The sequence below is a fragment of the Mesorhizobium sp. WSM4808 genome (assembly GCF_055811675.1).
In genome coordinates, this window is record NZ_JBVVQX010000016.1 from 92,675 (window position 1) to 145,978 (window position 53,304).

General features: G+C 65.2%; 52 protein-coding genes. 21 read left to right on the forward strand and 31 right to left on the reverse strand.

Annotated elements, in window-relative coordinates; genetic code table 11:
• Nucleotides 1-103 precede the first annotated feature (103 nt).
• Entirely contained in the window at nt 104-2,200 is a 2,097-nt protein-coding gene (locus AC0L2U_RS25990; protein ID WP_292635984.1) for an EAL domain-containing protein, read from the reverse strand.
• A gap of 248 nt (nt 2,201-2,448) precedes the next feature.
• Here AC0L2U_RS25990 and AC0L2U_RS25995 point away from each other — a divergent pair, with 248 nt between their 5' ends.
• Complete coding sequence (locus AC0L2U_RS25995) at nt 2,449-2,898, forward strand: ester cyclase (RefSeq protein WP_127396995.1); 450 nt, start codon at nt 2,449-2,451, stop codon at nt 2,896-2,898.
• A gap of 60 nt (nt 2,899-2,958) precedes the next feature.
• Here AC0L2U_RS25995 and AC0L2U_RS26000 read toward each other — a convergent pair whose 3' ends face one another.
• On the reverse strand, nt 2,959-3,495 hold the full coding sequence (locus AC0L2U_RS26000) for a hypothetical protein (RefSeq protein WP_206622077.1): 537 nt from the start codon (nt 3,493-3,495) through the stop codon (nt 2,959-2,961).
• A gap of 118 nt (nt 3,496-3,613) precedes the next feature.
• Complete coding sequence (locus AC0L2U_RS26005; RefSeq protein WP_127809835.1) at nt 3,614-3,940, reverse strand: DUF1330 domain-containing protein; 327 nt, start codon at nt 3,938-3,940, stop codon at nt 3,614-3,616.
• Between the two features lie 176 nt (nt 3,941-4,116).
• On the opposite strand from AC0L2U_RS26005, the gene AC0L2U_RS26010 reads away from it, so the two are divergent.
• The 5 genes from AC0L2U_RS26010 to AC0L2U_RS26030 all read left to right on the forward strand — a co-directional run bounded on the left by AC0L2U_RS26010 (nt 4,117) and on the right by AC0L2U_RS26030 (nt 7,865).
• Nucleotides 4,117-4,809 (forward strand): winged helix-turn-helix transcriptional regulator, encoded by a 693-nt coding sequence (locus AC0L2U_RS26010; RefSeq protein ID WP_127396730.1) that lies wholly within the window; start codon nt 4,117-4,119, stop codon nt 4,807-4,809.
• A gap of 66 nt (nt 4,810-4,875) precedes the next feature.
• Entirely contained in the window at nt 4,876-6,000 is a 1,125-nt protein-coding gene (gene ada, locus AC0L2U_RS26015) for a bifunctional DNA-binding transcriptional regulator/O6-methylguanine-DNA methyltransferase Ada (protein WP_127396733.1), read from the forward strand.
• Nucleotides 6,001-6,018: 18 nt separating this feature from the next.
• A complete protein-coding gene (locus tag AC0L2U_RS26020) occupies nt 6,019-6,240 on the forward strand; it encodes a hypothetical protein (protein WP_245482700.1) in 222 nt (73 codons plus the stop codon).
• A 330-nt stretch (nt 6,241-6,570) separates the two neighbouring features.
• Complete coding sequence (locus tag AC0L2U_RS26025; RefSeq protein WP_127396728.1) at nt 6,571-7,125, forward strand: methylated-DNA--[protein]-cysteine S-methyltransferase; 555 nt, start codon at nt 6,571-6,573, stop codon at nt 7,123-7,125.
• A complete protein-coding gene (locus AC0L2U_RS26030; RefSeq protein WP_292635986.1) occupies nt 7,122-7,865 on the forward strand; it encodes a 2OG-Fe(II) oxygenase in 744 nt (247 codons plus the stop codon). Before AC0L2U_RS26025 ends, AC0L2U_RS26030 begins: the two co-directional genes overlap by 4 nt.
• Nucleotides 7,866-7,889: 24 nt before the next feature.
• Here AC0L2U_RS26030 and AC0L2U_RS26035 read toward each other — a convergent pair whose 3' ends face one another.
• The gene (locus AC0L2U_RS26035) at nt 7,890-8,489 is read right to left on the reverse strand and encodes a dihydrofolate reductase family protein (RefSeq protein ID WP_127383442.1); all 600 of its coding nucleotides are present in this window, start codon (nt 8,487-8,489) and stop codon (nt 7,890-7,892) included.
• 102 nt (nt 8,490-8,591) lie between these two features.
• Here AC0L2U_RS26035 and AC0L2U_RS26040 point away from each other — a divergent pair, with 102 nt between their 5' ends.
• Together AC0L2U_RS26040 and dinB are read left to right on the forward strand one after the other, a co-directional pair.
• Nucleotides 8,592-9,008 carry a winged helix-turn-helix transcriptional regulator gene (locus AC0L2U_RS26040; protein WP_127396726.1) on the forward strand — a complete coding sequence of 139 codons (417 nt, stop codon included), beginning with the start codon at nt 8,592-8,594 and terminating at the stop codon, nt 9,006-9,008.
• 244 nt (nt 9,009-9,252) lie between these two features.
• Entirely contained in the window at nt 9,253-10,500 is a 1,248-nt protein-coding gene (gene dinB, locus AC0L2U_RS26045; RefSeq protein ID WP_473602836.1) for a DNA polymerase IV, read from the forward strand.
• Nucleotides 10,501-10,584: 84 nt separating this feature from the next.
• On the opposite strand, the gene AC0L2U_RS26050 is transcribed toward dinB, so the two are convergent.
• From AC0L2U_RS26050 to groES, 12 genes are all read right to left on the reverse strand, one after another.
• Nucleotides 10,585-10,854 (reverse strand): excalibur calcium-binding domain-containing protein, encoded by a 270-nt coding sequence (locus AC0L2U_RS26050; protein ID WP_348639532.1) that lies wholly within the window; start codon nt 10,852-10,854, stop codon nt 10,585-10,587.
• 128 nt (nt 10,855-10,982) lie between these two features.
• Complete coding sequence (locus AC0L2U_RS26055) at nt 10,983-12,005, reverse strand: cupin domain-containing protein (RefSeq protein WP_127398507.1); 1,023 nt, start codon at nt 12,003-12,005, stop codon at nt 10,983-10,985.
• Nucleotides 12,006-12,151: 146 nt separating this feature from the next.
• Nucleotides 12,152-13,753: an FGGY-family carbohydrate kinase gene (locus tag AC0L2U_RS26060; protein ID WP_127809827.1), complete on the reverse strand. Its 1,602-nt coding sequence runs from the start codon at nt 13,751-13,753 to the stop codon at nt 12,152-12,154.
• Between the two features lie 95 nt (nt 13,754-13,848).
• Nucleotides 13,849-14,577, reverse strand: coding sequence for an SDR family oxidoreductase (locus AC0L2U_RS26065; RefSeq protein ID WP_127399316.1), 729 nt, complete (start codon nt 14,575-14,577; stop codon nt 13,849-13,851).
• Nucleotides 14,578-14,599: 22 nt separating this feature from the next.
• Nucleotides 14,600-15,859 carry a sugar ABC transporter permease gene (locus tag AC0L2U_RS26070; RefSeq protein WP_127809826.1) on the reverse strand — a complete coding sequence of 420 codons (1,260 nt, stop codon included), beginning with the start codon at nt 15,857-15,859 and terminating at the stop codon, nt 14,600-14,602.
• Nucleotides 15,856-16,677: an ATP-binding cassette domain-containing protein gene (locus AC0L2U_RS26075; RefSeq protein WP_127809825.1), complete on the reverse strand. Its 822-nt coding sequence runs from the start codon at nt 16,675-16,677 to the stop codon at nt 15,856-15,858. The genes AC0L2U_RS26070 and AC0L2U_RS26075 overlap by 4 nt, the downstream gene beginning before the upstream one ends.
• A 93-nt stretch (nt 16,678-16,770) precedes the next feature.
• Nucleotides 16,771-17,850, reverse strand: a complete 1,080-nt coding sequence (locus AC0L2U_RS26080; protein WP_127809824.1) for an ABC transporter substrate-binding protein — start codon at nt 17,848-17,850, stop codon at nt 16,771-16,773.
• Between the two features lie 252 nt (nt 17,851-18,102).
• Entirely contained in the window at nt 18,103-18,987 is an 885-nt protein-coding gene (locus AC0L2U_RS26085; protein WP_473602837.1) for a helix-turn-helix domain-containing protein, read from the reverse strand.
• A gap of 337 nt (nt 18,988-19,324) precedes the next feature.
• Nucleotides 19,325-19,618, reverse strand: a complete 294-nt coding sequence (locus tag AC0L2U_RS26090) for a DUF982 domain-containing protein (protein WP_127399278.1) — start codon at nt 19,616-19,618, stop codon at nt 19,325-19,327.
• 92 nt (nt 19,619-19,710) lie between these two features.
• Nucleotides 19,711-19,938, reverse strand: a complete 228-nt coding sequence (locus tag AC0L2U_RS26095; RefSeq protein WP_013530720.1) for a hypothetical protein — start codon at nt 19,936-19,938, stop codon at nt 19,711-19,713.
• Between the two features lie 69 nt (nt 19,939-20,007).
• Complete coding sequence (gene groL / locus AC0L2U_RS26100) at nt 20,008-21,639, reverse strand: chaperonin GroEL (protein WP_127809822.1); 1,632 nt, start codon at nt 21,637-21,639, stop codon at nt 20,008-20,010.
• A gap of 56 nt (nt 21,640-21,695) precedes the next feature.
• Nucleotides 21,696-22,010 (reverse strand): co-chaperone GroES, encoded by a 315-nt coding sequence (gene groES / locus AC0L2U_RS26105; protein WP_127255658.1) that lies wholly within the window; start codon nt 22,008-22,010, stop codon nt 21,696-21,698.
• Nucleotides 22,011-22,343: 333 nt separating this feature from the next.
• On the opposite strand from groES, the gene AC0L2U_RS26110 reads away from it, so the two are divergent.
• Both AC0L2U_RS26110 and AC0L2U_RS26115 read left to right on the forward strand, forming a co-directional pair.
• Nucleotides 22,344-22,622: an usg protein gene (locus tag AC0L2U_RS26110; RefSeq protein ID WP_127320453.1), complete on the forward strand. Its 279-nt coding sequence runs from the start codon at nt 22,344-22,346 to the stop codon at nt 22,620-22,622.
• 173 nt (nt 22,623-22,795) lie between these two features.
• Nucleotides 22,796-23,578, forward strand: a complete 783-nt coding sequence (locus AC0L2U_RS26115; RefSeq protein WP_127399380.1) for an SDR family oxidoreductase — start codon at nt 22,796-22,798, stop codon at nt 23,576-23,578.
• Nucleotides 23,579-23,705: 127 nt separating this feature from the next.
• On the opposite strand, the gene AC0L2U_RS26120 is transcribed toward AC0L2U_RS26115, so the two are convergent.
• Nucleotides 23,706-25,208 carry a helicase HerA domain-containing protein gene (locus AC0L2U_RS26120; protein WP_127297074.1) on the reverse strand — a complete coding sequence of 501 codons (1,503 nt, stop codon included), beginning with the start codon at nt 25,206-25,208 and terminating at the stop codon, nt 23,706-23,708.
• Between the two features lie 208 nt (nt 25,209-25,416).
• Here AC0L2U_RS26120 and AC0L2U_RS26125 point away from each other — a divergent pair, with 208 nt between their 5' ends.
• Nucleotides 25,417-25,722: a hypothetical protein gene (locus AC0L2U_RS26125; RefSeq protein WP_013530714.1), complete on the forward strand. Its 306-nt coding sequence runs from the start codon at nt 25,417-25,419 to the stop codon at nt 25,720-25,722.
• A gap of 73 nt (nt 25,723-25,795) precedes the next feature.
• On the opposite strand, the gene AC0L2U_RS26130 is transcribed toward AC0L2U_RS26125, so the two are convergent.
• The 3 genes from AC0L2U_RS26130 to AC0L2U_RS26140 all read right to left on the reverse strand — a co-directional run bounded on the left by AC0L2U_RS26130 (nt 25,796) and on the right by AC0L2U_RS26140 (nt 28,679).
• A complete protein-coding gene (locus AC0L2U_RS26130; RefSeq protein ID WP_473602838.1) occupies nt 25,796-26,644 on the reverse strand; it encodes an aldo/keto reductase in 849 nt (282 codons plus the stop codon).
• Between the two features lie 145 nt (nt 26,645-26,789).
• Entirely contained in the window at nt 26,790-27,422 is a 633-nt protein-coding gene (locus AC0L2U_RS26135) for a Vgb family protein (RefSeq protein WP_127267443.1), read from the reverse strand.
• A 36-nt stretch (nt 27,423-27,458) separates the two neighbouring features.
• Entirely contained in the window at nt 27,459-28,679 is a 1,221-nt protein-coding gene (locus AC0L2U_RS26140) for a helix-turn-helix domain-containing protein (RefSeq protein ID WP_128289386.1), read from the reverse strand.
• Between the two features lie 306 nt (nt 28,680-28,985).
• Between AC0L2U_RS26140 and AC0L2U_RS26145 the strand changes: the two genes are divergently transcribed.
• From AC0L2U_RS26145 to AC0L2U_RS26155, 3 genes are all read left to right on the forward strand, one after another.
• Entirely contained in the window at nt 28,986-29,738 is a 753-nt protein-coding gene (locus tag AC0L2U_RS26145; protein WP_127267445.1) for a DUF899 domain-containing protein, read from the forward strand.
• Nucleotides 29,739-29,814: 76 nt separating this feature from the next.
• A complete protein-coding gene (locus tag AC0L2U_RS26150; protein ID WP_128289387.1) occupies nt 29,815-30,075 on the forward strand; it encodes a hypothetical protein in 261 nt (86 codons plus the stop codon).
• Nucleotides 30,076-30,124: 49 nt separating this feature from the next.
• The gene (locus tag AC0L2U_RS26155) at nt 30,125-31,129 is read left to right on the forward strand and encodes a zinc-dependent alcohol dehydrogenase family protein (protein ID WP_128289388.1); all 1,005 of its coding nucleotides are present in this window, start codon (nt 30,125-30,127) and stop codon (nt 31,127-31,129) included.
• A gap of 62 nt (nt 31,130-31,191) precedes the next feature.
• On the opposite strand, the gene AC0L2U_RS26160 is transcribed toward AC0L2U_RS26155, so the two are convergent.
• Together AC0L2U_RS26160 and AC0L2U_RS26165 are read right to left on the reverse strand one after the other, a co-directional pair.
• Nucleotides 31,192-32,190, reverse strand: a complete 999-nt coding sequence (locus AC0L2U_RS26160; protein WP_473602839.1) for a bestrophin family protein — start codon at nt 32,188-32,190, stop codon at nt 31,192-31,194.
• A gap of 56 nt (nt 32,191-32,246) precedes the next feature.
• Nucleotides 32,247-32,867: a TetR/AcrR family transcriptional regulator gene (locus AC0L2U_RS26165; protein ID WP_127327753.1), complete on the reverse strand. Its 621-nt coding sequence runs from the start codon at nt 32,865-32,867 to the stop codon at nt 32,247-32,249.
• 290 nt (nt 32,868-33,157) lie between these two features.
• On the opposite strand from AC0L2U_RS26165, the gene AC0L2U_RS26170 reads away from it, so the two are divergent.
• The 6 genes from AC0L2U_RS26170 (at nt 33,158) to AC0L2U_RS26195 (ending at nt 40,943) form a co-directional block, all read left to right on the forward strand.
• A complete protein-coding gene (locus tag AC0L2U_RS26170) occupies nt 33,158-33,655 on the forward strand; it encodes a (2Fe-2S)-binding protein (RefSeq protein WP_127322359.1) in 498 nt (165 codons plus the stop codon).
• Complete coding sequence (locus tag AC0L2U_RS26175; protein WP_128289391.1) at nt 33,652-34,710, forward strand: FAD binding domain-containing protein; 1,059 nt, start codon at nt 33,652-33,654, stop codon at nt 34,708-34,710. The genes AC0L2U_RS26170 and AC0L2U_RS26175 overlap by 4 nt, the downstream gene beginning before the upstream one ends.
• Nucleotides 34,700-36,958 carry a xanthine dehydrogenase family protein molybdopterin-binding subunit gene (locus tag AC0L2U_RS26180; RefSeq protein ID WP_127809813.1) on the forward strand — a complete coding sequence of 753 codons (2,259 nt, stop codon included), beginning with the start codon at nt 34,700-34,702 and terminating at the stop codon, nt 36,956-36,958. The genes AC0L2U_RS26175 and AC0L2U_RS26180 overlap by 11 nt, the downstream gene beginning before the upstream one ends.
• Before the next feature lie 231 nt (nt 36,959-37,189).
• Entirely contained in the window at nt 37,190-37,669 is a 480-nt protein-coding gene (locus AC0L2U_RS26185) for a (2Fe-2S)-binding protein (protein ID WP_127327750.1), read from the forward strand.
• Nucleotides 37,666-38,649 (forward strand): FAD binding domain-containing protein, encoded by a 984-nt coding sequence (locus AC0L2U_RS26190; protein ID WP_473602840.1) that lies wholly within the window; start codon nt 37,666-37,668, stop codon nt 38,647-38,649. The genes AC0L2U_RS26185 and AC0L2U_RS26190 overlap by 4 nt, the downstream gene beginning before the upstream one ends.
• Complete coding sequence (locus AC0L2U_RS26195) at nt 38,646-40,943, forward strand: xanthine dehydrogenase family protein molybdopterin-binding subunit (RefSeq protein WP_292681834.1); 2,298 nt, start codon at nt 38,646-38,648, stop codon at nt 40,941-40,943. Before AC0L2U_RS26190 ends, AC0L2U_RS26195 begins: the two co-directional genes overlap by 4 nt.
• Before the next feature lie 158 nt (nt 40,944-41,101).
• Here the strand turns inward: AC0L2U_RS26195 and AC0L2U_RS26200 are convergent, their stop codons facing one another.
• From AC0L2U_RS26200 to AC0L2U_RS26240, 9 genes are all read right to left on the reverse strand, one after another.
• On the reverse strand, nt 41,102-41,812 hold the full coding sequence (locus AC0L2U_RS26200; protein ID WP_164762590.1) for an outer membrane protein: 711 nt from the start codon (nt 41,810-41,812) through the stop codon (nt 41,102-41,104).
• A 221-nt stretch (nt 41,813-42,033) separates the two neighbouring features.
• Nucleotides 42,034-42,993: an AraC family transcriptional regulator gene (locus AC0L2U_RS26205; protein ID WP_127271117.1), complete on the reverse strand. Its 960-nt coding sequence runs from the start codon at nt 42,991-42,993 to the stop codon at nt 42,034-42,036.
• Between the two features lie 207 nt (nt 42,994-43,200).
• A complete protein-coding gene (locus AC0L2U_RS26210; protein WP_127809810.1) occupies nt 43,201-44,082 on the reverse strand; it encodes an EamA family transporter in 882 nt (293 codons plus the stop codon).
• Nucleotides 44,083-44,303: 221 nt separating this feature from the next.
• Nucleotides 44,304-45,386 (reverse strand): sensor histidine kinase, encoded by a 1,083-nt coding sequence (locus tag AC0L2U_RS26215; protein WP_127398128.1) that lies wholly within the window; start codon nt 45,384-45,386, stop codon nt 44,304-44,306.
• Between the two features lie 166 nt (nt 45,387-45,552).
• On the reverse strand, nt 45,553-47,043 hold the full coding sequence (locus AC0L2U_RS26220; protein ID WP_292659412.1) for an efflux transporter outer membrane subunit: 1,491 nt from the start codon (nt 47,041-47,043) through the stop codon (nt 45,553-45,555).
• A gap of 12 nt (nt 47,044-47,055) precedes the next feature.
• Nucleotides 47,056-50,199 (reverse strand): efflux RND transporter permease subunit, encoded by a 3,144-nt coding sequence (locus tag AC0L2U_RS26225; RefSeq protein ID WP_127271112.1) that lies wholly within the window; start codon nt 50,197-50,199, stop codon nt 47,056-47,058.
• Nucleotides 50,200-50,203: 4 nt separating this feature from the next.
• On the reverse strand, nt 50,204-51,475 hold the full coding sequence (locus tag AC0L2U_RS26230; protein WP_127809808.1) for an efflux RND transporter periplasmic adaptor subunit: 1,272 nt from the start codon (nt 51,473-51,475) through the stop codon (nt 50,204-50,206).
• A gap of 243 nt (nt 51,476-51,718) precedes the next feature.
• A complete protein-coding gene (locus AC0L2U_RS26235) occupies nt 51,719-51,925 on the reverse strand; it encodes a hypothetical protein (RefSeq protein WP_127270464.1) in 207 nt (68 codons plus the stop codon).
• Nucleotides 51,926-52,096: 171 nt separating this feature from the next.
• Entirely contained in the window at nt 52,097-52,771 is a 675-nt protein-coding gene (locus AC0L2U_RS26240; protein WP_127327739.1) for a hypothetical protein, read from the reverse strand.
• 211 nt (nt 52,772-52,982) lie between these two features.
• Here AC0L2U_RS26240 and AC0L2U_RS26245 point away from each other — a divergent pair.
• A partial coding sequence (locus AC0L2U_RS26245) for a response regulator (RefSeq protein ID WP_473602842.1) occupies nt 52,983-53,304 on the forward strand: 322 nt, incomplete at its 3' end.

The window sequence follows — 53,304 nt, forward strand, 5'->3', positions numbered from 1 at the left end:
CCCCCCCCCCCCCCCCCCCCCCCCCCCCCCCCCCCCCCCCCCCTCCCCCTCCCCCCCCCCCCCCCCCCCCCCCCCCCCCCCCCCCCCCCCCCCCCCACCCGGATCACGATGCCTTGCGGGCCGTCGCTCCCTTGGTCGCACGCGCGACAATTCGTTCCAGCGGCTCTGGCCGGTGCAGCAAAAATCCCTGGCCGAAGGCGACGCCCATGTCGCTCAACATGGCCAGCGTGTCCTGCTGTTCGATCTTCTCGCCGACCACGTCACAGCCGAGGCTGCGGGCGATGCTGGTGATGGCCAGCACGATCTCGCGGTCGAAACGGCTTTGGGTGATGTGTTCGATGAAGGAGCCGTCGATCTTGATCGTGTCGACGGGGAACCGCCGGAGATATTCGAACGAGCTCATACCGGCGCCGAAATCATCGAGGCTGACCCGGCAGCGCCGCTCGCGCGCCTTGCGCACAAACTGTTCGGCCGCGTCGAAATTGGTGACGGCGGCGGTTTCGGTGATCTCGAAGCCGATGCCCGAATGCGGCGCCCCGGTTTCTTCTATGACGTTGTCCACGAAGTCCCAAAGCTGCGGGTCGCTCAGCGTCTGCGCCGACAGATTGAAGCCAAGCGTCAACGCCCCCGAACGCAAGGCGGCACCATGCCGCGACAGCGCGGTGCGGATGATCCAGCGGTCGAGCCGCGACGCGATGCCGAACCTCTCGGCCACCGGAATGAACTCGCCGGGTGGCACCAGCCGGCCGTTGCGGGCAGCGAGCCTGGCCAACACTTCGACATGGCGGCTTTCCAGCCACGGCTTGCCGAGCAGGTGGATTTCCTGACCGAACAGTTTCAGCCGTCCGTCTTCCATGGCATCGACGGTGTCAGCGGCGACACGCGCGGCATTCAGCCCGCCCAATCCCGCCTCTGCTGCCGCGGAGAAGACCGCGAAGCGGTTGCGACCGGCGGCCTTGGCTGCGTAGCAGGCGTCGTCGGCACAGGCCAGCGCGTCGGCGACCGTGGTGCTGGCATCATCGACGAAAGCGATGCCGATCGAGGCCGCCAGCTTGCGGGTCGACGCGGCCACGCCGAGATCGGCCTCGCGCACCGCGCCAAGCACGGCAGCGGCGATCCGCTCGGCCTGCGCGGCATCGCAATGCGGCACCAGCAGCGCGAATTCGTCGCCGCCCAGCCGCGCCGCGTGTGCTGTCGGCGGCAGGCAGGCGCGGATGCCGGCGGCAACGCTCTTCAGCGCCAGGTCGCCGGCGGCGTGGCCGGCAAAATCGTTGAGCGCCTTGAAGTAGTCGAGATCGACGTAGAACACCGCCAGCGGCGCACCCGCCGCTATATGATCGGCGAGCAGCCGGTCGAAGGCGGAGCGGTTGTACAGGCCGGTCAGCGCATCGTGACGGGCGGCATAGGCGAGCTCCTGCTCGCGCAGCTTTTCCTCGGTGATGTCGCGCACCGTGCCAAGAACCTGGCCCGCCGCACCGGCAATGGCGATGAAGCGCACCAGCGATTCGACATGGCGAATGACGCCGTCGCGCTTGATGATGCGGTACCGGGAGGCGGTAACTCGGTCCGAACCGGGTGTCGGCAAATGCGCCTGCTCGGTGGCTTCCCTGTCGTCGGGGTGCAGGAAAGTATGCCAGAGGTCGGCGGTCACTTCGTCCGTATCGGCGACGAGGCCGAATATGTCTCTGGTGCGGGCGTCCCAATAGCTCTTGTTGGTGGCGATGTCGTGGTGCCAGATGCCGGTGCCGCTGGCGGCGAGTGCCAGCCGGAAGCGCACATTGACCTGCTCGAGTTCGGCTTCGGCGGCCTTCTGCTTGGTGATGTCGGTCTGCACGCCCATCAGCCTGAGCGGCTTTCCGGAGGCGTCGCGCTCGACAATGCCGCCGCGATCGAGCACCCACACCCAGTGGCCCTGCTTGTGCTTCAGCCTGAGTTCGGTCTCGATGGCGTCGGTCTGTCCGGCGATGTGGCGGTCGCCGCTGGTCAGCGCCCGCTCGCGGTCGTCGGGATGGGTCAGTTGCAGCCACAGGTCGGCTGTGTCGGCAAGCTCGCTCTCATCGTAGCCCAGCATCCGCGCCCAGGTCGCGGAATAGAAGCAGTCGCCGGTTACAAGATCCCAGTCCCAGACACCAAGATGGGCGCGCTCCAGGGCCTTGGCCCAGAACGTTCCATTGCGACTTTTCTTGCCCTGACGCGCCATCGTCTGCTTCGCCTGCTCCACCGCAGGGCAATCTGCGGCAAAACCAGAGAAGAAACAGTTACCGCGGCGATGGCGGGCTGCTTTGTTGGCTCCTCACCTGCCGCCTCTGCTCTTCGATTGGCCGGCAAGAACCGGAGTTTCGCATCGGCCGGATGTTCCTAGTCATGGCTCCAGGTCATCGCCAATCCGATGATCCCGGATCATCGGCGGCGCCGATGATCACGTTGCACAGACAAGAGGACCTCCCAATGACCAAGCAAGAAGACAACAAGGCCGTCGTCGTCAGATGGTTCACCGACTTCTGGGGTGAAAGCTGCGACCTGTCCGTCGTCGACGACATCGCGGCACCCGACATGCTGCTGAAATACTCGCTGCACGAGCCGCGCCGCGGCCGCGACGACATCAAGGCCTTCATGAGCGGCTTCCGCGCCGCCTTCCCGGACCTCAACTTCTGGGCCACCGCCGACCTGATTGCCGAAGGCGACTATGTCGTCGGCCAGTGGGAGGGCGGCGGCACGCATACCGGTCCGGCCTTCGGCGACTTCCTCGCCGGTTCGCTGCCGGCCGCCACCAGCCGCACCATGCGCTTCACCGGCACCACGGTGCTGAAGGTGGTCGACGGCAGGATCGTCGAGGAGATCGGCCTCGATGACGGGGTCGCCGCCCTCACCCAGCTCGGTCTGATCAAGGCCGCCTGAGCCGATCAGGCAAAACGATCGTTCGGGCCAGGCGGCGTCAATGCCGCCTGGCCTCATTGCTTACTGGCTCGGCGCCATTGCGTGCTCGCATGACACTTTCGGGTTCATGTCGGCGAACGTACCTGTCGGGTTGCCTTTCCAGGCCCAGACATGCAGTTCGTAGAATTCACCCAGCCCATAGCGGTTGGGGGCGCTGTTGAAGTTGAACAACTGGCCGTCCAACGATGCCGGTCCTTTCGAAGTGATGTACTCGACCGCCACCAGCTTCAGCGCGCCATCGGCCAACGGCTCGTACATCACGGCTTCGGGACGGGCGATGTCGATCTTGTCGTCGTTCAGATACCGGCCGTTGACATAGTGAATGCCCATGGCGCCGCCGGTGATGCCGCTGGCACAGGGAATAGGCGAATAGCCCTCTGATACCGCTGTCTTGACGTCGATGAACCGGCTGTTGGCAGCCCGCACCTTGTCGGCCAGCGGGTTAGAGCCGGAGGCAGCTTCAGCCGGCTCCTGATGCGCCTGCGCAAGGGTAGTCCAGGTTGCCAGCATGGTCCCCGCCATAAGAAGTCCGCTGCGAAAGTTTGATGTCATCTTCATTCCATTCTTCTTGAAAAAGCACAGCTGGCCGGCCGCCGAAAATACGGAGGCCCGGCAGGCAAGCGCTGTGGCTGTTGTTGCTTGGATATCCCGAAATCGATGCGACTACCGGGAAGGATCATCCCTTCGGCAGATATGGGATCGTTCCGGCCAGATCGGTGTTGTCAATCATCTGGAAACGGCTGTCGCTGCCGCCCTGACGGGCCGACACGAAGGGCGCGTAGGCAGGGTCGGTGGTGAAGGCGCGCGCCGCCGCTTCCGACGGGAACGCCATCAGCGCGATCAGCGTGGTATCGAGCGGCTTGCCTTCGAGGGTCTTCACATTGCCGCTGCGCGACAGATATCTGCCGCCATGTTTGTGGACGAGGTCGTGCACCGAGGCGGCATAGGCCGGCACCCACTGCGCGTCGTTTATCTTGATGTCTGCGATAACGTAGGCGGTCATGGTAGTCTCCTGGTTGCGGTGCACAGGGGTATCCCGTGCAACCGGCCAAAGGGCTCGCATGGCAAGGCACCCGCCAACCAGTCCGCGATCTGTACCGGGGCAGTACAGTTTCCGTACTGGCCGCTTCATCCAGGAAGGCCTAATATTCGGTCAGGTTTGAGGGAGAGGCACCAATCATGAGCCAGCACGGATACAAACAATTCTGCCCGCTATCGATGGCCGCCGAGGTGCTGTGCACCCGCTGGACGATGGTGCTGATGCGTGAACTGGTGGCCGGCTCGACCCGCTTCAACGACCTGCGCCGCGGCGTTCCCAAAATGTCGCCGACCCTTCTGTCGCAACGGCTGAAGGAACTTGAGATCGCCGGGATCGTCGAGCGCAAGGAAGTGCCGGGCGAAAAAGGAATCTTCGAATATCGGCTGACGGAAGCCGGCCGGGATTTGCGCCCGGTCGTCGAGGCAATGGGCTTCTGGGGGCAGAAATGGGTCGAGTCCCGGCTGTCGCTGAAGAACCTCGATCCGTCGTTGCTGATGTGGGACATGCGGCGCAATCTAAACCCCTCGCCGCTGCCTGAAGGGCGCACGGTGATACAATTCCTGTATCCGGATCTCCCGGCGTCCAAACGGTCGTGGTGGCTGATCGTCGAGAAGCACGGTGAGGTCGATCTGTGCTGGTACGATCCGGGCTTCGATGTCGACCTCTACGTCTCGACCGACCTGCACACGATTACGGCGATCTGGATGGGAGTGCTGACCGTCGAGAAGGCCGGCGCCAGGGTTGCCCTGACTGGTGACCAGGCCATCGGCAGGAAGATGCAGACCTGGCTCGGCCTCAGCCCGTTCGCGGTGGAACCCAAGCGCGCGGCTTAGCAGGGCCGAGGGCGCTTGGCAGGAAACGGGTGGCGAGACCGGCTTTTGACGGCTTCAATGCCGGCCATGTTCATCACCTTGGCGAAAAATCTGAAATCCGAGCCGCTGCAAATCGCCGACGATCCGCGCTGGGCACGAATCGTCGCGCGCGACAAGTCGGCCGACGGCGCATTCTGGTATTCGGTGGCAACGACCGGCGTCTATTGCCGGCCTTCCTGCCCGTCTCGGCGCGCCAATCCGAAAAATGTGCAATTGCACGACACCCTGGACCAGGCACGAGCGACTGGTTTTCGCCCGTGCCGGCGCTGCGACCCGGATGGCCCGTCGCTCGAGGCCGGCAACGCGGCGATGGTCGCCGCTGCCTGCCGCAGGATCGAGCAGAGCCAGGAAGAACCGTCGCTCGCTGAGCTGGCTGATGCCGCCGGCCGCAGCGCCGGTTATTTCCATCGTATCTTCAAGGCGGCCACCGGGCTGACACCGAAGGACTATGCCGCCGCGCACCGCGCCGCCAGGGTTCGTCAGGGCCTGGAAGACGGCGCCAGCGTCACGACGGCGATCTACGATGCCGGCTTCAATTCGAGCGGACGTTTTTATGAGAAATCCACTGGCATGCTCGGCATGACGCCGACGCGCTATCGCGCCGGCGGCGCCGATGAAGAGATCCGCTTCGCCGTCGGCGAGACCTCGCTCGGCGCCATCCTGGTCGCGTCCAGTCAAAAGGGCGTCGCCTCGATCCTGCTCGGCGACGATCCTGATGCACTGGTGCGCGACCTCCAGGATCGTTTCCCCAGGGCACGGCTGATCGGCGGCGACAGCGACTACGAAGCACTGGTCGCCCGCGTCGTCGGTTTCGTCGAGGTTCCGGCGCTCGGTCTCGATTTGCCGCTCGACGTGCGCGGCACCGCCTTCCAGCAGCGTGTCTGGCAGGCTTTACAAGACATCCCCGTCGGCCGCACGGTTTCCTATACCGAGATCGCGCAGCGCATCGGCGCGCCGAAGGCAACCCGCGCCATCGCCGCCGCCTGCGCCGCCAACAGTCTTGCCGTCGCCATTCCCTGCCACCGCGTGATCCGCAGGGATGGCGCCCTGTCCGGCTACGCCTGGGGCGCTGAGCGCAAACGCGCACTGCTCGACCGCGAGGCGGACGGGTCGAACGCACCCGGCAGCGCTTACCGATCCGCGCGGAGATGACGGCCAAGCATGCGCGCGATGGCAAGACCTCATGACAGCGTCACCGATGGGACCGCCCGCACCACCGCCGCCGGCAATCGCGCCGAAGAGGCGAAATCCCAGGTCATGGCCGCCATCGGCGGGCTGGTCGATGAGGGTAGGGCTGAGTGGAACCACACCGCAACCGGCGAGATCGAGCTGCGGCTGCTGAGCGGTGAGGTGTTTGTGCTTAGCGAGATGTCGGTCACACGTGTGGCATGAGCATGCTTGGCCGAAGTGCGAATGATCAAAATCAGCGCTCTACGGCGCCCCCCTCTGTCCTGCCGGACATCTCCCCCACAAGGAGGGAGATTGGCAGTTCCGGCGCCGGCTCTCGTCCTGCAACGTTGGAGATTGGCGAAGGCGGTGATGACAGCCAATCTCCCCACCCGTGGGGGAGATGTCCGGCAGGACAGAGGGGGCGCCGTAGAGCGCTTACCCTGGGCGTCCTTCACCCCCGTACGCGGGCGATTTGAGTTTGAAAGCAAGCATCGGAGTGAGCACCGACCGGCGCACAGCTAGGGTTCGCGCACAGACAAAGGAGTAAACGCAATGAACCTCATGCAAACCCAAATGGCGCCACCGGCGAGCGTCCCCAATGCCTTCGACACCATAAGCTACGCCATCGGTGAATCCGCAATCGGCGACGTCCTGGCAGCGCGCAGCCAGATCGGCGTCTGCGCCATCCTGATCAGCTCGGATGCTGACACACTGGAGCAGGATCTCGCCAACCGCTTCCCCGGCAAGGTACTGGTCGAAGACGAGGCCGCTTTGCGCGACGATCTCGCCGCAATCGCGCGCTTCATCGAAATGCCTGGCGTCGGCCTCGACCTGCCGCTCGACCTGCGCCACGGCACGCCATTCCAGCAGCGTGTTTGGGCCGTGCTGCGCAGCATCCCGTGCGGCGCCACCATCACCTACACCGCGCTCGCCCGGCGTCTCGGCCAGCCGAACGGCGCCCGCGCCGTGGCGACCGCCTGTGCGGCCAACGCGATTGCGCTGGGCATTCCCTGTCACCGTGTTGTCCGCGCCGCCGGCACGCTGTCGGGCTACCGCTGGGGCGTCGAGCGCAAGCGCGCCCTGCTCTACAAGGAGGCTACGATATGAATGCCCATGCCAAAATTGCCGCATCGGTGGTCGAAGCTGCTCAGACACGCATCGCCGGTTACGACTGGCCGGCCCTTGCTGCCGAACTCGACGGCTTCGGCTGCGCGGTGATCGAGAAATTGCTCTCGCCCGAAGAATGCCGGCAGATCGCCGGCCTCTATCCCGAGGAGAAGCATTTCCGCAGCCACATCCATATGGCCAGGCACGGCTTCGGCAAGGGCGAGTACCGCTATTTCCGCTATCCCTTGCCCGACCTCCTGGGTGGCCTGCGCAGCGCGCTCTATCCCAGGCTGGCCGAGGTCGCCAATCGGTGGAACGAGCGCATGGGGCAGGCCATGCGCTATCCCACGACGCATGCCGCGTTTCTCGAGCAGTGCCATGCCGCCGGCCAGACACGGCCGACGCCGCTGCTGCTGCAATATGTGCCTGGCGACTTCAACTGCCTGCACCAGGATCTCTATGGCGATCTCGCCTTTCCGCTGCAGGTGGCGATCCTGCTCTCCGAACCGGGCCGGGATTTCACAGGCGGCGAGTTCGCGCTGACCGAGCAGCGCCCGCGCATGCAGAGCCGAGTCGAAGTGGTGCCGCTGCGGCAGGGCGACGCCGTTGTGTTCGCCGTCCACAACCGGCCGGTGCAGGGCACCAAAGGCAACTACCGCGTCAATCTGCGCCACGGCGTCAGCCGGCTGCGCTCAGGCATGCGCCACACGGTAGGGATTATTTTCCACGATGCCAAGTGAGCAGGGAGAAGATGGAGGTTCCCCTCACCCCGCCGGTGCATAACGGCTGACCACCATGCCGCAGGCATAGGCCTTCGAGCCGAGCAGCCGCAGGTTCCTAAAACCGCCCTGATCAAAAATCCGGCGGCCCGCCCCCAGCACCGCCGGATTGACGAACAGCTGGAACTCGTCGACCAGCCCGGCCGCGATCAGCGCTGACGCGAAACCGGCGCCGCCGAACACGGCAATGTCGCCACCCTCGCCCGTCTTCAGCGCGTTGACCTCGCGCGGCAGGTCGCCGCTGGCCACACTGGTGCGCTCCCAAGCCGGCTCCCAGGCCGATTGCTCGAGCTTGTCGCTGAGCACCACCTTGCGGGCGTCGACGATGCGCTGCGCAAAGGCGTAGAACGGATCGCGCGGAAACTTCTTCGCCGCATTGCCCCAATGGGTGAGATAGCCCTCCTGTGCCATCTTGCGGCTGAGCAGGATGGTATCGACGCCTGCGAAGACAGCGTTGAAGTCCTGCTTCAGCGCATCGTCCCAGGCGCTCTCGTCACCCCACTCCCAGAGCTGCCAGGAATGGTCCTCGGTGGCGCCGACAAAGCCGTCGACCGATATCTGCATCTGCAGGACCAGCTTTTTCACCGTCATTCTCCTCAGGGCCATCCAAAACAGTTTACATTTGGAACCGTTGACGCAAGGCCAAAACGATGTCAATAGTAAAGTGATTTAAAAATGGAAGCATAGATGTCGACGCGCGAAAAATCCGGCTGCCCGATCAACCTGTCGCTCGAACTGATCGGCGACCGCTGGACGCTGCTCATCATCCGCGACATGGCCTTCGCCGGCAAAAGGCACTTTCGCGAATTCCTGCAATCCGACGAAGGCATCTCCTCGCGCACGCTGGCCGAGCGGCTGCAAACGCTTCAGGAGGAAGGCATCCTCACCAGAAGCGACGACCCGACGCATGGCTTGAAAACGGTCTACCGGCTGACCGAAGCAGGCATCGACCTCTTGCCGGTGCTGGCGACGCTCGGCGCCTGGGGCAGCAAGCACCGCAAGGCCGACGATAAGCTGGCCAGGATTGCCGGCGAATTGGCGGCAGGCGGCGAAGCGGCGCTGGAAAAGATGAAAGCGGCGCTGCGATCGGAGCATATTGTCTAGGCGTTGCGCTGTTTCCCTTCTCCCCCTGTGGGAGAAGGTGGATCGGCGCGCAGCGCCGAGACGGATGAGGGGTGTTCCAGCGGAGTGAGACGCTGGCGTTCCCTGGAACACCCCTCATCCGTCGCCTTCGGCGACACCTTCTCCCACAAGCGGAGAAGGGGGAGCTTTCCACAGCTTGCTTGACAACGATCCACCTTTGTTCTTTATTTGTTCCAATCTATCAGCAACTGCGGATGTGCGGTCGATGGAAACGACAGCCACCATCCTGCATGCCGATCTCGACGCTTTCTACGCCTCGGTCGAGCAGTTGCTCGATCCGTCGCTGCGCGGCAAGCCGATCGCGGTGGGCGGCGGTGTCGTGCTCGCCGCTTCCTATGAGGCCCGCGCCTTCGGCGTGCGCGGCGGCATGCCGGGGCGCAAGGCGCGTGAGCTGTGCCCGCAGCTGATCTTCGTCGGCGGCAATTTCAGCCACTACCAGCGGCTGGGCGACGCGGCGATCAAGGTGCTCGACGATTTTACCCCGGTGGTCGAGCGCATCTCCATCGACGAGGCGTTTGCCGACGTCGCCGGCTGCACGCATCTGTTCGGCTCGCCGCAGGAGATCGCAACGACCATCCGCCGCCGCGTGCGGGCCGAACTCGGCCTGCCGATCTCGATCGGCGTAGCACGCATCAAGCATCTGGCCAAGATCGCCTCGCAGGTGGCCAAACCGGATGGGCTGGTGGTGGTCGACCCCGGCAGCGAGCTCGCTTTCCTGCACGACCTGCCGGTCGGGCTGATGTGGGGCGTCGGCCCGGCGACCAGGGCGAGGCTGGCGGAAATCGGCGTCGAGACCATCGGCCAGCTGGCCAGGACGCACAGCGGCGCGCTGACACGGCTGCTCGGTCCCGCCGCCGGCGAAAAGCTCGCCGCCTTGTCATGGAACCGCGACCCGCGAAAGCTCGAAACGCATAGCCGCGCGCATTCGGCCGGCGCCCAATCGGCGCTGGGCCAAAAACCCGCCGTAGCGCGGATCATCGTGCCCACTCTGCTGCATCTGGCCGACCGTGTCGCCAGCCGGCTGCGCGCCAAGGCGCGGCCCGGCCGCACGGTGACGGTACGCGTGCGCTTTGCCGATCTCAGCGCCGTCACGCGCTCGATCACGCTTGACCAGCCGATCTCGGCGACCGCGATGCTGGCCGAGATCGCCGGCGATCTGGTGCGCGGCGTCCTCGCCGACAACCCCCACGAAAGAACGATCTCGCTGCTGGCGATCTCGGTGTCGTATCTTGAGGAAAGCTTCGAGCTGCAGCTCGAACTGCCGCTCGGCCTCGCCGACGAGAAACGCCGGCCGGGCACCCGAAAAGGCCTGGCACGCTTCGACGCCGACCGCGCCATCGACAAGATCCGCGAACGCTTTGGCAAACAGGCGGTGGGCTACGGCACGGTGGCACTGGAGGCCGCGCGCTCCGTGCCCGACGAATTCAGGGAGCTGGCGGAGAAGGAGCTTTGAGGCCAGGGCAAGGCTATGGGCCGGTACGCGAGTAGCGATGGACCCGGATGCCACTAGAGCTTGTCCCGTGCCAGGGCTCGCAGGCTATGCCGCATGGTCGGCATCGTGAGTCGGCCAATAGCCAGGTTCGCCCCTATGCGCAGAGGCGAGGCCAACGGCACGGGCGGCAGTGCAGTTCGGGAATGCCGCAAGGCGCCTCAGCACCGAGAGAGATGTATCAAACCGAATGCCGATGAAGCCATAGATGATATAGCCCGACAACAGAATGAACGGCGCAAACAAGGCCACCCATCTCAGCCTGCCAAGGCGGCGACGGTGATAGGGTGAAGGCCGTCGCAAGAATGGCAGGAGCATTCCCCGCCAACTCCCCGGTTGGAGTGCCCGAACCAGACTAGCGTCACCCAGGTACAGTAGCAATAACGGTCATCTCCGAACGGTTTCCTGCGTTTAGAGCGCGGCTATTGGATAGCGAAACGCCAGTTCTATGCCTCGCCGTCCCAGTACCGCCTCACCGCTCCCATGTCGAAAATGCCGTCGCGCCGGCGCAAGGCGTCGACCGCCATCTTGTTGGAATCGGGATAGACGCAGACCTCGTTGGGATTTTTCTCGCCGATCATCAGATAGCGGCACGGTTCCGTACCGCTGTTGAGGAAGGAATGCCCGACCGCCAGGCCGGCGGGAAAGCAGACATAATCGCCGGCCTTCATCTCGTGACGCTCCTCGCCAAGCAGCAGCGTCACCTGCCCTTCCAGGATCAGCGCGTGCTCCTCTTCGAGCATGTGGTAGTGCCTGGGCGCCAGGCGCATGCCGGGGGCCGGCGCCTCGATCAGCATGCCGACATGATAGTCTGGTCGTCCCAAAGCCGCATAGGTCAGATGCCTGGACCGGCCGCCGAACCGCGGGCCTTCGCCCTCGACCTTCCATTCGACGGCATCGCTGGCGACAGGCGGGATCGGCACGGCTGGGGGTTTGGTGATACCGGGCATCACATCCGACGGCAGCGGATCGCCGGCGGCAAGGCCGGTGTTCTCGCCGTCCCAGTAAGTTCGGGTTGCCGAGAGGTCGAAGATCGCGCGCCTGCCCAGCGCCCGCACCAGGACCTTGTTGGAGGCGGTATAGACGACCACGTCATTCGGGTTGCGCTCGCCGACGATGACATAGCGGCACGGCGCGTCGCCGGTGTTGATGAGGCAATGCCCCGCCGCAGCACCAGCCGGAAAGCAGATGTAGTCGCCGGCCTTCATGGCGTAGGCAGCGTCGCCGACATAAGCGGTCAGCATCCCTTCGAGGATGAAGACATGCTCTTCCTCGAAAATATGGTAATGCGCCGGCGACGTCTGCTTGCCCGGCGGCAGTTCCTCGATCGCCACGCCGACATGGTGGTTTTCGCCGAGGGCGGCCTGCGACAGATGCCGGTAGCGCACACCGAAGCGCGGCACATCGGACCATTCCGTCCATGGCACGCTGTCCGATGCGAATGGCACGGGCGCTTTATCGTCTGCCATAGGGCCTCCCTGGTCCTGTCCCCCTGCCCTCGTCGCACTGCCATGCTGCTAGAGGATCCACGACAGGACAAAGCTGCCAGCTTCCGGCTAAACCGCCAAGCGGTGTTCGCGACGCTCCTGACAAAGCCAGACAGGAATCGCTCGCTTCAACCCCTGATCGCCTTGCTGGCCTGCTGCAGCAGCTCGAATGCCGCGAAGCGCTTGGCGTGCCAGCCGGCCAGCGTGGCATCGGGATGATAGACCTCGCCGAGTTCCGACATGCCGGCCATCGCCCCCGTCAGATCCTTGTAGGCACCGGCGGCGACCGCGCCCAGCATCGCCGAGCCGAGCAGCACCGGTTCCGGCGAGGTCGAGGCCACCACCACCATGCCTGTGGTATCTGCAAGCAGCTGGCGCACCAGCGGGCTTTGGCCGGCGCCGCCGCTGACGACGATGGTGTCGACGGGAATGCCCTTGTCATGCTCGGCCCGCACGATCTGGCGCGCGCCATAGCCCAGCCCGCAGACCCCGGCGACATAGAGCCCGACCAGGCTGTCGAGGCTGGTGTCGAGATCGAGCCCGGCGATCAGCGCTCGCGCGTCCGGGTCGGCGAAAGGTGCGCGGTTGCCGAGAAACTCCGGCACCACATGGATACCGCCGACCAGCGCCGGCGTCGCTGCGGCCCCGTTGCGGCCTTGCGCCTGCAATGACAGCCAGGCGCTGAGGCTGAGCCCCTCGGCTTGCGCCTTGGCGGTCGCTTCGCCAGCCGCGGGATGCATGCGCACCAGATGGTCGATAGCAGCACCGGCTGCCGACTGGCCGCCCTCGTTCAGCCACAGGCCCGGCACCATGGCCGAGAAATACGGACCCCAGACGCCGTCGACGAAGGCCGGCACCGCGGTCGACGACATGGTGCAGGCCGAGGTGCCGAAAACATAGGCCATGCGCGACAGAACGCTGCCGAACTCGCCGCGCGCACCGACCGTACCGACGCCACCGGCATGCGCATCGATCAGGCCGGCCGCTACCGCGATGCCGGGGACGAGGCCAAGGTCCGCAGCCGCCTGCGCGGTCAGCCCGCTGCCAAGTGCGGCACCCGCCGGCACGATCTGCGTGCCGATGCGCGCGAATGCCTCGTCGGCCAGGCTCCCTAGTCCGATGGTGCGGAAATAGGCCTCGTCCCAGCGGCTTTCATGCGCCAGATAGGTCCATTTGCAAGTCACCGTGCAGACCGAGCGGGCAAGGCTGCCGGTCGCCCGCCAGGTGAGGAAATCGGGGAGGTCCATGAACTGCCAGGCGGCGTTGAACGTGTCGGGCAGGTTTTCGGCCAGCCAAAGGAGTTTCGGCGTTTCCATCTCCGGCGATATGACGCCGCCGACATAGTTCAGCACCGCCTCGCCGCTGCGGTTGATGCGGCGCGTCTGCTCGACCGCGCGGTGATCCATCCAGACGATGATGTTGCGTTCCGAATTGCCGGATCTGCTCACCGGCAGCGGCACGCCGCCCTCGCCCAGCACCACCAGCGAACAAGTGGCGTCGAACCCGATGCCGGCGATCGCCTCGGGCGCCACGCCCGATTGAGCGACCGCTTCCCGCGTGGCCGCGCACACCGCCCGCCAGATGTCGTTGCTCGACTGCTCGACAATGTCGCCGGCCTCGCGCCAGACCTCGATATCGCGCTTGGCAGAGGCGAGCATGTTTCCAGTGTGGTCGAACACCCCGGCCCGCGCGCTGCCGGTGCCGACGTCGATGCCGAGATAATGGGGCATGTGAAACCTTCGGTTTGGCGAGTAGCGAGTAGCGAGTAGCGAGTAGGTAGGTCGTTGGATTCTTCCCTATTCGCTACTCCCTATTCCCTATTCGCTTAGAGATCATTGCTCTGCGGCAAAATCACCAGATCGCGGATCGTCACGTTGCGCGGGCGGGTCAGCATGAACATCACCGCTTCGGCCACTTCGCGCGGCTGCATCAGGCCACCGGCGGCGAGTTCTTCCTCGAGCTTGGCCTTCGGCCAGTCGTCGACCAGCGCCGTCACCACCGGGCCGGGCGCCACCGCACCGACGCGCAGGCCGTGCTTGGCGACCTGCCGGCGCACCGTGTGGACGAAGGCCTGCACGGCGTGCTTGGAGGCCGTGTAGATCGGCTCCCAGACCACCGGAACCAGTCCGGCGATCGAACTGGTGACGATGACGTCGCCCGTCTTGCGCTCGATCATGTGCGGCAGCACCGCCTGGATCGAGCGGAAGCAGGCATTGATGTTGAGGTTGAGCATCCGGTCCCAGGCGTCGGGATCGCCGGTCGCCACCTCGCCGCCGACATAGGCGCCGGCATTGGCATGGAAGATGTCGAGCTGGCCGGCCTTCTCCAGAATCTGCGGCATCATGGTGGCGACGCTGGCCGGCTGCATCAGGTCGATGACCAGCGGGATCGCCTTGGGGCCGAGTTCGGCGCAGAGCTTGTTCAGCGTCGCCTCGGCGCGGTCGACCAGCACCACGGTGGCGCCGGACGCCAGCATGTGCCTGGCGCATTCGAGGCCGATGCCTGATGCCGCGCCGGTGACGGCGGCAACTTTTCCGGACAGTTTTTCGCTCATGTCTTGCTTCCTGTTGATGGGTTCAGGCCCGGCCATGGGAGACACGCGAGCGGCGTGCCAGCGAGTCGACGATGACCGCGATGGCAAGCACGGCGCCGGTGATCATGTACCGAAGCGACGAGGACAGATCGAGCAGCGTCAGGCCGCTGGCGATCGACTGGATGACGATGATGCCGAGCAGCGCCGAATACGCACTGCCGCGACCGCCGAACAGGCTGGTACCGCCTATGACGGCCGCCGCGATGGCGTTGAGGTTGACGTCGCCGGTGCCGGCCTGCTGGCTGGCCGAGGCCAGGCGGGCCGCCGACAGCACGCCGCCGAAAGCGGCCAGCATCGAGCACAGCACGAAGGCGCTCGAATAGATCAGCCGCACATTGATGCCGGCGCGCCTTGCCGCCTCGCGGTTGCCGCCGACCGCCGACATCGAGCGGCCCCATTTGGTCCGCGTCAGCGCGTAATGCATTGATATGACCAGGCCGACGAACAGGCCGAACATCCACGGAATGCCGCGCGCCTGGTTGAGATAGAAGACGATGAGTTCGAGGATGACCGTGATCACGACCGCGCGCGTGACGAGCCCGCCGGTCGACGGCGCCGACAGGTTGGCGGCGCGGCGGCGCGCGACAGTGCGCAGGCCGGTGACCAGCATGACGATACCGGGCACGGCCGCCAGAGCGAACGAGACGAACTTCGGCATCATCAGCAGCTGGCCGAAATTCACCAGGTTCGAGCCGTAGGGCAGATTGATCGAGCCGGTCGAGCCGAGAATGTAGAGCTGCAGGCCAAGCACCGCCAGCAGACCGGCCAGCGTCGAGACGAAGCTCGGCATGCCCAGCCGGTTGAACAGCAGCGCGTAGAGTGCGCCGATAAAGCCGCCGACGGCGACAGCGGCCAGAATGGCGAGCGCCACCGGCCAGCCCTGGTTGACCCACAGCGTACCGACCATAGCCGAGGCAAAGCCGCTGATCGAACCGACAGACAGGTCGATTTCGCCGACCATCAAAACGCAGACGATGCCGAGCGCGATGACTCCCACGGTGGAGCAATCGAACAGCAGATTGACCAGATTGCTTGATGACAAGAAGATCGGGTTGATGCTGGCAAACACCGTCCAGATGATGACCAGCCCGACGATGACCGGCAGCGAGCCGAGATCGCCTGAGCGGACCCGGTCGAAGAACCTGCGGATGGCGCCGCCGATCCCCGCCTCGTGCTTGACGCGCACATCGGCGCGGTCGAGCTGCGGCGGCACGGGGGCGGCCTGTTCGGCTTCGCGGCTCATGGGCGTGGCTCCTGGGTTCGGTCTTGCCTGGCCTGTCTCCGCTCGGCGCGCCGCGATACCGAATTGTTCGACGCGCCGGTGATGGCGCTGACCAGTTCCTGGTTCGAGGCATCGGGGGTGAAGATGCCGTTGTTGCGGCCAAGCCGCAGCACGACGATGCGGTCGGCGACGGCGCGCACGTCTTCCATATTGTGGCTGATGATGACGACGCCGAGGCCGCGGTCGCGCACGCGCTCGATCAGGTTGAGCACTTCCGCCGTCTGCGCCACGCCGAGCGCCGCCGTCGGCTCGTCGAGCAGGATGAGCTTGGGTTCGAGCAGCAGCGAGCGGGCGATCGCCACCGTCTGGCGTTGGCCGCCCGACAACGAAGCGACCACTTCGCGCACGCTTGGGATACGCGCCGATAGCTCGTTGAGCAGCGTCCAGGCGCGCACTTCCATCGCCACCTCGTCCAGCCGCAGCGGGTTGAGCTCACGGCCGAGAAAGATGTTGGCGACGATGTCGAGGTTCTCGCACAGCGCCAGATCCTGGAACACGGTGGCTATGCCGAGCGTCAGCGCCGCACTCGGATCTGCAAGCGTCACCTGTTGGCCGCGATAATTGATGGTGCCCGAACTCGGCTGATGCACGCCGGCCAGGATCTTGACCAGGGTCGACTTGCCGGCGCCATTGTCGCCGACCAGCGCCACCACCTCGCCAGCATGGACATCGAGATCGATGTCGGTGAGCGCCGAAACGGCGCCGAAATTCTTCGAAACGCCGCGCAGGCTGAGCACCAGCTCGCCTGCCGGAACCGGTTCGTCCGGGGTATCGATCATGCCAGGAAGCCTTTCAAAACCGGTTCAAATGTCGGATGAGCGCTGCCTGGCCACCGCACGGTGGCCAGGCAGCGGAGCGGGCAAGGGTCGCGGTCAGTTCCCGATGCCCAGCTTCTTGCAGCCTTCCGCGTAACGATCGACGCAGAGTTCGGCCGCGGTGTTGATCTTCTTGTCGATGATCTCGGCCTTCAGGTTTTCCTGCGTCACCACGGCCGGCGTGAACAGCTGCGAGGGCGTGTCGTACAGCGTCATCTCGGCCTTCGGCGTCTCGCCCGAAAGCAGCTTGATGGCGATGTTGGCGGCGGCCGCCGCCACGATCTCGCTCGGCTTGGAGATGGTGTTGTACTGGTCGCCGGCGATGATCAGCTGCAGTGCCGCGATCGTCGCGTCATTGCCGGTCACCGGCGGCACCGGATCGACGCCGGCCGCCTTGAAGGCCGCGATGGCGCCGCCGCCGGTGCCGTCATTGGCCGCAACCACGCCGAGGATTTTTGGTCCGAAGCGGGTGATCTGGCCGCCGGCCCATTGCTGCGCCTTCGGCGGCGCCCATTCCGGCGTGTCGTATTCGGCCAGGATCTTGTAGCCACTGTTGTCGAGGCCGGCATGGATGCCCTTCTTGATCAGGCCGGCCGCCGCGTCGGTCGGCGAGCCGTTGATCTGCAGCACACCGCCGCTGGCCGGATCGACCTTCAGCGCCTTCAGGTGCTCGACCAGCGAGTCGGCGATGGCCTTGCCGATGCCTTCATTGTTGAACGACACATAGAAATCGGCCGGCGCTGTCGGGATCGGCCGGTCATAGGCGATGACCTTGATGCCCTGGCTCTGCGCCAGCTTGACCAGCGAGGCGGCGGCGGTCGAGTCGACCGGGTCGAGCACGATCGCCTTGGCGCCCTGCGAGATCACCGAGTTGAACTGCTGCTGCTGGCGCGAGGCGTCGGCATCGGCGTTCTGGTAGAGCACCTTGCAGCCCGGGCACAGCTTCTTCATCTCGGCGGCGAAGCCGGGATAATCATGCTGCTCGTAGCGGGTCGAGGCCTGGTCGGGCATCAGGAAGGCCACGGTGGCGTCGGTGACTTCGGCGGCCATGGCGGTGCCAGCCAGCAGCGACAGCGCAAGGGCTGCCATGCCGGCGGACTTGCCAGCGGACTTCAATGAAGATGAAAGTTTGGTCATTCGGTCTTCTCCGTTTCTGGATATGGTTGTAAGAAGGTCGTTGACTGCTTTGGTGTGGAGACACGCCTCCGCCCTCGCCCCAAACTGCAATTGGGAATTAGGGTCCGGCGCCGGCCTTTCGAGTCCGCGCCTACATCCTCCGCTAAGCGGAGGAAATTTGAGACAAGTGTGCTCCATCGCGAACCGCTCCACGCGGCTCACGTCGTCATGCAAAAGAAAAATTCCTCCCTTGGTTCCTCCCTGGCTCCTCCGTTAAGCGGCTTTTCCCGCGTTGATGTTGTCGGCCAGCAGGCGCCTGAAGCGCGAGGGCGGCATGCCCTTCTCCGCCAGGAACTGCCGGTTGAAAATGGACAGATTGTTGAAGCCGACCTCGTAGCAAATGTCGGTGATCGAGGCCTGCTCGTCGCTCATCAGGATCTGGCAGGCGAGGTTGATGCGCAGCCGCTTCACATACTGCACCAGCGACATGCCCGTGTGACGGCGAAACGAGCGCGAGAACGCACCGGTCGACTGGCCGGCGATGGCGGCGAGATCCGCCTCGTCGAACAACTGCGTCAGGTTCTCCCTGATATAGGCGAGCGCCTTGTTCATGCCGGCGGTCATGTAGCCGGAGGGATCGGGCCGGTAGCTGGCGCTGGCCAAAAGCTGGAATTCCTGGGCGCGGCTGAGCAGGCCGGCGATCATCATGAACAGTTCGATGCGGCGCACGCCTTGCGCCTGCATCATCTCTTCCATCAGCGGCGCCAGCGCCTTGCTGGTGCGGCTGGAAAACAGCACGCCGCGCCGCGACGCCTCGAGCAGAGCCGCAAGTCCCGCCAACTCCGGCAGCACATGCATGGCATCGCCGATGAAACTTTCGGAAAACTGAATGATGCGGCCGCGCAGCGGGATCGAACTGTCCCTAGGGATATCGCTGACCCAATTGTGCGGCAGGTTCGGTCCGGTCAGCACCAGATTGCCCGGCTCGAACTCGCCGATGAAGTCGCCGACGAAATAGCGGCCGTTGGTGAAGATCACCTGATGCAGTTCATATTCGGGATGGAAGTGCCAGCGCACCGTGTGGAAGGGGTAGCCGTGCGACCACGCCTTGAAGGACTCACCGCGTCGTATCTGGACAACTTCCAGGTCCGGTTCCATGTCCGTTTCCTCCCGGGCCGGCACGGATATCTGCCGCGTTCGGCCTAATTCCCTAACCCGGCCGAATTGGTTTCGGCTCTGCATTTCAAGAGCCAAGGTACCGGCTCATGACAACAGGCGCCACCACGATTCAAGACAACGGATGATACTTTTTTAACCGGGAGGCGGCGCTCAGAAGCGCTATTCGGGCAGAACAGGTCAGTCTTGCTGACGCGTTCGCTCAATTGACCAACGAGGATGCCGCCCGCCCGGAAAGGAATTCCGGCGTCTCCGTGGTCGCCTGGCCTATCGCAAGAACAGCGTGTTCAGGCGCTGTTGCAGCGCCGTCATCGTCAGTTCACCTCGTGCGCAGCGCACCACCGGCCGCCGTCGCGAGCGGCGAAACCATCTCCGGCACCAATATGTCGTGGCGGCGCGCGAAGCTGACCAGCGTGGCCCGCACCGTCTCCGAATCAATCTCGCCGACGATGCCCTCCTTGCAAGCGTTGAGTGCGACGGCATGGGCGCCGTTGCGGCCGGCGCTCGGCCAGTCCTGCAGCAGTGCGTAAGCTTCCATCACGCTGTCGATCTTCCTCGGAAAGCCCATTCCGACCAGAAGGGTGACCGGTTCCTCAAATTGCCCGCGATTCATGGCTTGTGCCTCCTCTCGATTGTGCCTGTAGCGGGCCGAGCACCGGGAGCGCGGCCCGCCGCGGATAGGTGAATGGACTGGCCGATTCCCGTTCAACCGCTGCCGGCGGATACCTCGGATGTTGCCGACACTTGCTGCGCGGCAAGGAACATCAGTGCCGACGCCGCGGTTCGCCGGTTCCAGCCGGCAGCTTCAGCCATGTCGAGCAGCCCTGCCAGCAGCGGCTTCAGCACGTTCCTGCATTCTGTTTCGTAGGCCAGGAATTCCTTCGCTTGGTGCGTAGGAGCCGGTACGGATCCGAGGCCAGCCATTGCATCCATCTTTACCTCCACTTTCTCTTCGGATGACGCCCGCTCCCCGCCAGGGAAGCGGGCGGATTGGCCGTGACCTCAGAAGTCCATACTGGCGCCGGCGGGCATTGCCGGGGCGGCGGCTTCCTTCTTCGGCTTCTCGGCCACCATCGCCTCCGTGGTCACCAGCAGGCCGGCGACCGATGCCGCGTCCTGGAGAGCGGTGCGCACCACCTTGGCCGGGTCGATGACGCCCTGGCCGTAGAGATCGCCGAATTCGTTGGTCTGGGCGTTCCAGCCCCAGCCGAATTCGCTTTTCTCGCGCAGCTTGCCGACGATGATCGAGCCTTCGGCGCCGGCATTCTCGGCGATCTGCCGGACCGGCGTTTCGATGGCACGGCGCACGATATCGACGCCAGTCTTCTGGTCCGCATTGTCGGTCTGCACGGCATCGAGCGCCTTGGCTGCCCGCAGCAGCGCGACACCGCCGCCAGGCAGCACGCCCTCCTCGACGGCCGCGCGGGTCGCATGCAGCGCATCGTCGACGCGGTCCTTACGCTCCTTGACCTCGACCTCGGTCGAGCCGCCGACCCGGATCACCGCAACGCCGCCGGCGAGTTTGGCCAGCCGCTCCTGCAACTTCTCGCGGTCGTAGTCGGAGGTGGTCTCCTCGATCTGCGCCTTGATCTGCGCGACACGGCCCTGGATCTCTTCCTTGCGGCCGACACCGTCGACGATGGTGGTGTTTTCCTTCTCGATCACCACTTTCTTGGCGCGGCCCAGCATCTGCAGCGTCACATTTTCCAGCTTGATGCCGAGATCTTCCGAGATCGCGGTGCCGCCGGTGAGAATGGCGATGTCTTCCAGCATGGCCTTGCGGCGGTCGCCGAAGCCCGGCGCCTTCACGGCCGCGACCTTGAGGCCGCCGCGCAGCTTGTTGACGACCAGCGTCGCCAGCGCCTCGCCTTCCACATCCTCGGCGATGATCAAGAGCGGCTTGCCCGACTGCACCACGGCTTCAAGCACGGGCAGCATCGCTTGCAGGTTGGAGAGCTTCTTCTCGTGGATCAGCACATAAGGCTCATCGAGTTCGACGCGCATCTTGTCCTGGTTGGTGATGAAATAGGGCGAGAGATAGCCGCGGTCGAACTGCATGCCTTCCACGACTTCGAGTTCGGTCTCGGCGGTCTTGGCCTCCTCCACCGTGATGACACCTTCATTGCCGACCTTCTCCATTGCCTCGGCGAGGAAACGGCCGATCTCGGCATCGCCATTGGCGGAGATGGTGCCTACCTGCGCGATCTCGTCGTTTCGGGTGACCTTGCGGGCATTGGTCTTCAGTTCGGCGACCACCGCATCGACCGCCTTGTCGATGCCGCGCTTCAAATCCATCGGGTTCATGCCCGAGGCAACCGCCTTGGCCCCTTCCCTGACGATCGCCTGTGCAAGCACCGTTGCGGTCGTCGTGCCGTCGCCGGCAAGGTCGTTGGTCTTGGAAGCCACTTCGCGCACCATCTGGGCGCCCATATTCTCGAACTTGTCTTCAAGCTCGATTTCCTTGGCCACGGTGACGCCGTCCTTGGTGATGCGCGGAGCGCCGAACGACTTGTCGATGACGACATTGCGCCCCTTGGGACCGAGCGTCACCTTTACCGCATTGGCAAGGATATCGACGCCGCGCAGCATCTTCTCGCGCGCTTCGGTATGGAATTTCACTTCTTTGGCAGCCATTGGATCACTCCTTTATCTAGGCAGCATTCGTTGACTGGATGGATACGAAGAAGCCGTCAGGCGGCCTTCTTCACTTCGGCGATCTCATCGATGACACCCATCACGTCGCTTTCCTTCATGATGAGCAGGTCCTCGCCGTCGAGTTTGATTTCGGTGCCGGACCATTTGCCGAACAGGATGCGGTCGCCGACCTTGACATCGAGTTCGACAAGCTTGCCGCTGTCGTCGCGCGCGCCGGGACCGACGGCGAGCACTTCACCTTCCTGCGGTTTTTCCTTTGCGGTATCGGGGATGATGATGCCGCCGGAGGTCTTCTCCTCGGCTTCAAGGCGGCGGACCAGAATACGGTCATGCAATGGACGGAACGCCATGTCGTTCTCCTCGTGGACAAACAGGTTTTTGAGGTTCCTCCGCACCGAACCGGCAATATCGGACCGGTGCGGAACGCCCCGACCCTTCGTCAGGCATCGCGGCGCATATCGAGCTAGTTTTGCCGTTTTTCGGTTTCAAGAGACCGGCGAAAAAATTTTTCCATTCGACCAGAAAGGGCGCCAACGCACTGTTATGGCGCGGCTATTTTCGGAACCCCCGAGCTTCTCGCGACGTTGTTTGAAGAGGAACCGATCGTCCCCGGCATGGCATCGGGCGAGTTCAATACGGACGTCGCGGGCTGGAGGCCTGAACGGAGAGAGAAGGAGAAAGACATGGCCGATACGGTCAGCAGCGAATTCCGCCTGCAAATGGAAGGTTATGGCCTGACGACGGCCGAAATCCACTATCACCTGCCTGATCATCCGAGCCTGCTTCAGCTCTATGTCTGGCAGGACTATGATCTCGCTCCGGCCTTTCCCGAACTCAAGGGCTTTCTCCAATATTGGGAGCGCGAACTCGACGGTCCGCTGCACTCGGTCCGCGTTGCTCATCACCGGCTCATCCGGCCTTCGGAGTGGCGAGCCGTCGAGGGCATCATCACGGTCCACTAGAGGTCTTTAAGACGGACTCCGCTCCTGCTTCGCCCCCGGAGCGACGACGTTGGAGCAGGCTCTTGCCGGCCCCACGCAGCGCCAACAATCTCCGCTCCAAGATTTCCAATTTCCATGTTGTAAAACGATCCTGCCGCGCTAGCCTGAAACCAGATGCGAGGTGGGGAAGAGGAATGGAGCTTCAGCTCAACGGCAAGGTGGCGCTGGTCACCGGCTCGACGCAAGGCATCGGCCGCGCCATCGCCGAGACGCTGGCGCGCTGCGGCGCCGGCGGCCTGCTCGTCACCGGGCGCGAGAAGACCCGCGGCGATGCCGTGGCGGAAGAGCTTTCGCGGCTCGGCACGCCGACGGTCTTCGTCGCCGCGGACCTCGCCGACCCGGCGGCCCCTGCCCTTTTGGCGCAAGCCTGCATCGAGCGCTTCGGCCGCATCGATGCGCTGGTCAACGCCGCAGGGCTGACCGACCGGGCCTCGTTCCTCGACGCCGATCTCGATGGCTGGGCCTCGCTGTTCGCGGTCAACGCGCGGGCACCGTTCTTCCTTATGCAGGCGGCCATCGCCGACATGAAGAAGCGTGGCCAGGGCGGCGCCATCGTCAACATCCTGTCGATCAACGCCCATTGCGGCTCGCCGGAACTCGCCGTCTATTCCGCCAGCAAGGGCGCGCTGGCCACGCTGACCAAAAACGCCGCCAACGCCCATCGCTTCGATCGCATCCGCGTCAACGGCATCAATGTCGGCTGGACCGACACGCCGGCCGAACGTGTCATGCAGGCCGACACGCTGGGCAACGGGCCGGGCTGGCTCGATGCCGCCAACGCCTCGCAACCCTTCGGCCGCCTGTTCTCGACGAGCGACATCGCCAACCTCGCCGTCTTCCTGCTTTCGGATGCTGCCGGGCCGATGACCGGCACGCTCGTCGACCAGGAACAGTGGGTGATCGGGGCGAACCGGTGAGCGCCATCGAAACGCATGCGCCCTGCATGACGCATTTCGCGTCGGCACCGTTGCCGTCAGAAGTTGGTCGCGATGAGGGTGACTGAAAAAGCCTATCGCCCCATTCGCTCAAAGCACCCGCGCCGCCTCACAGCGCCAGGCTCCCCTGCTCCACCTCCTCGGCATTCGGATCTCCCGGTGCGGTGGCCCAGGCCAATTCGACCAGCGTCACGGTGCGCCGGCCTGTCCCGTCGAGTTGGCAGACGATGAGGCCCTGCTCCTCGATATAGGTCAAGAGGCGCCGGGCGCGGCGCAGCGAGTGCGAGCCGTAGGCACGGGCGATCGCGGCGTCGCTCGGGCACGGCCAGCCCTCTTTCGCCGCACGGGCGATCATCATGAACACGCCCTGCATGTCGTCGGGCAGCAGCGACGCGCGGACGGAAACGTCCCGCCACGCGTCATCCTGCGTCGTCTCGGAACCAAGGCCGGCACGGGCGCGCGTCAGCATGCGGCGGAACTCCGGCAGGTCCGGCACGACCGACGCGAGGCCTTCTATGCGGCAGCGGACCACGAATTCCTGATAGAGCACCCCGATCACGCGAAAACCCGCATCGGGCTGCGCCAGGATGGCGCGCAGCACACGGTCGACGCGCTCACGACGCTCGGCCAGATCCTCGGCGCTGATTTGCGGCTCCGCCGGCTCGGGGCGCATTTCCAGTGCCGCCGATTTGGCCGCCATCAGCTGGTCGAGCAGGTCCGGCGACGCCGGGCGGCGCGGCGTGCGCACCGTCTCGGGTGGCGGCGCCGCCAGGATGATCGCGCGTGCGTCTTCCAGCGCGGATTCCGGCATTGCCATGAGCCGCGGCGTGCCGTTGCGCGGGCTGGTGTCGGTCGGGCCGATGCGCAGCCCCAGCGGACGGCGCGACAGGGCCGGGCCGAGCGCCATGAACTGCCCGCGTTCCAGATCGCGGAACGCTTCCGCCTGGCGTCGCTCCATGCCCAGAAGATCGGCGGCACGCGCCATGTCGATATCGAGGAAGGTGCGGCCCATGAGAAAATTGGACGCCTCGGCTGCGACGTTCTTGGCGAGCTTGGCCAGCCGCTGGGTGGCGATGATGCCGGCCAGCCCGCGCTTGCGGCCACGGCACATCAAATTGGTCATGGCGCCGAGCGAAAGCTTGCGCGCCTCGTCCGACACCTCGCCGGCCACCGCCGGCGCGAACAGCTGCGCCTCGTCCACCACCACCAGCATTGGGTACCAGTGGTCACGGGCGACCTCGAACAGCCCGCCGAGGAAGGCGGCGGCACGTCGCATCTGGTTCTCGGCGTCGAGGCCTTCGAGATTGAGCACGGTGGAGACGCGATGCATGCGCGCCCGCTCGCCGGCCGCCTGCAGGCCGCGCTCGGTATGCTGCTCGGCATCGATCACCAGATGGCCGTAACGGTCGCCCAGCGAGACGAAGTCGCCCTCGGGATCGATGATGGTCTGCTGCACCCAGGGTGCGCTCTGCTCCAGCAGGCGCCGCAGCAGATGCGACTTGCCGGAGCCTGAATTGCCCTGCACCAAAAGGCGAGTCGCGAGCAGTTCCTCAAGATCCAGCTTCGCCGGGGCGCCCGCGGTCGTCTGTCCCATCTCGATCGCAACGGTCATCTCGACTCAGGCGCTCCTTTCGCAGACGGGCTTATCAACTGGGTCACAGCCCGTCGAGCGTGCATGACCGCCTGCGGCGTGTTGCGCACAACTGTGCAGGCACCGCCTGGAGGGGTCATCAGCCGATGCCTGGCGCAAACTTTGGGTTGACCCCTTCGGACCACGAGGCGACACTCCACCCAACGCTACGAGTGCGAGGAGGAATGCGATGGACGAGCCCGAACGGTGGCGCCACATGTCGACGGCGCCGAAGGATGGCAGCCGCATCCTGGTCACGGTGCGTCCGTCCGAACAGGGACCGGCGGAAGTAGACCTTGCCTATTGGTCGCGTGCTGACCAGTTCGCCTCGGAAGGCTGGCGCGCGTCGGACTCCTCGCCCGGGCGCGTCATCGAATATGCCGACCCGGAACTGAAGTGCTGGATGCCGTTGCCGACGGCAAACCTCAGCCGTGCGTCCATGCCAGCGCCCTGGGAAGGCGAAGACGCCCAGCAGCTGGATGGGTCCGGGATTTAAGCGCGCGGAGAGGCCGGAGATTGGCCAATCTCCCCCTCGTGCGGGAGATCGGCAGCTTCGCGGTCGGCAGTCCTCAGAACAGGAACGCGGCCGTGGCGGGGTTGGGCCCGTTGCGGCCTTCGGGCGAATCCATGCCGCGGATCGTCTGCAGGTCCTGGGCATCCAGTTCAAAATCGAAGACATCGAAATTGGCGGCGATGCGATCCCTGCGGATCGACTTTAGAATGACGATCAGCCCCTCTTGGAGATGCCAGCGGATGATCGCCTGGGCGACGGACTTGCCATGTTTTTTGGCGATGCCTGAAATGGTCAGATCGCCGAGCAGCCGGCCGCTGCCCAACGGGCTCCAGCTTTCGATACGGATGTCGTGCTTGGCGTGAAAGTCCCTGACACCGCGCTGCTGGAACTGGGGATGCAACTCGATCTGGTTGACGACGGGCGTCACGCCGGTTTCCGCGATGATCCGCTCCAGATGGTCCTGGTTGAAGTTCGAAACGCCGATCGACTTGATGCGGCCGGCCTGCCGGAGTTCGACCAGCGTCTTCCAGGCCTCGACATATTTGTCCTGGCTGGGCACAGGCCAGTGGATCAGGAACAGGTCGATCTGCTCAATGCCGAGCTTGGCCATGGTGTCATCGAAGGCGCGCAGCGCCGCATCGCGCTGGTGTGCGCCGTTGCGCAGTTTCGAGGTGATGAACAGCTCAGCCCGCGACACGCCGGCGCTGCGGACCGCCTCTCCGACCCCTTCCTCGTTCTGGTAGCCTTCGGCGGTGTCGATCAGGCGATAGCCGGCCTCGATGCCCCAACCAACCACCTCGGCGGTAATATCCTGGTCGACCTGCCACACGCCAAGGCCGAGCTGGGGAATGGCGGAGCCGTCGTTCAATGCAATCTGTTCGGGCATGATGGGCTGTTCAGGCATGGGGGGATCCTTTGCAAAGCGGGTCCGGGCGGTCTGCCCGGTGCACAGCCTATCTAGGTCCGACAGGATGCGACGACCAGCCGACAGCGGACAAATTGCCGTGTGAAGTGCGCCTGCAAGTGTGACTTCGGCGTCGGCCGCATCCTCACCGCGGCCGGCGCACCGCCCTCACCACCCCGGCGGATGTGCTGCCGCAATAGAGGCGGTCGCCGCCATCGGATTCCAGTCCCGACACGCCCATCCCGGCCGGCATGTCGAGCTTCTCCAGAACCTTGCCTGATCGCGGGTCGACGCGGCGCAGGTCGCTCTGGTCGCCTTCCCAGGTGGCGTGCCACAGCTCGCCCTCGACCCATGTCACCCCGGTGACGAAACGGTTGGATTCGATGGTGCGCAGGATCGCCCCTGTCTCCGGGTCGATCTGGTGGATCTTGCGTTCGCGATATTGCCCCACCCAGAGCGTCCCTTCGGCCCAGGTCAGCCCGGAATCGCCGCCGCCGCCCGGTGCCGGAATGGTCGCCAGCACCTGGCCGGTATCAGGGTCGATCTTCTGTATCAGGTCGTCGGCAAGCTGGAAGAAGTGCTGGCCGTCCCAGGCGGTGCCGGCATGCGCCGCGACGTCGATCGAGCGCAGCGCTTGGCCGTTTTCCGGGTCGAAGGCGTTCAGCTTCTCGCCCGAGGCGAACCAGACATTGTTGCCGTCAAAACTCACCCCATGCACCCTCTCCACATCTGGAAAGGGTCCGTATTCGCGCAGAATTTCGGCCGCTGACTGTTTCATGTCGTTGTCCTCACTGAGATGGTCTGATGTCCCTTACTAACCACTCGGCAGCGGCGCCGGGAGTAACAAGGTGGTCGTGAATCCCGCCACCGGCGGCGTCATCCAGCGGCGCGCCCGGCCGTGACCGAAAAACTGCACCTTGCCGGCCTCGCCAAGCTGCTCGAGCGCCCGTTGCACACTGCGTTGGCCGGTGCCAAGCGCCAGCGCCAACGCCGAACTCGCCCAGGATTCACCATCGGCAAGGAAAGCCAGCACCGCCGCGTGCCGCTCCTCGATCGGCCGCGCCAGCACCAGCACCTCGCGTGCCTGGCGCGGCGCCAGCGCGAAGCCCTGGCTGGTCGCGCCGATGTCGGCCAGGCCGCGCAATTCGGTGCGCAGCCGGCCGATCTCGACCCGCAGCCGTGCCCGGTGCGATTCATCGGCGTGCCTGCCGCCGAAGGCTTGCGCGATCAGCCTCGCCCTCGACACATCGCCTGGCCACGCTTCGGCGAGCGTACGGGCCAGCGCAAACAGCACCGGGCGCGTTGCCAGCGAGACCCTTTTCTCCTGTTGGCGCACGACATAGCGAAAGCTATCGACCAGCAATGCCGGCGACGCTTGCAACGCCTCGACGTCCTCAAGCAGCAACGAGCGCTGCTCGCCAGCCGCGATCAGCCGCGCCGCCGGCGTATCCAGCGCCAGGAATGCACGGTCGACTTCAGCGATGAGCCCCACGATGCCGGCCTGGCGGGCGGCGTGGCGTGCCCACTCCAACGCCCTGCGCGCCCGCTTCGTCTTGAGGCGCCGCATCGCGATGCCGGCGACGGCCAGCTCGTGGGCGGCGCGCGAGGCCGGCGGAAGCGGCATCGGATCGAGCCCGCCCAGCACGTCTTCGGCCTCGTCGAGACGGCCGATCAATAGCAGGCGGCGCACCTTGAGGTGGCCGGCATGCGCTGCGTTCAGCCGGTCGCCATGCTTTTCCAGCGTCGCCCGCGCCGCATCCAAAGCCTTGGCCGGCCAGCCGAGATCCCGTGAGACCAGCGCAATCTCGGCCTCGGCAACAACGCATCTGGCACGCGCTACCGCTTCTTTCGGGCCGAAGCCACGCGCGGCCCGCCGCAGCAGCGCCTTGGCGCGATCAAGATCGCCAAGTTGCGCCATGGCGATGCCGCGCAGCGCCAGCGCCGGCGGATCCTCGCGCAGGGCGACGCGATCCAGCGCGCCGAGCGGATCGCCTCCGGCCAGCGCCAGCGCCGCGGCGGTGATCAGCGAATCCATTCAAATCCCGTCACACTTGTAACTCCCACCCTTGTGCGTCGCCGCCCTAACTTAAATCCGTACCATGAACCGGCAAGCCGCATCGGCCAACTCTATCGGCAACGTGCGGCACGCCAAGGGAGAACCGACAATGCCAACCGACACTCCTCTCCATGACGCGGCCGAAGGCACCGTGAGGATGCGCCACCCCTGCTGCGACGGGCCGGCTCCTGCAAATCCCGTCACACTTGTAACTCCCACCCCCGCGCTTCACCGCCCTATTCTGGCTGACAGCAAGCGACAACAGACTGGCAAAGGAGACGACCAATGACCAAGCACATCGCAATGAAGACCCCGCCGATCGTTTCGAGGCAGGACTGGGAAGCCGCCCGCGAACAGATGCTGGTGAAGGAAAAGGCAACGCTACGGGCCAAGGACGCATTGGCCGCCGAGCGCCGGCGCATGCCGTGGATGGAAGTCGACAAGGCCTATGTGTTCGAGGGGCCGAACGGCAGAGCGAGCCTGCTCGATCTGTTCGAAGGCCGCCGCCAGCTGATCGTCTACCGCGCCTTTTTCGAGCCCGGCGTGCATGGCTGGCCCGATCATGCCTGCCGCGGCTGTTCGCTGGGCGCCGACCAGGTCGGCCACCTCGCCCATCTCAACGCCCGCAACACCACGCTTGCCTACGCTTCGCGTGCCCCGCAAGCCGACATTGCGCGGCTGAAGCAGCGGATGGGCTGGCAGATGCCCTGGTACACAATCACTGACAGTTTCGACAAGGACTTCGGCGTCGACGAATGGCACGGCCACAACGTCTTCATCCATGACGGCGACCGCATCTTCCGCACCTATCTCATCAACAGCCGCGGCGACGAGGCGATGGGCACCGTCTGGAGCTATCTCGACGCGACGCCGCTCGGCCGCCAGGAAATCTGGGAAGACTCGCCCGAAGGCTATCCGCAGACCCCCCTCTACTCCTGGTGGAACTGGCACGACAATTACGACGCCGGGGCCGACAAGAAATGGGAAGAAGTCTCTGCTGCCGGCGAGGCGGCGTTCAGGGACAAGGGCGAGCAGTAACGGTTGTCCCGCTTGGGTCCTCTCCCAATTCCGTGGAGAGAGGAACCTGTCGTGGCTGGCATGAAGGATTAAGGCGATGAGCGATATCCACACAGGTGCCGGCAGCACGATCCCGGAAGCCGCCACCCTCGGGCTGGCCGACTGGCTTTGCCTTGCCGCGGCACCGACCTTTGCCGTGATGGCGCTGCTCACCTGCATCTTCAGCGGCGATGCGGCCATGCTGTGCATGGGCACCGACGCCTCGCCCCCCACGGGCATGGCCGCGATGTATCTGCTGATGAGCGCATTCCATCTGGCGCCCTGGCTGCGGGTGATTTCCGGCAGGCGGGTCCGCTAGGCGCAGCGCGCCGTTCCAATTCCAGACACCCCGCACATCGGAGAAGACAATGAGACTGGTCAGGCTGAGAGCGCCGGGCGGCTTGGGCAATCTCGACCTGGTCGAGGAAGATCCGCCCCAGCCAGGGCCGGGCGAGGTTCTGGTCAGGATCCGGGCCTGCGCGTTGAACTTGCGCGACGACTTTGCCGTGCAAGGCAAGATGCCTCTCGCCGACGGCCGCGTTCCGCTCTCCGACGGCGCCGGCGAAGTGATTGCCCTCGGGGACGGTGTCGATGCACTCAAGCCCGGAGACAGCGTCGTCAGCGTCTTCTATCCCTGGTGGCTGGGCGGTGACATGACGCCCTGCACCCGGCGCGATGTTCCGGGAGACAGTTTCGACGGCTTCGCCAGCGAGTATGTCTGCATGCCGGCGCACGCTTTCACCAAGGCACCGGCAGGCTATACGCATGTCGAGGCGGCGTCGCTCACCTGCACGGGCGTTACTGCCTGGCGCGGCCTGGTTGTGTGCGGCAAGGTGAAGCCGGGCGACGCGGTGCTGGTCCTCGGTTCGGGCAGCGTATCGCTGTTCGCGCTGCAATTCGCCAAAGCCGCCGGCGCCCGGGTCATCGCCACCTCATCCGACGAGCAGAAGCTGGAGCGGCTCAAGCGCCTCGGAGCCGACGCCGTCATCAACTACAAGTCCGTCCCGGACTGGGGTCGCAAGGCCAGGGATCTGACGGGCGGACGCGGTGTCGATCACGTGATCGAGGTCGGCGGACCCGCCACCCTGGCGCAGTCGATTGCGGCCTGCAGAACGGGCGGTCACATCGCCCTGGTCGGCGTCCTGACCGGTTTTGCGGCGGAAGTGTCTATCCCCGCCCTGTTTTCCAACCAGATCCGCATCAGCGGCATCTCCATCGGCAGCCGGGCCGACCAGGAGGATATGATCCGGGCGATAGAGACTATCAGGATGAAGCCCGTCATAGACCGCCATTTTCCGCTGCAGGACATCGCCACCGCCTTCGCGCATTACGAAACGCAAAAGCATTTCGGCAAGGTCTGCCTCGACGTTTGAGCGGCCTCCGCCAGCAGCACGATGAAGGGACCTTCGGGTCCGCGCCTTCGTCTTGATCCTGCCTAGGTCGCGATGTCGTTGACCGGCAGCAGGGGCTTGGGAAGATCGGCCTCGCCGAGCCCGCTGCGCAACTCGATCTCGATGTCGCGGCATATCTGCGAGATCGGGACGTCGTTGGCGTTGCCCTCGAACGGGTTGGCGCTGCTTTCGCCGACCTGGTCGAGGGACATGTAGGCCCAGCCCAGCAGCGTGCTGAACGGGATCGTCAACCAGATCGCGATCGACCCGAGCGCCCCACCCAGTTTGCCCATATCGGCAAAGACGGGAACGACCCCGAACGGCGACAGCGTGCAGAAGATCATCACGAACATCGAACTGACGATGGCGTATTGCCGGGGATAGGGATTGTTCTTGATGCGATCGCAGCGCGCCTGCTGGTCATGGAAGTCGCGGATCAGCTTGGTCAGTTCGCCATAGATCTGAGGAGGGAGCTTTGTGTCCTTGAACAGCGCATTGACCTGGACAGATTGCCGTTCGAGCAGGGTGATCGCCGGCTGGGGCGATTTCAGGACGTCCTCGGCCTGTTCGGCGAGCAGCGGACGCAATTCGTCGGCGATCGAGCTCGCATCCTCATGGATGCGGTAGCGCCGCCGGTATTCGATATTGGCGGCCCGCGCCATGGATTCCCATGGCATTGGCCGGCGCAGGGAAAAACGCAACGCCGTCATCCAGGCGATGTGGCGATAGATGAGCTGTCTGGCCGTCGGCGCGTCGAGGAAATCCCTGCAGAAATTGGACCACAACCGGCTGCTGGCCGTAATTTGCGTAAAAGCCTGCAGCGCGTCGCTGCTGCGGGTGAACACCTGCGAATTCTTGAACCCGGCAACGAGTGACACGGTGGTACCAAGCACCAGCACCACCGACCATGGCACCGAAAACCCGGCGATGCCTGGAAGACGGTAGGCCGCCACGGCCAGTCCACTCACCACCACCATGTAGATGACGCTGCGCCGCGACCACAGCGCGAAATCCACTATTTTGTAGGAACGGCCTACATACATTGGGTCCCCTCAATTTGTCGACAGGTGTGGTTTTGCACGGGCGGAATCTCGTCGCCTCATTGTGCCTTTGCAGCCCCGAACCGCAACCCGTCCATCAACAGCTTGACCAGCCGGCGGGAGCGGTCGCGCCATTCGGGGGTGTCGGGCGCTGAGTAGATGCCGCCCAGCGCGTGCAGCACGTCGGAAGCGTCGACGTCGCCGCGGATGGTGCCGTCGGCCACCGCCGCTTCGACCAGCTGTCGCAAGGCTTGCGACACCCGGCCGAACGTGTCGGAAAACAGCGTCGAATTGGTGGTGAGCACGATGCGCAGGCTGGTCGCCAGGCCGCGCTTGGTTGCGATGTAGTCGACGAAGCGCTGCATCCACTGTTCCAGCGCGACATCGGACGGATGTTTCTGGGCAAGCTCGCCGGCGGCCGCGCACAGCGCCTCCACCTCGCGGCGATAGACCACCTCGACCAGATGCTCGCGCGTCGGGAAATGCCGGTAGAGCGTGCCGATGCCGACGCCGGCGCGGCGCGCGATCTCCTCCAGCGAGCCATCGATGCCGCGCTCGGCAAAGACCGACACCGCCACCTCGACCAGCCGGTCGCGGTTGCGCCGCGCATCGGCGCGCAACGGCTTTGCGTCTACAGCCTCGGCCTTCTGTTCAGCAATGGCGGACGGCTCGCTGGCCAATTTTTTCTCCACATCGTGTCAGGGGGCTTGAACCCGGCCGGTTCAGCCACCAAGTATTAAACGGAGGCGCCTCCGTTTTAGTGGAGCACCTTTATCATATAATCAGGGGAACCGGTATGTCACGTCTTTCGAACACGCAAGCCGACATCTCCCCTGCCCGCCTGTCTCGCGGGAGATCCGCTGCCATCTCCGCTTTCGCCGTCAAGACCTGACCGAACGGTTACCTTGCCCTTCCGCGGCAAGGCACCAGTTCAATCCCATCCGCGTCAAGCAACTGGAGCCAGACGCCCATGACCAGCCTTCCCATCACCCTCACCATCAACGGCCACCGACACGAACTGGAGGTCGATCCACGCGTAACCCTGCTCGACCTGCTGCGCGAGCGGCTCGATCTCACCGGCACCAAGAAGGGGTGCGACCGCGGCCAGTGCGGCGCCTGCACGGTGCTGGTCGACGGCAAGCGCATCAACTCATGCCTGGCGCTGGCGGTCAGTCATGACGGCGCCCAAGTCTTGACCATCGAAGGCGTCGCCCACGGCGAGGAACTGCATCCGGTGCAGGCCGCCTTCATCGCCCATGACGGCTTCCAGTGCGGGTTCTGCACACCCGGCCAGATCATGAGCACGCTCGGCCTGATCGCCGAGGCACAGGCCGGCGACGATCCCGAACGCATCCGTGAGGGGCTGAGCGGCAACATATGCCGATGCGCGGCCTATGGCGGCATCGTCGAGGCCGTCCTGGAAGCCCAGCAACAGCTTGTCAAAGCCGACCGGAGGACCGCGGCATGAGAGATTTCGATTACGTCAGGCCCGCCACCATCCCCGACGCCATCGCCGCGGCAGCCGAGCCGGGTTCGGCCTATCTCGCCGGCGGCACCAATCTGCTCGACCTGATGAAAGGCGGCATCACCAGTCCCGAGCGTATCGTCGACATTTCCCGGCTGCCGGAGCTCAACCGCATCGAACGGCAGGACGATGGCGGCCTGCGCATCGGCGCGCTGGTCCGCAATGCCGATCTCGCCCATGACGCGGCGTTCGCCAAATCCTATCCGGCGGTGGCCGAGGCGCTGCTGTCGGGTGCTTCGGCGCAGCTTCGCAACGCCGCCACCGTCGGCGGCAATCTGTTGCAGCGCACGCGCTGCAGCTATTTCTACGACACCGCCAGCGCCTGCAACAGGCGCCAGCCAGGCACCGGCTGCGACGCGCTGGAAGGCGAGAACCGCCTGCACGCCGTGCTCGGCTGGAGCGATGCCTGCATCGCCACCCACCCGTCGGACTTCTGCGTGCCGCTGGTGGCGCTCGACGCCGTGGTCGAGATCGAGGGCAAGGGGGGCCGGCGCCATGTGACGCTGGAGGAATTCCACCGGCTTCCCGGCGAAACGCCGCAGCGGGAGAATGCGCTGGAGCCCGGCGACCTGATCGTGGCGGTGCGCCTGCCGGCGGAGGCGGCCTCCTTCTCCGCCAATGCCCGTTACCTGAAAGTCCGCGAACGCACCTCTTATGCTTTTGCCGTCGTATCGGCCGCGGCAGCGCTCGTCGTCGATGGCGGCAAGATCCGCGCCGCAAGGCTGGCACTGGGCGGCGTCGCGGCCAAGCCGTGGCGGGCCCGAACGGCGGAAGCCGTCCTGCTCGGCGCGGACGCCAGCGAGGCGACCTTCGCGAGCGCCGCGGACGCTGCCTTGGCCGATGCCAGCCCCTCCGGCGACAATGCCTTCAAGATCGAGCTTGCCCGCCGCATCGTGGTCAGGGCGCTGATATCTGCGCTTTCGGGAACGCCCGAGCGTCTGCCAGCCCTTCCTGCCTCCCCGTTCTCGAACATTCCCGGAGCGCGCCATGACGCTTGAACTCAGCCTCAACCAGCAACCCGCCCATGCCCGGCAGGGCTCCAGCATCGGCCAGCCGCTGACCCGCCGCGACGGCTTTCTGAAAGTCATCGGAGCCGCGCGCTATGCCGCCGACAACCACCCGCCCGGCATGCTCTACGCCGTGCTGGCGGTCAGCAGCATCGCGCGCGGCCGCGTTGCCGCTCTGGATATCGAGGCGGCAAAGGCGCACCAGGGCGTGGTCGAGGTGATGACGCCCAAGAACCGGCCGGCGCTCGCCGCTGACCCGGACGCCAAGGACCACCCCTTCATGTTCCGGCTCGACCTGCTGCAGAACGATCAGGTCCGCTACCCCAACCAGAGCATCGCCGTGGTAATCGCCGAGACGCTGGAGGCGGCAACCGAGGGGGCGGCTTTGCTGTCGCCGCGCTATGAAGTGCTGCCGGCGCGCGTTGGCCTGGACGGCGCTGAAAGCTTCGTGCCGCGTGGCGTCGGCGTCGGCGGTCCGGCCGTGCAGCACAAGGGCGATGTCGAGGCCGGCCTCAAATCGGCAAAGACACGGATCGAAGCCACCTACGAGACGCCGGCCCAGTACCACAACGCCATGGAGCCGCATGCGATCGTCGTCGCCTGGAATGGCGACACACTGTCGATCGACACGCCGAGCCAGGGCCTTGCCATGGCGCAGGGCCGCATCGCCGGCCTGTTCGGCATCGCACCGGAAAACGTCCACATCCGCAGCCCGTTCCTGGGTGGCGGCTTTGGCTCGAAAGGCATGATCTCCGGACCGCAGGTGCTCGGCATCCTGGCGGCGCGTCTCGTCGGCCGTCCGGTCAAGCTGGTGCTGCGGCGTGAGCAGATGTACGGCCCGGTCGGCCACCGTGCGCCGACGCGCCAGACGCTGCGCTTGGGCATGGATGGCGAAGGGCGGCTGACGGCACTCGACCATCACGCCAAGACTGCGTCGAGCACGTTCGACGATTTCTTCGAACCGGCGGCGGATGCCTCGCACACGCTCTACGCCAGCCCGGCCATCGCCACCTCGCACGATGCGGTGCGGTTGGACACCGGTACCCCGCTGTTCATGCGGGCGCCCGGCGAAGCGACCGGCTCGATCGCGCTGGAGAGCGCCATCGACGAGGCGGCTCACGCCTGTGGCATGGACCCGCTGGAATTCCGGCTGCGGAACTATGCCGAGGTCGAGCCGATGACCGGCAAGCCGTTTTCCTCCAAGGCGCTGCGCGAATGCTACAGGCAAGCGGCCGAGACGTTCGGCTGGGCAAGCCGCCCGCTTCAGCCGCGGCTGATGCGCGACGCGGACGGTTTCCTGACCGGCTGGGGCATGGGCACGGCGACGTTTCCGGCCCTGATGTTCCACGCCGAGGCCCGCGCCGTGCTGAGAAGCGATGGCAGCGGCCTGATGGAGACCGGCGCGCAGGACATGGGGCAAGGCGCCTGGACCGCCTTCGCCCAGATCGCCGCCGACGGACTGGGACTGGATATCGACCAGGTCGATTTCAGGGCCGGCAGTTCCGATCTGCCCAATGCAGGCATTGCCGGCGGCTCCGGCCACACGGCGACGGCCGGCATGGCGATCCACAATGCGGGTGCCGCCGTCATCGCCAGGCTCGCCGATCTCGCCACCGGTGACGAGCACTCACCGCTCTACGGCGCCGGCAATGAAGGCGTGCTGGCGCGCGGTGGCCGCCTCTATCGGCGCGACGATGAAAGCCGCGGTGAAAGCTATGCCGAGATCCTCACACGTGCAGGCCTGACCGAGATCGAGGGCCATGGCAAAGGTGCCCCCGACCCGGCGTCCCAGGAGACCTATGCCAAGCACGCGCATGGCGCCGTGTTCGCCGAGGTGAAGGTCGATCCGGATTTCGGCCAAATCCGCGTCACAAGGCTGGTCGGCGCGTTCGCCGCCGGCCGGGTTATCAATCCCAGGCTGGTGCGCAGCCAGTATTATGGCGGCATGATCTGGGGCGTCTCGTTCGCACTGCATGAGGAAGCCATCACCGACCGGCGCTCGGGCCGGATCCAGAATGCCAACCTCGCCGAATATCATGTCCCGGTGAATGCCGACGTTCCGTCGGTCGAGGCGCTGCTGGTCCACGAGGACGACCCTCACGTCAACGCGCTTGGCATCAAGGGCGTCGGCGAAATCGGCATCACCGGCACGGCCGGCGCCGTCGCCAATGCGGTCTGGCATGCGACCGGGGTGCGACCCCGGCGCTTTCCGATCCGCATCGAGGACCTGCTGGGGTGAGGAGTGGTCCGCCTAGCGGACGGGAAGCCAATTGCTTGGCTTTCCCGTCCGACGAACGGTGAAGGCCCGGTCCGCCTTCGGGCGGATCAAAAGGTCCAGTGGACCTTTTTAAAGGGCTGAACGCCCGAACGGTCCGGAGCGACAGCGAAGGGCCGGACAGCGGGCGCTAGCTCCTCGCCGGCCCAACATGAGATCAACGACTTCGCGTCAAGCAACTGGAGCCAGATGCCCATGACGAAAACAACGATCCCGGTCCATCTCGACATCAACGGCGACCTTCACGGGCTCGACATCGAGCCGCGTGTGACACTGCTCGACGCCTTGCGCGACCGGCTCGGCCTGACCGGCACCAAGAAGGGCTGCGACCACGGCCAGTGTGGCGCCTGCACCGTGCATATCGACGGCGAGCGCGTGCTGGCCTGCCTGACGCTGGCCGCCCAAGCCGAAGGCCGCACCGTCACCACCATAGAGGGGCTTGCACGGGAGGGCGAAATGCATCCCGTGCAGGCTGCCTTCCTCGAACAGGACGCCTTCCAGTGCGGCTATTGCACGCCGGGCCAGATCATGTCGGCCGTCGCCTGCATCCGTGAGGGCCATGCCGGCTCCGACGGCGAGATCCGCGAATACATGGCCGGCAATCTCTGCCGCTGCGGCGCCTATCCGCACATCGTCGCCGCCATTCGCCAAGCCGCCTTGGAGGTCGCATCATGAGGGATTTTTCGTATGTGCGCGCCAGCTCGGTCGATGCGGCACGCCAAGTGGCCGCCCTGCCCGGCGCCATGCTCTTGGCCGGCGGCACCACGCTGATCGATCTCGCCAAATGCGGCGTCGCCGAACCCGAGACGCTGGTCGACATCGCTCATCTCAAGGGGTTTGACAGCATCGAGGTGAACGAACGCGGCGCCACCATCGGCGCGCTGGCCAGGATGAGCCATGTCGCCGACCATGCCGACATCAAGAGCCGCTTTCCTGCGGTGTCGGAAGCCCTGTGGCAGGCGGCTTCCGCGCAGATCCGCAACATGGCGACCATCGGCGGCAATCTGATGCAGCGCACGCGCTGCCCCTATTTCCGTGATCCCGGGAATTTCTCCGCTTGCAACAAGCGGGAACCCGGCAGCGGCTGTTCGGCCATAGGCGGCGTCACCAGGGGCCACGCCGTGCTCGGCGCCAGCGACGCCTGCATCGCCATGTATCCAGGCGACCTCGCCGTGGCGCTGGTCGCCTTCGACGCAACAGTCCATCTCGGCGAGCGTCAGATCCCGGTCGACGATTTTTTCCTGCTGCCCGGCACCACGCCGGATAGGGAACATGCGATCGAACCGGGCGAGATGATCACCGCCATCGAGATCCCCGGCTCGTCCTCTGCCCGGCGTTCGACCTACCTGAAAATCCGCGACCGGCAGTCCTATGAATTCGCGGCGGCAAGTGCCGCTGTCGGCATAGAGTTCGAACCCGACGGCCGAACGATCCGCGATTTGCGGGTGGCGCTTGGCGGCATCGCGACCAAGCCGTGGCGGGCGCGAGCCGTTGAGGCAGCCTTGATAGGCAACGCGCTGGAGCCGGACGCAGTCCGCGCCGCCAGCCTGCTCGCCGTCGAAGGCGCCGTCGACCATGGCGCCAACCACTACAAGGTCGAACTGGCGCCGCGCGTCGTCTCCCGCGCCATCCTCAAATTGGGAGAGACGGCATGACCGTTCACAACATCAGGCATGGGGATGCGTCCGACGGCGCTTTTGCCGAAGCCGTCGGCGGCCGGCTGTCGCGCGTCGACGGTCCGGCCAAAATCACCGGCGCGGCGAAATACGCCATCGAGCAGCAGCTCGAAGGCCTCGCTTACGCCGTGCTGGTCGGGAGCACGATTGCATCCGGCAAGGTGCGCGCGATCGACACCAAGGCAGCCGAGGCCGCTCCCGGCGTGCTGCAGGTGCTGACGCCGGACACCATCATCAGCCTGAAGACCGCGGCGGACTGGTTCGGCACACCGCCGCCCGACAAGCCCTATTGCCCGCTCGCGCGCGACATCACGTTCTCGGGTCAACATGTCGCTGCCGTGGTCGCCGAGACCTTCGAACAGGCGGTCGCGGCGGCGGCCCTGGTCAAGGTCAGCTATGACGAGACGCCTTCCATCGTCGACCTCAGCGACGGCAAGGCTGGCGACGGCATCCCGATCGACGCCATGACCAAGGAATGGGGCGATGCGCAAGGTGCGTTCGCCTCGGCACCGGTCCGCATCTGCGCCGCCTATAACACGCCGCGCGAGTACCAGGCGCCGATGGAGCCGCATGGCCTGATCGCCCGCTGGGAGGGCGACCGGCTCACCGTATGGGAGCCGAGCCAGTGGCTGGACGGGATGGCCCGCACCTATGCCGAATGGTTCGGCGTGCCGTTCGAGAATGTGCGGCTGGTCTCGCCCTATATTGGCGGCGGCTTCGGCTCCAAGGCGCTGGCGCTCAGCCATGGCGCGGTGGCCGCATGTTCGGCCAGAATGCTTGGCCGGCCGGTGCGGCTGGTGATGACGCGGCCCCAGACTTTTACGGGCTATGGTGGCCGCGCGGCGACACGCCAGACCGTGACGATCGGCGCCGACACGCAAGGAAAGATCCAGTCGATCGTGCATCGCGGCGTCAATGAGACCTCCATCGACGGCATGTGGGTCGAGCCGCTGGGATCGGTCACCTCGATCATGTATGCGACGCCGAATTTCTCCTCGAAGCAGAACGTCGTGCGGGTCAATTCGGTGGTGCCGGGCGCCATGCGCGCGCCGGGCGAAAACCCCTCGGCCTTCGGCATCGAAAGCGCCATCGACGAGCTCGCTTACGAGGTCGGCATCGACCCGCTGGAAATCCGGCTCCGGAACTATGCCGAGCAGGATCCGCATGCCAAAAAGGCTTGGTCTACCCGGCAGTTACGCGAGGCTTTTGCCGCAGGTGCGGAGCGCTTCGGCTGGGCCAGGCGCTCGCCCGAACCGCGCTCGATGCGCGACGGCACCCAGTTGATCGGCTGGGGCGTCGCGGCTGGCACCTATCCGGTTCGGCGCGCCTATGGCGAGGCGATCGTGCGTATCCTGGCCGACGGCTCGGTCGAGGTCGAAAGCTCGTCGATCGACATGGGTCAAGGAACCTACACAATCCTGGCGCAGACCGCCGCTGAAACGGTCGGCGTGCGAGCTGACGACGTGGTGGTGAAACTCGGCGACTCCCGCTTTCCGCGCGCCGGCGTCACCGGCGGCTCGCGCCTGGCCGGCGTCATGACCGGCGCGGTATACAAGGCCGCGAGCTCAGCGCTCGACCAGTTGGTGGGCCTTGCCATCAGCGATCCGCGGTCGCCTTTCCACGCGCTGCAGGCCAACACGCTGGTCGTCGCCAATGGCCGCATCGCTTCGCCGCGCGGCGACGGCCCCGATGTCTCGATCGCCGAACTGCTCAAAAGCGTCGGCCGCGACCACATCGAAGCCACCGGCGACACCATGCCGGAAAACTCGACGCCAGAGGAGCGCTACAAGAACTACACCACCATCGCCATGGCGCTGCCGCACACCGAGGGCGACTATTCCCGCCACTCCTGGTGCGCGCATTTCATCGAGGTGCGCGTCGACGAGGACTTCGGCACGGTGCGTGTATCGCGTGTGGTGTCGGCGCTGGATTCGGGGCGGCTCTACAACCCGAAACTTGCCGAAAGCCAATGGAAGGGCGGCATCATCATGGGCATCGGCCAGGCGCTATTGGAAGAAGGCATCGTCGACCGCCGCCACGGCCGCATCGTCAATGACAACCTCGCCGATTACCTCGTGCCGACCAACGCCGACATCCCGGACTTCGAAGTGATCTCGGTCGGCATCCCCGACCTGCATTCCTCGGTGCTCGGCGGCAAGGGCGTTGGTGAGCTGGCCATTGTCGGCGTGGCGCCGGCGATTGCCAACGCGGTGTTCCATGCGACGGGAAAGAGGGTGCGGGATTTGCCGATCACGCTGGAGAAGCTGATCTGAAGAGCGGCTGATCTCCCACTCGAGGGGAGATGTCGCCAAAGGCAACAGAGGGGGTCGTCGCGTATAGAGCGCCGACCCCCGTCTGCGGCAGCAGGCCGAGCCCCGCCGGCCCCCTGGCCTGCCGGCCATCTCCCGAGGGAGACCTGTAGCACCAGCAATCAGAACTTGTAGCTTAGCCCGACCCGGATATCCTGCGTCTGGAGGTCGACATGGGTTTCCGTAGGCAGACCGGCTGCCACCGAGAGATCCTGGCTGCCGAAGTCGGAGTAACGATATTCGGCTCGAGCGATCCACTTGTCGGTGAAGGCGTGCTCGATGCCGGCGCCAACGGTCCAGCCGACATGGCTGTCGCTGTGGAGCGTTACTTCGGCGGCAGGGCCACCGGCGCTGACCGCAATTAGTTCATACTTGGCCGCGGCGACACCGGCAGTGATGTAGGGCAAGGTCCGATCGAAAGCATAGCCGGCGCGCAGCCGCGCCGACCCCGACCATTTGAGTTCGCTCTTGAGCAACGTGGTGACACCGCCGCCGCCGGCGTCGAGGGCCGTCAGCCCATCTATATTGCTGTACATGATGTCGGCCTCGGCGCCGATCACGAAGCTGTTCTCCATCTGGTAATTGGCGCCGATATGGACACCGCCGATAAATCCGTTCGGATCGGTGGAGACATTGAGATCGGTGGCCCCGCCCAGTCCGCCGCCGGCGATGAACAGATTGGATTTTCCGGCCGCGTAGCCGATGTCGACGCCGGCATAGAGTCCGGACCAGTCGTAGCCGGATGCAACAGGCGAAACCTCATTGATATCAGCCGCACACGCCACACCGAGCGGCGCGAGAATGAAGGCCGTTGCGAGAAGAAGAGTTTTCATTGTTGTCTGCTGCCCCATGTTGCTTCCCCACCGCACAAATGAGCTGCGGAGATCCAGCTGTTGTCGAGAAATCCGGTGTTGCATTGTCCGCCCGCCGCGTCTTGGGCTGGGCCGCACCCGAATTGTCGGGGAAAGCATAGCAGCGCTTTCCCGGCTGGTGTGGCCATTCGGCCTCAGTCGATTGGCGTGTCGTGTATCCGGCGGGGTTAGCGGCGACGAAACTACCTGGCACTGCCCGGTGTCGAGCCGAATCGGCGGCGGAAGCAGCGGTTGAAATAGGAGACGTCGGAGAAGCCGCTGAGCAGCGCGATCTCGCTGATCCGCATGCGGTCATTGTGCCTGTCGCGGAGCATGCGATGCGCCCTTTGCAAGCGCAGTTCGAGAATGCGCTCGGCAAAGCTCACCCCGGTTTCCTGCAGCAGGTCATGGACATAGCGAACGGAGAGCCGCAATTGCCCGGCAACGCCCTGCGCCGAAATGGCGGGATCGGCGAAATTATCCCGCATCTTCTGCAGTATGGCCTGCAGCCTTGCCGCGCGCAGGCCGCGCAGGCCCGCCAGTTCGGCCGCTTCGCCCTTGGCGCCGGTCGCAAGGCCGATCAGGTCGACGATCGTTTCGGTGGCGTGGCCGATGAGGTCGGGCGAGACCAGCGCCGGGCCTGCTTCCAGGAAGCTGCAATAGCGCTTGAGCATGCCGAGCGCCTCATTGTCGGCTCCAACGGTCAACGCCAGCCGATCCTCGATATGAGCGAAGGCATTTTCCAGCACGGCACGAGGGAGCACCACATTGGCCCAGACATTGCTGTCGCCGCCGGTCATCTGCAACGCTTCCGAAGCCGAGACCAGTGCGGCCTCGCCTTTGCCGACGTGATAATCGCGGCCAATCTGCGTGCCGCTGAGCACCGTATCGCCATTGTTCACCAGCAGCAGATAGCCGTCGCGACCATCGGCGGCGATATTGCCCGCCTTGCGGCTGGCATGACGGATCGTCCCGGCCATCTGCCCAAGCACCAGCGAGCCGACAGCGGTGGCTTCGATCGCGGCTTCGAACGACAGTCTCTCCGAAATCGTGTATTCGACCGACCATATCTCGGCGACATGGATGTCCTGCCAGAGCGCGAAGCGTGCGCGATGATCCAGATGCGGCGGCAGATCCGCCGATGAGAAGACGTTCTTTTGCAAGGGGCAACCGGCCTTTTCTACAATCGCGTCTTCATTTCGACACGCACCGTATGGGACCAGATCACGGTCTGTCCAGAGCCGGAAATACTTGTGCGCCAGGTGACAATTCCAGTGCCGTCCTGGACAAGGATTGGCTTAATTTCGTGGATTGGGCTGGTTGAATTTCGGATTACTCGAAAATGCCCAGTGCCGACGAATCGCGCCACCCTACTCCGGCGACGGCACCGGCGGCCGTGATGTCAGCGCCGTGCCGAAGGCGGCGACAACGACGGCTGCGATCCCGGCCAACTGTGTTGCGGTCAGGCTTTCATGCAGGAACAGGAAGCCGGCCAGCGCACCCAGCCCCGGCTCCAGGCAGGTCAGCGTGCCGTAGATGCGCGCCGGCATGCGGGTCAGCGCCACCATCTCCAGGAAGAACGGCAACGCGCTGGAAAACAGCCCGACCAGCAGCGCGCTGACCAGGATCGACGGCGACAGCAGCGCGGATCCCGCCTGCGCGATACCGAAGGGCAGCACGAGCACAGCGGCGATGGCCATGCCGTAGGCAGTGGTGCGGGTGCCAAGCTCCGCGCCGGCCTTCTGGGCAAGCACGATATAAAGCGCCCAGAAGCCACCGGCAGCCAGCGCCAGCATCACCCCTATCGGATCAAGCGGCGCGAGGGAATGAACGAAGGGCGACAACAGCAGGATGCCGGCCACTGCCAGCGCGATCCAGGCAAAGTCGCTGGCGCGCCGCGAGCTCAAGGTCGCCACCAGAAGCGGGCCGGTAAACTCCAGCGCCACCGCGATGCCGAGCGGAATCCTGGCGAGCGCTGCGTAGAACAGGAGGTTGAGCGCGCAAAGCGTCACCCCATAGGCGACCAGCCACGGCAGAGTGGCACGCGAGGGCCGCATCTGCCAGGGCCGCAGCACCGCGATCAGCATCAGCGCACCGATGACCAGCCGCAGCGTCGTCGTCCCTTGCGCGCCGATCTGCGGGAACAGGCCCTTGGCGAAGGTGGCGCCGATCTGGATCGACACCATGGCGCCCATCAGTGCCGCGACCGGCAAGGGCGCCGCTTCGCGACTGGCAATCGGCGTCGATGTCACGTGATCCCATCCTCCATGCCGCCGGGTCCAAACCCGACCGGCGGCATGGAGATAGGGCGAACCGGCCAACCTGTCGTGAGGCAGCGGCGGACTGGCTGCTGGGGCACGGACTGTTGGCACGCCATGAGCCTCCCAGCCCGCGAAGCGTTCATTGCCGCAGTGCACAAGGAATAGCTGGAGATGATCCTGTAGATGCGAGAGCGCGACGACAACGATACGCTTCAGGCGGTGGCAGCCGAGCGCTTGAACACGATGATCACCTGAGTGCCCTCGCCGGCGCTCGACTTCACGTCGAACTGCGCCTTGGCATTCTCGGTCAGCGAGCGGGCGATCAGCGCGCCGAGCTTGCCGCTCTTGGGCCAGGTCTCGCCGTCCGGCAGGCCGATGCCGTCATCGGCGATCACGATGCGGCAGCCATCACCGTCGACGATGCTGTGCAGCGTGATCGTGCCGCCGTCTCGCCCTTGGAAGGCATGCTTGAGCGCATTGGTCAAAAGTTCGTTCACCACCAGCCCGGTCGGCATGGCGACATTGATCGACACCGGATAGGTGTCGACCTTCATGTCGAGGCGGATGCCCTCGACCGCATGCGAGTTCATCACCGCCGACGCGATCTGGCTGAGATAGACACCAAGATCGACCTCATCCTTTTCATCGTCCCCCGACAGCGTCTGGTAGAGGATTGCCAGCGCATCGACGCGACCTGCCAGCCTCTCGAAACGCTTCTGATCCGGTTCGGCCGCGTTGCGCGTCTCCATCCGGATCAGTGCGGTGATCATCTGCAGATTGTTCTTCACCCGATGCTGCAATTCGCGCAGCAGCGTGTCCTTTTCGCGGATGCGCTCATCGATCGATCGCGGATCCTCCGTTTCGCCATGGGCCGAGACGTCGACCAGCGCCACCAGCCGGAAGCAGGCCTTGCCATTGTCGTCCTCGATGACGTTGGAATAGACGTCGACGATCGCCGGCTGGCCGTCTGTCCGCTCCAGCCGGAACGTGCCGATGAAATCGGTGTCCTCGACCACGGCCTCAAACAGCGGCCGGTCCTTCTGCTTGTGCAGGCCGGTGCCGGAAAGCGCCGCCCAGTGTTGCCGGGCGAGCGTCGCCGCCTTGAGGCCGGACAGTTTCTCGAATTCCGGATTGGCATAGACGACACGCTCCTTCGAACCCAGGTCCGAAACGGCAATGGCGATCGGTACCTGGTCGAGGAATTTCTTGAACTGTTCGCTTTCGAGCGCGCTGGCAAGGTCCGGCGTTTCGAGCAACTGCCCGACCGCTTCGGCCTTCTGTGTATCGGATGTCATCTGCGGCGCCTGTGCTGTGTGGTCACCATCAATAACAGCGATGCGATCACCCCGCCATCGCCAAAGCACGAGGCGGCATTTCACACGCCCTCACGAGCGGTGTGTTCGCACAATCTCGAAATCTGCGTAGCCGCCTCGGAATACTTGACCGAGCTCTGGGAACCGCTCACGAGGCCGGCTTCGACGCCAGCCTTGGCGCGGTCTTGACGTCGACGATCTCAGGCTTGGCACTGTCCACCGTGCCATCCCAGCCGCCACCGAGCGCCTTGTTGAGGGCGATGTAGTTGGTCGCCAGCAGGACGCGGCTTTGCAGCAGCGAGTCCTCGGCCGAGTAGAGCGAGCGCTGGGCGTCGAGCACATCGAGCAGGCTTGTCTCGCCGGCCTTGTAGAGCGTGCCTTCGAGCCGCGCCGCATCGCCATAGGATTTCGCCGAAGAGGCGAGCTTGGCGATCCGGATGCGCTCCTGCGACAACAGCACCAGCGCGTTCTCGACATCCTCGAGCGCCGTCAGCACCGAAGACCGGTATGCGATGAAATATTGATCGCGCTGCGCCTTGGCGACCTCGACGGCCGCCTGCAATTGACCGGCATTGAACACCGGCACGCTGAGCGTCGGCCCGAACGACCAGCCGATCGACGAATTCTTGCCGAGATCGCCAAGCTTCAGCGCCGCCGTGCTGATGTCTCCCGTCAGGCTGACCGAGGGATAGCGGGCGGCCTCTGCCTGGCCGATCTTGGCGGTGTATTGCGCATATTGGCGTTCCGCCATGCGCAAATCGGGTCGCGAAAGCAAGAGGTCGGCGGGAATTCCGGTGGGCATCGGCAGGCGTGGTGCAGGGATCGGGGCGACCCGCTTCAGCCGCTCGCTGAGCGAGGCAGGCGGCCGGCCGGCCAGCACGGCGAGACGATGCACGGCCTGGGCATAGCTTGCCTCCAGCGTCGGCACCGCGGCTTCGGTGCTCGCTGCCTGCCCCATCGCCTTGGCGACATCGGCGGCGGTCGCCGTGCCCGCCTGCGCCATGGTGCGGGTAAGTTCGGCGGTCTGCCTTTGCGACGCGGCCGAGCGCCGGGCGAGCGCGATGCGGGCCTGGTAGCCACGCGCCTGGGTATAATAGGAAGCGACATCGCCGATCAGGGTGAGAAGCGTCGAGCGCAGTTCCTCCTGCGAGGCGTCCAGCCCGTAGCGCGCGGCCTCGACGCCCCTGCGGTTGGCGCCGAACAGGTCGAGCTCCCAGCTGGCGTCAAAGCCGGCCTGATACTCGCTGTAGGTGGCGTCAGAACCTGATGTGGTCTCGGCCGACTTGTTGCGGGTGGCCGAGCCGGAGCCGTCGACCGACGGCAGCAACGTGCCGGCACTCTGGCGGTAGCTGGCGCGCGCCTCGCGGATTTTTGCCTTGGCGGTGGCGACATCGAGATTGCCGGCAACCGCTTCCTCGACGAGCGTGTTCAGCTCGGGATCGCGCAGCCGCTGCCACCATTTCGAAAGTTGCGCCGGCTGGACAGGCTTTGTCGGCTTCTGGCCACTCCAGCTTGCAGGCATCGCCAATATGGGCGTCTGATAATCCGGACCGACGACGCATCCAGCGAGCAGGACAGCGGTAATCATAGGCGCAAGAAGCCGCCTCGCGGCCACCGAGCCACGTTCCAAACCTGTCATGTGAAGTTTTCCTTATTGCTGGTTGGCCGTCACCGGCGTCTCGCCCGTATCTGGTTTGGCCGCCCTGCCCTTGAAGATGCGCCGCACGGTGACGAACAGCAGCGGCACCAGGAAGACGCCGATCACGGTCGCCGCGATCATGCCGCCCATCACGCCGATGCCGACCGAGTTCTGCGCGCCCGAGCCAGCACCGCTGGCAATCGCCAGCGGCAACACGCCGAGGATGAAGGCCAGCGACGTCATCAGGATCGGCCGCAGCCGCTGTCGTGCTGCCTCAAGTGTCGCCTCGACGAGCCCCATCCCGGCGGTCTGCCGCTCGATGGCGAACTCGACGATGAGGATGGCATTCTTGGCCGCGAGACCGATCGTGGTCAGCAGGCCGACCTTGAAATAGACGTCGTTGGACTGGCCGAACAGGCTTGCCGCCAGCAGCGCGCCGAAGATGCCGATCGGCACCGACAGCATGACCGCGAACGGGATCGACCAGCTCTCATAGAGTGCTGCCAGGCAAAGGAACACCACAAGGGCCGAGATCGCATAGAGCGACAGCGCCTGGTTGCCGGAAAGCTTCTCCTGGTGCGACAGCCCTGTCCATTCGTGGGAATAGCCGGCCGGCAGCTGCGCCACCAGCTTGTCGATCTCGTCCATGGCGGCACCCGAGCTGATGCCCGTGGCCGCCGCGCCCTGGATCTCGACCGCCGCCGATCCATTGTAGCGTTCGAGCCTGGGCGAACCGAATGTCCAATGGCTGGAAGCAAAGGCCGAGAACGGCACCATCGCCCCGCTGGCGTTGCGGACCTGCCATTTGTCCAGATCTTCCGGCTGCATGCGGAAGTTCGGGTCCGACTGCAGATAAACCGGTTTCACCCGCCCGCGATCGATGAAGTCGTTGACGTAATCGCTGCCCCAGGCGGTCGAAAGCGTGTTGTTGATGTCGGCCAGGCTGACGCCCAGCGCGCTGGCTTTTTCCTGATCGATGTCGACCGAGAATTGCGGCTGGTCTTCCTGCCCGTTGGGCCTTGTGTTGGCGAGCAGCTTGTTCTGCCCGGCCAGGTTCAGAAGCTGGTTGCGCGTCTGGATCAGCGCGTCATGGCCCGCACCGTTGACGTCCTGCAGGTAGAAATCGAAGCCGTTGGTGTTGCCGAAGCCCTGGATGGCGGGAGGCGCAAGCGCGAAGACCTGCGCATCCCTGATCTTCGAAAACGCGCCCATCGCCCGGCCGGCGATTGCCTGCGCGGCAGAAGCCGGCGATTTCCGCAGGTCGAAGTCCTTCAGCCGCACGAACGCAATGCCGACATTCTGCCCTGCGCCGCCGAAGCCGAAGCCGGAAGCGGTGAACACCCCGTCGACGACGTCCTTCTCCTGATTGAGATAATGGTCGGTCACCTCTGCCAGCACCCGCTCCGTGCGATCCTGCGTCGCGCCGACCGGCAGCGACACGCTGGTGATCAGGATGCCTTGGTCTTCTTCCGGCAGGAACGAACTTGGCAGCCGGGCAAACATCCAGCCCACGGCAACGACGATGGCCAGGAAGACGGCGAGGAAGCGCCAGGACCGGTTGATGATGCCGTGCGAGCCGTCGCGATAGGCAAGCGTCCCGCGATCGAAGACCCGGTTGAACCAGCCGAACGGGCCCGTTTGCGTCGCATGGTCCTTGGGCGGTCGCAGGATCGTGGCGCAAAGTGCGGGCGTCAGCACAAGGGCGACCAGCACGGACAACACCATCGCCGAGACGATGGTCACCGAGAATTGCCGGTAGATGATGCCGGTCGAGCCGCCGAAGAAAGCCATCGGCACGAACACGGCCGAAAGCACGGTGGCGATGCCGATCAGCGCTCCGGTGATTTCGTGCATCGACTTGCGCGTCGCCTCCTTCGGCGGCAGGCCTTCCTCCTGCATCACGCGCTCGACATTCTCGACGACGACGATGGCGTCGTCGACGAGCAGACCGATGGCCAGCACCATGGCGAACATCGTCAGCGTGTTGACGGAATAGCCGAACAGCGACAGCACGCCGAACGTGCCGAGCAGCACCACCGGCACGGCGATCGTCGGGATGATGGTGGCCCGCAGATTCTGGAGGAAGATGAACATCACCAGGAACACCAGCACGATCGCCTCGGCCAGCGTCTTGACCACTTCCTCTATCGACAGCCGCACGAAAGGCGAAGTGTCGTAGGGATAGACGACCTCGACGCCTTGCGGGAAGGTCGAGCTCAGCCGGGCGATCGTCGAGCGCACCGCTTCGGCGGTGTTGATGGCGTTGGCGCCGGTCGCCAAATTGACGGCCACGCCGGCCGCGGGCTTGCCGTTGTAGTTGGCCTGCGTCGTGTAGCTTTCGGCGCCGAGTTCGACGGTGGCGACATCGTTGAGGCGAACCAGCGAGCCATCGGTTTGGCTCTTCAGGATGATGTTGCGGAACTGTTCGGCGGTCTGCAGCCGGCTCTTGGCCGTCACCGTGGCATTGAGCTGCTGGCCCTTGCGCGCCGGCAGGCCGCCGAGCTGGCCGGCAGAAACCTGCGTGTTCTGCGCCTCGATGGCGGTCGCCACGTCGCTCGGCATCAGGGCATACTTGGCGAGCTGGTCCGGATCGAGCCAGATGCGCATGGCATAGCCGGAGCCGAACAGCTGCGTCGAGCCGACGCCTTCGACGCGCTTCAGCGTGTCGTTGACGGTGGCGTCGACATAGTCGGCGAGATCGGTCGAGTTCATCTTGCCGTCGGTCGAGACGAAGCCGATGACCATAAGGAAGCCGGTCGAGGATTTGGAGACGGTGATGCCATTGCTCTGCACCACCTGCGGCAGCTGCGACTGCACCAGCTGAAGCTTGTTTTGCGTCTGCACCTGGGCGGTGTCGGGATCGGCTGCGGTGGTGAAGGTCAGCGTGATCGAGGCCGAACCGGTCGAGGTCGACGTCGCCGTCATGTAGTCCAGATTGTCGATGCCGGTCATGCCTTGCTCGATGACCTTGGTCACCGAGTTCTCGACCGTCTGCGCGTCGGCGCCCGGATAGGTGGCGCTGATGTTGACTGTCGTCGGCGCGATCTGCGGATATTGCGAGATCGGCAGTGAGGTGAGCGCCAGAAGCCCGCCCAGCATGATCACGATGGCGATCACCCAGGCGAAGATCGGCCGGTTGATGAAGAATACGGACATCGCCTCAGTTCCCGGCCGCGGCGGCAGGCGCCGGTTTGGCAGCGTTGGACGCGGCCGGTGCGGCGGACGTGCCCTGCCCGCGATCCTTGACCTCGCCGGTCGTCTCGTCGATCGTCACCTCAACGCCCGTCGCATCGCCGCCGGGGCGCACCAGCTGCATGCCCTCGACAATGACACGATCGCCGTCGCCGACACCCGAATCCACCAGCCAGTTGTTGCCGACGCTGTTGCGCACCGCGAGCACCCGCGTCTCGACCTTGCCCTGCGCATTGATGACCATGGCCGTGGCCTCACCCTTGGTGTTGCGGCTGACGGCGCGCTGCGGCACCAGGAAACTGTTCTGGGCAACGCCCTCCTCGACCAGCGCCCGCACATACATGCCGGGCAGCAGCAAGCGATCGGGATTGGGGAATTCGGCCCTGAGCGCGAAGGTGCCGGTGGTCTGGTCGACATTGGCGCCGGCGAATTCCAGCTTGCCGGTCTGCGTGTAGATGGTGCCGTTCTCGAGCTTCAGCTTGACGCTGACATTGGGGCCGCTGAACTTCAGCCGCCCTTCCGAGATCGCCTGGCGCAGATTGAGCAGGTTGGTGCTCGATTGCGTGACGTCGACATTGATCGGATCGAGGGCACGGATGGTGGTCAGCACAGTGTCCTGGTTGGCGGTCACCAACGCGCCGGGCGTCAGCGTGGACTTGTCGATGCGGCCGGCGATCGGCGCCGTGATCGAGGTGCGGTCGAGACTGATGCGCGCCGTCTCGGCGCTGGCCTTGGCCGAGGCGACATCGGCTTGCGCCTGCGCCAGCGTGGCGGCGGCATCGTCATAATCCTGTTTGGAAACAACGTTCTGTTTCAAAAGCCCTGCATAACGGTCGAACTTGGCCTGCGCAGTCGGCACCGCCGCTTGCGCCTTCTGCTGGGCGGCGACCGCGCTGTCATAGGCTGCCTTGTAGCTTGCCGGATCGATCAGGTAGAGCGGCTGTCCCGCAGCAACTTCGCTGCCCTCTTTGAACAGGCGCTGCTGGATGATGCCGTTCACTTGCGGGCGCACCTCGGCAACCAGCGAAGCCGCCGTGCGCCCCGACAGTTCGGCGGTGATCGCCACCGATTGCGGATGCAAGGTGACGACGCCGACTTCCGGTTTGCCGGGCGCGCCCATGCCGGTGGGGGCGCTGCCCTCCTGCGAGCAGGACGCCAGCAGAAAGGTAGCGGCGAACATCGCGGCCCAGGGCGCCAGATGGCGTGCCGAAAAACGAGGCTGGCTAGGATTGGAAATCATGGCCTGGATCTTTCCCTGGAGTTGCGTACGCGCTGGCAATGGACCGCTTGGTCGAGGGGCATGCCGATCCATATGATGATAGGCCGCACCCGTCGGCGGGCGGCGACGAGCAATGCTTGGAAGCGGCTCATGTCGCGCTCCTTCTCGTCGGCCGGAGCTGCTCGAAGGTCGAGTAGCTGGCCGCGATGCCCACCAACATTATTATGCCGATCAGCGAGGACATGCCAAGCGCCTTGCCGGAGTTCACGCGATCTTGCGGTCATGATGTCCATGGTTGTCGAGCGGCTGCGAGAGCGGAAGCGACAGCCGCCAGGCGGCGAAGCGCAGGCGGATCGCGCCCTTCAGCGTGTCGACCGGGAGGGCCAGCGGCATATCGCGCCCGGCAGGACCGAACGAGAGCCTCGGGCTGGCGGACGCGAGCAGCCGCAGCATGATCATGGCTTCCCACATTGTCGTGCTTCCATTGCATGGTTCGAATTGGGCATGGTTCGAATTGGCGTCATTCGAACTGGACGTGATTGAAACGAGGGATGGCAGGGATACGCCCGCCATCCCCCGGAGAACCGGCCGGCCCGAGAACGGGTTGGGTACCGGGCCGGCCGGTGCAGTCGGTCAGAGTTGTCAGTCGTTCCCGGGCTGGGGCGAGAGCTGCCTGCCATCGTTGGGCAGGCCTCTGGGGCCGGCTGCATCGTTCGGCGGCCCGCCCCAGGGACCGGGGGGTGATCCATGGGGGCGTTCCGCCGAAGCGAGGACTTCGAGTTGTTCGGGCGTCAGCTTGGCACGCAGTTCCGCGATCGCGTCCTTCAGTTTACCGGCCGAAACCGCGCGGGCGGTGACATCGTCGGCCAGCTTTTCCTGGAACGCGAAAGGATCAGGCTTGCCGCCGGGACCCGCCGCGTCGGGACCCTTCGCTTCAGCACTACCGGGCCGCCCGTGGTCAGGCTGAGGCGGCGAAAGCACCGCCTGCAGCGCGCTGGTGTAGTCGCGCCAGGCGTCGAGTTGTTCGGTGCGGATGCCAACGCGGGTCTCCAGCGCGGCGAGCCGGGCGGCCAGCATGAATTCCGGCGGCGGACCCATGCGGCGGGGGCCAAAGCCCTGCGGGCCAAAACCCTGTGAGCCAGGCCGCATCGGTCCATGCGGGCCGGGTCCAGCCATCGGGCCGTGATCCAGGCCGTCCTGAATGGCCATGACAGGTGGCGGCTCGCCGGGTCCGGCGCCGGGATCGGGCTGCGCTGCCAGCGCGGGGTGAATTGCGGCGACGGAAAACAGGCCGAGCGCAAGAAGTCTGCTTCGCATAAAGATGTTCCTTTCTCTCATGCTTCGGACAGTTCAGAGGATAGGAAGCGTCTTTGTCCGCTTCGCGTCGGCGTGTTGCCGAAGGTTTCCGCAAAAGGGCAATTTGTTTCCGAATGTTTCCCATGACCCGCCGGAAACGTTCGGTTGCAATTTTCCATGCCGCTCGGGCGCGGCTCCTCCTATAATCGTGGCCAAGGCAAGGGCACGATTGATGCAGTCACAACGCCATATCCTCGTCGTTGACGACGACCGCGAGATCAGGACGCTTCTCCAGCGCTATCTCGACAGCCAGGGCTTTCGCGTCACGGCGGCGGCGGACCGGCGCGAATGCGAGCAACGGCTTGGTGCGGGCCAGTTCGACCTGATCGTGCTCGACGTGATGCTGCCGGACGGCTCGGGGCTCGATATCTGCCGCGGGGGGGGGGGGCGCCCCCCCCCCCCCCCCCCGCCGGGGGGGGGGGGGGCGGGGGGGAAGGTTTGGGGCGAGGAATGGGGGGGTAGGGGGGGGCGGGCCGCAGAAGGGGCACAGGGGG

What these genes read in the sequence shown, in the direction of transcription:
- AC0L2U_RS26050 (WP_348639532.1), bottom strand. Translation starts at nt 10,854, where the DNA reads ATGCTCCTGCCATTCTTGCGACGGCCTTCACCCTATCACCGTCGCCGC.
- AC0L2U_RS26145 (WP_127267445.1), top strand. Translation starts at nt 28,986, where the DNA reads ATGACCAAGCACATCGCAATGAAGACCCCGCCGATCGTTTCGAGGCAG.
- groES (WP_127255658.1), bottom strand. Translation starts at nt 22,010, where the DNA reads ATGGCGTTCCGTCCATTGCATGACCGTATTCTGGTCCGCCGCCTTGAA.
- AC0L2U_RS26110 (WP_127320453.1), top strand. Translation starts at nt 22,344, where the DNA reads ATGGCCGATACGGTCAGCAGCGAATTCCGCCTGCAAATGGAAGGTTAT.
- AC0L2U_RS26125 (WP_013530714.1), top strand. Translation starts at nt 25,417, where the DNA reads ATGGACGAGCCCGAACGGTGGCGCCACATGTCGACGGCGCCGAAGGAT.
- AC0L2U_RS26005 (WP_127809835.1), bottom strand. Translation starts at nt 3,940, where the DNA reads ATGACCGCCTACGTTATCGCAGACATCAAGATAAACGACGCGCAGTGG.
- AC0L2U_RS25990 (WP_292635984.1), bottom strand. Translation starts at nt 2,200, where the DNA reads ATGGCGCGTCAGGGCAAGAAAAGTCGCAATGGAACGTTCTGGGCCAAG.
- AC0L2U_RS26090 (WP_127399278.1), bottom strand. Translation starts at nt 19,618, where the DNA reads ATGAATCGCGGGCAATTTGAGGAACCGGTCACCCTTCTGGTCGGAATG.
- AC0L2U_RS26000 (WP_206622077.1), bottom strand. Translation starts at nt 3,495, where the DNA reads ATGAAGATGACATCAAACTTTCGCAGCGGACTTCTTATGGCGGGGACC.
- AC0L2U_RS26195 (WP_292681834.1), top strand. Translation starts at nt 38,646, where the DNA reads ATGACCGTTCACAACATCAGGCATGGGGATGCGTCCGACGGCGCTTTT.
- AC0L2U_RS26010 (WP_127396730.1), top strand. Translation starts at nt 4,117, where the DNA reads ATGAGCCAGCACGGATACAAACAATTCTGCCCGCTATCGATGGCCGCC.
- AC0L2U_RS26075 (WP_127809825.1), bottom strand. Translation starts at nt 16,677, where the DNA reads ATGATCGATACCCCGGACGAACCGGTTCCGGCAGGCGAGCTGGTGCTC.
- AC0L2U_RS26130 (WP_473602838.1), bottom strand. Translation starts at nt 26,644, where the DNA reads ATGCCTGAACAGCCCATCATGCCCGAACAGATTGCATTGAACGACGGC.
- AC0L2U_RS26030 (WP_292635986.1), top strand. Translation starts at nt 7,122, where the DNA reads ATGAATGCCCATGCCAAAATTGCCGCATCGGTGGTCGAAGCTGCTCAG.
- AC0L2U_RS26175 (WP_128289391.1), top strand. Translation starts at nt 33,652, where the DNA reads ATGAGAGATTTCGATTACGTCAGGCCCGCCACCATCCCCGACGCCATC.
- AC0L2U_RS26180 (WP_127809813.1), top strand. Translation starts at nt 34,700, where the DNA reads ATGACGCTTGAACTCAGCCTCAACCAGCAACCCGCCCATGCCCGGCAG.
- AC0L2U_RS26120 (WP_127297074.1), bottom strand. Translation starts at nt 25,208, where the DNA reads ATGACCGTTGCGATCGAGATGGGACAGACGACCGCGGGCGCCCCGGCG.
- AC0L2U_RS26185 (WP_127327750.1), top strand. Translation starts at nt 37,190, where the DNA reads ATGACGAAAACAACGATCCCGGTCCATCTCGACATCAACGGCGACCTT.
- AC0L2U_RS26085 (WP_473602837.1), bottom strand. Translation starts at nt 18,987, where the DNA reads ATGGAACCGGACCTGGAAGTTGTCCAGATACGACGCGGTGAGTCCTTC.
- groL (WP_127809822.1), bottom strand. Translation starts at nt 21,639, where the DNA reads ATGGCTGCCAAAGAAGTGAAATTCCATACCGAAGCGCGCGAGAAGATG.
- AC0L2U_RS26055 (WP_127398507.1), bottom strand. Translation starts at nt 12,005, where the DNA reads ATGGCAGACGATAAAGCGCCCGTGCCATTCGCATCGGACAGCGTGCCA.
- AC0L2U_RS26115 (WP_127399380.1), top strand. Translation starts at nt 22,796, where the DNA reads ATGGAGCTTCAGCTCAACGGCAAGGTGGCGCTGGTCACCGGCTCGACG.
- AC0L2U_RS26080 (WP_127809824.1), bottom strand. Translation starts at nt 17,850, where the DNA reads ATGACCAAACTTTCATCTTCATTGAAGTCCGCTGGCAAGTCCGCCGGC.
- dinB (WP_473602836.1), top strand. Translation starts at nt 9,253, where the DNA reads ATGGAAACGACAGCCACCATCCTGCATGCCGATCTCGACGCTTTCTAC.
- AC0L2U_RS26240 (WP_127327739.1), bottom strand. Translation starts at nt 52,771, where the DNA reads ATGCGAAGCAGACTTCTTGCGCTCGGCCTGTTTTCCGTCGCCGCAATT.
- AC0L2U_RS26065 (WP_127399316.1), bottom strand. Translation starts at nt 14,577, where the DNA reads ATGAGCGAAAAACTGTCCGGAAAAGTTGCCGCCGTCACCGGCGCGGCA.
- AC0L2U_RS26155 (WP_128289388.1), top strand. Translation starts at nt 30,125, where the DNA reads ATGAGACTGGTCAGGCTGAGAGCGCCGGGCGGCTTGGGCAATCTCGAC.
- AC0L2U_RS26200 (WP_164762590.1), bottom strand. Translation starts at nt 41,812, where the DNA reads ATGAAAACTCTTCTTCTCGCAACGGCCTTCATTCTCGCGCCGCTCGGT.
- AC0L2U_RS26020 (WP_245482700.1), top strand. Translation starts at nt 6,019, where the DNA reads ATGGCAAGACCTCATGACAGCGTCACCGATGGGACCGCCCGCACCACC.
- ada (WP_127396733.1), top strand. Translation starts at nt 4,876, where the DNA reads ATGTTCATCACCTTGGCGAAAAATCTGAAATCCGAGCCGCTGCAAATC.
- AC0L2U_RS26070 (WP_127809826.1), bottom strand. Translation starts at nt 15,859, where the DNA reads ATGAGCCGCGAAGCCGAACAGGCCGCCCCCGTGCCGCCGCAGCTCGAC.
- AC0L2U_RS26220 (WP_292659412.1), bottom strand. Translation starts at nt 47,043, where the DNA reads ATGACAGGTTTGGAACGTGGCTCGGTGGCCGCGAGGCGGCTTCTTGCG.
- AC0L2U_RS26140 (WP_128289386.1), bottom strand. Translation starts at nt 28,679, where the DNA reads ATGGATTCGCTGATCACCGCCGCGGCGCTGGCGCTGGCCGGAGGCGAT.
- AC0L2U_RS26160 (WP_473602839.1), bottom strand. Translation starts at nt 32,190, where the DNA reads ATGTATGTAGGCCGTTCCTACAAAATAGTGGATTTCGCGCTGTGGTCG.
- AC0L2U_RS26230 (WP_127809808.1), bottom strand. Translation starts at nt 51,475, where the DNA reads ATGATTTCCAATCCTAGCCAGCCTCGTTTTTCGGCACGCCATCTGGCG.
- AC0L2U_RS26025 (WP_127396728.1), top strand. Translation starts at nt 6,571, where the DNA reads ATGAACCTCATGCAAACCCAAATGGCGCCACCGGCGAGCGTCCCCAAT.
- AC0L2U_RS25995 (WP_127396995.1), top strand. Translation starts at nt 2,449, where the DNA reads ATGACCAAGCAAGAAGACAACAAGGCCGTCGTCGTCAGATGGTTCACC.
- AC0L2U_RS26215 (WP_127398128.1), bottom strand. Translation starts at nt 45,386, where the DNA reads ATGACATCCGATACACAGAAGGCCGAAGCGGTCGGGCAGTTGCTCGAA.
- AC0L2U_RS26135 (WP_127267443.1), bottom strand. Translation starts at nt 27,422, where the DNA reads ATGAAACAGTCAGCGGCCGAAATTCTGCGCGAATACGGACCCTTTCCA.
- AC0L2U_RS26040 (WP_127396726.1), top strand. Translation starts at nt 8,592, where the DNA reads ATGTCGACGCGCGAAAAATCCGGCTGCCCGATCAACCTGTCGCTCGAA.
- AC0L2U_RS26150 (WP_128289387.1), top strand. Translation starts at nt 29,815, where the DNA reads ATGAGCGATATCCACACAGGTGCCGGCAGCACGATCCCGGAAGCCGCC.
- AC0L2U_RS26095 (WP_013530720.1), bottom strand. Translation starts at nt 19,938, where the DNA reads ATGGATGCAATGGCTGGCCTCGGATCCGTACCGGCTCCTACGCACCAA.
- AC0L2U_RS26060 (WP_127809827.1), bottom strand. Translation starts at nt 13,753, where the DNA reads ATGCCCCATTATCTCGGCATCGACGTCGGCACCGGCAGCGCGCGGGCC.
- AC0L2U_RS26225 (WP_127271112.1), bottom strand. Translation starts at nt 50,199, where the DNA reads ATGTCCGTATTCTTCATCAACCGGCCGATCTTCGCCTGGGTGATCGCC.
- AC0L2U_RS26170 (WP_127322359.1), top strand. Translation starts at nt 33,158, where the DNA reads ATGACCAGCCTTCCCATCACCCTCACCATCAACGGCCACCGACACGAA.
- AC0L2U_RS26190 (WP_473602840.1), top strand. Translation starts at nt 37,666, where the DNA reads ATGAGGGATTTTTCGTATGTGCGCGCCAGCTCGGTCGATGCGGCACGC.
- AC0L2U_RS26235 (WP_127270464.1), bottom strand. Translation starts at nt 51,925, where the DNA reads ATGTGGGAAGCCATGATCATGCTGCGGCTGCTCGCGTCCGCCAGCCCG.